Source organism: Paenibacillus sp. FSL R10-2796, assembly GCF_037965315.1.
Taxonomy (GTDB): domain Bacteria; phylum Bacillota; class Bacilli; order Paenibacillales; family Paenibacillaceae; genus Paenibacillus_AQ; species Paenibacillus_AQ odorifer.
The window spans coordinates 1,495,791-1,553,461 of record NZ_CP150178.1 but is presented as its reverse complement, the minus strand read 5'-3'; the positions used below and the strand labels follow the sequence as shown (position 1 = coordinate 1,553,461).

57 protein-coding genes and 1 riboswitch (2 of these 58 cut by a window edge) are annotated in these 57,671 nt (G+C 45.8%); of the genes, 10 read left to right on the top strand and 47 right to left on the bottom strand.

Going from position 1 to position 57,671, the window contains the following annotated elements; genetic code table 11:
• The 5 genes from NST58_RS07185 to NST58_RS07165 form a co-directional block, all read right to left on the bottom strand.
• Nucleotides 1-619 carry the 5' portion of a siderophore ABC transporter substrate-binding protein gene (locus NST58_RS07185; protein WP_282579687.1) on the bottom strand. Its footprint begins 386 nt before the window's first position, so only the first 619 of its 1,005 coding nucleotides appear in the window; its start codon is at nt 617-619; the stop codon falls past the left edge of the window.
• Between the two features lie 121 nt (nt 620-740).
• Complete coding sequence (locus NST58_RS07180) at nt 741-1,496, bottom strand: ABC transporter ATP-binding protein (protein WP_076302189.1); 756 nt, start codon at nt 1,494-1,496, stop codon at nt 741-743.
• Complete coding sequence (locus tag NST58_RS07175; protein WP_036681842.1) at nt 1,490-2,434, bottom strand: iron chelate uptake ABC transporter family permease subunit; 945 nt, start codon at nt 2,432-2,434, stop codon at nt 1,490-1,492. The genes NST58_RS07180 and NST58_RS07175 overlap by 7 nt, the downstream gene beginning before the upstream one ends.
• Before the next feature lie 2 nt (nt 2,435-2,436).
• Entirely contained in the window at nt 2,437-3,384 is a 948-nt protein-coding gene (locus NST58_RS07170; protein ID WP_036681839.1) for an ABC transporter permease, read from the bottom strand.
• Nucleotides 3,385-3,612: 228 nt separating this feature from the next.
• Entirely contained in the window at nt 3,613-3,873 is a 261-nt protein-coding gene (locus NST58_RS07165) for a YqkE family protein (RefSeq protein WP_036681837.1), read from the bottom strand.
• Nucleotides 3,874-3,964: 91 nt separating this feature from the next.
• On the opposite strand from NST58_RS07165, the gene NST58_RS07160 reads away from it, so the two are divergent.
• Nucleotides 3,965-4,309: a helix-turn-helix domain-containing protein gene (locus tag NST58_RS07160; protein ID WP_076128100.1), complete on the top strand. Its 345-nt coding sequence runs from the start codon at nt 3,965-3,967 to the stop codon at nt 4,307-4,309.
• A 17-nt stretch (nt 4,310-4,326) separates the two neighbouring features.
• Here the strand turns inward: NST58_RS07160 and NST58_RS07155 are convergent, their stop codons facing one another.
• Both NST58_RS07155 and NST58_RS07150 read right to left on the bottom strand, forming a co-directional pair.
• Nucleotides 4,327-4,830: a GNAT family N-acetyltransferase gene (locus NST58_RS07155; RefSeq protein WP_076185721.1), complete on the bottom strand. Its 504-nt coding sequence runs from the start codon at nt 4,828-4,830 to the stop codon at nt 4,327-4,329.
• 25 nt (nt 4,831-4,855) lie between these two features.
• On the bottom strand, nt 4,856-5,698 hold the full coding sequence (locus NST58_RS07150; protein ID WP_076142168.1) for an SDR family oxidoreductase: 843 nt from the start codon (nt 5,696-5,698) through the stop codon (nt 4,856-4,858).
• Nucleotides 5,699-5,923: 225 nt separating this feature from the next.
• Between NST58_RS07150 and NST58_RS07145 the strand changes: the two genes are divergently transcribed.
• Nucleotides 5,924-7,018, top strand: a complete 1,095-nt coding sequence (locus NST58_RS07145; protein ID WP_076128106.1) for a Xaa-Pro peptidase family protein — start codon at nt 5,924-5,926, stop codon at nt 7,016-7,018.
• Nucleotides 7,019-7,102: 84 nt separating this feature from the next.
• Here NST58_RS07145 and NST58_RS07140 read toward each other — a convergent pair whose 3' ends face one another.
• The 10 genes from NST58_RS07140 to NST58_RS07095 all read right to left on the bottom strand — a co-directional run bounded on the left by NST58_RS07140 (nt 7,103) and on the right by NST58_RS07095 (nt 15,673).
• Nucleotides 7,103-8,068 (bottom strand): nitronate monooxygenase family protein, encoded by a 966-nt coding sequence (locus tag NST58_RS07140; protein WP_076142180.1) that lies wholly within the window; start codon nt 8,066-8,068, stop codon nt 7,103-7,105.
• Between the two features lie 6 nt (nt 8,069-8,074).
• Entirely contained in the window at nt 8,075-8,878 is an 804-nt protein-coding gene (locus NST58_RS07135) for an energy-coupling factor transporter transmembrane component T (protein WP_339247053.1), read from the bottom strand.
• Nucleotides 8,871-9,728 carry an ATP-binding cassette domain-containing protein gene (locus NST58_RS07130; protein WP_339172036.1) on the bottom strand — a complete coding sequence of 286 codons (858 nt, stop codon included), beginning with the start codon at nt 9,726-9,728 and terminating at the stop codon, nt 8,871-8,873. Before NST58_RS07130 ends, NST58_RS07135 begins: the two co-directional genes overlap by 8 nt.
• Entirely contained in the window at nt 9,713-10,513 is an 801-nt protein-coding gene (locus NST58_RS07125) for an energy-coupling factor transporter ATPase (protein ID WP_339247050.1), read from the bottom strand. The genes NST58_RS07130 and NST58_RS07125 overlap by 16 nt, the downstream gene beginning before the upstream one ends.
• The gene (locus NST58_RS07120; protein WP_339247047.1) at nt 10,514-11,335 is read right to left on the bottom strand and encodes an SDR family NAD(P)-dependent oxidoreductase; all 822 of its coding nucleotides are present in this window, start codon (nt 11,333-11,335) and stop codon (nt 10,514-10,516) included. It abuts the gene before it with no gap.
• Nucleotides 11,336-11,337: 2 nt separating this feature from the next.
• Entirely contained in the window at nt 11,338-11,679 is a 342-nt protein-coding gene (locus NST58_RS07115) for a MaoC family dehydratase (protein ID WP_076220708.1), read from the bottom strand.
• A complete protein-coding gene (locus NST58_RS07110; protein ID WP_339247043.1) occupies nt 11,654-12,055 on the bottom strand; it encodes a MaoC family dehydratase N-terminal domain-containing protein in 402 nt (133 codons plus the stop codon). The genes NST58_RS07115 and NST58_RS07110 overlap by 26 nt, the downstream gene beginning before the upstream one ends.
• Nucleotides 12,052-13,203: a thiolase family protein gene (locus tag NST58_RS07105; protein WP_339247040.1), complete on the bottom strand. Its 1,152-nt coding sequence runs from the start codon at nt 13,201-13,203 to the stop codon at nt 12,052-12,054. Before NST58_RS07105 ends, NST58_RS07110 begins: the two co-directional genes overlap by 4 nt.
• A complete protein-coding gene (locus tag NST58_RS07100) occupies nt 13,200-14,681 on the bottom strand; it encodes an AMP-binding protein (RefSeq protein ID WP_339247037.1) in 1,482 nt (493 codons plus the stop codon). The genes NST58_RS07105 and NST58_RS07100 overlap by 4 nt, the downstream gene beginning before the upstream one ends.
• A 278-nt stretch (nt 14,682-14,959) precedes the next feature.
• Nucleotides 14,960-15,673 carry a queuosine precursor transporter gene (locus NST58_RS07095; RefSeq protein WP_076128125.1) on the bottom strand — a complete coding sequence of 238 codons (714 nt, stop codon included), beginning with the start codon at nt 15,671-15,673 and terminating at the stop codon, nt 14,960-14,962.
• Between the two features lie 10 nt (nt 15,674-15,683).
• Nucleotides 15,684-15,729, bottom strand: a riboswitch (PreQ1 riboswitch).
• A 366-nt stretch (nt 15,730-16,095) separates the two neighbouring features.
• Between NST58_RS07095 and NST58_RS07090 the strand changes: the two genes are divergently transcribed.
• Nucleotides 16,096-17,784 (top strand): methyl-accepting chemotaxis protein, encoded by a 1,689-nt coding sequence (locus NST58_RS07090; protein ID WP_076193028.1) that lies wholly within the window; start codon nt 16,096-16,098, stop codon nt 17,782-17,784.
• A gap of 1,932 nt (nt 17,785-19,716) precedes the next feature.
• Here NST58_RS07090 and NST58_RS07085 read toward each other — a convergent pair.
• The 8 genes from NST58_RS07085 to NST58_RS07050 form a co-directional block, all read right to left on the bottom strand.
• Nucleotides 19,717-20,043 (bottom strand): YnfA family protein, encoded by a 327-nt coding sequence (locus NST58_RS07085; RefSeq protein ID WP_076128128.1) that lies wholly within the window; start codon nt 20,041-20,043, stop codon nt 19,717-19,719.
• Nucleotides 20,044-20,427: 384 nt separating this feature from the next.
• A complete protein-coding gene (cobS, locus tag NST58_RS07080) occupies nt 20,428-21,243 on the bottom strand; it encodes an adenosylcobinamide-GDP ribazoletransferase (RefSeq protein WP_339247033.1) in 816 nt (271 codons plus the stop codon).
• Nucleotides 21,240-21,788 carry a bifunctional adenosylcobinamide kinase/adenosylcobinamide-phosphate guanylyltransferase gene (gene cobU / locus NST58_RS07075; RefSeq protein WP_339247030.1) on the bottom strand — a complete coding sequence of 183 codons (549 nt, stop codon included), beginning with the start codon at nt 21,786-21,788 and terminating at the stop codon, nt 21,240-21,242. The genes cobS and cobU overlap by 4 nt, the downstream gene beginning before the upstream one ends.
• Nucleotides 21,785-22,846 (bottom strand): nicotinate-nucleotide--dimethylbenzimidazole phosphoribosyltransferase, encoded by a 1,062-nt coding sequence (gene cobT / locus NST58_RS07070; protein ID WP_076137514.1) that lies wholly within the window; start codon nt 22,844-22,846, stop codon nt 21,785-21,787. Before cobT ends, cobU begins: the two co-directional genes overlap by 4 nt.
• A 95-nt stretch (nt 22,847-22,941) precedes the next feature.
• The gene (locus tag NST58_RS07065) at nt 22,942-24,105 is read right to left on the bottom strand and encodes an aminotransferase class I/II-fold pyridoxal phosphate-dependent enzyme (RefSeq protein ID WP_076272034.1); all 1,164 of its coding nucleotides are present in this window, start codon (nt 24,103-24,105) and stop codon (nt 22,942-22,944) included.
• Entirely contained in the window at nt 24,098-25,030 is a 933-nt protein-coding gene (locus NST58_RS07060) for a D-alanine--D-alanine ligase (protein ID WP_280752596.1), read from the bottom strand. The genes NST58_RS07065 and NST58_RS07060 overlap by 8 nt, the downstream gene beginning before the upstream one ends.
• Nucleotides 25,031-25,043: 13 nt before the next feature.
• Nucleotides 25,044-26,495: a PLP-dependent aminotransferase family protein gene (locus NST58_RS07055; RefSeq protein WP_339247025.1), complete on the bottom strand. Its 1,452-nt coding sequence runs from the start codon at nt 26,493-26,495 to the stop codon at nt 25,044-25,046.
• A gap of 125 nt (nt 26,496-26,620) precedes the next feature.
• A complete protein-coding gene (locus NST58_RS07050) occupies nt 26,621-27,157 on the bottom strand; it encodes an ATP-binding protein (RefSeq protein WP_339247023.1) in 537 nt (178 codons plus the stop codon).
• 142 nt (nt 27,158-27,299) lie between these two features.
• Here NST58_RS07050 and catA point away from each other — a divergent pair, with 142 nt between their 5' ends.
• Nucleotides 27,300-27,959, top strand: coding sequence for a type A chloramphenicol O-acetyltransferase (catA, locus tag NST58_RS07045; RefSeq protein WP_076185747.1), 660 nt, complete (start codon nt 27,300-27,302; stop codon nt 27,957-27,959).
• A gap of 105 nt (nt 27,960-28,064) precedes the next feature.
• On the opposite strand, the gene NST58_RS07040 is transcribed toward catA, so the two are convergent.
• The 4 genes from NST58_RS07040 to NST58_RS07025 form a co-directional block, all read right to left on the bottom strand.
• Nucleotides 28,065-28,745, bottom strand: coding sequence for a histidine phosphatase family protein (locus NST58_RS07040; protein ID WP_076194754.1), 681 nt, complete (start codon nt 28,743-28,745; stop codon nt 28,065-28,067).
• A gap of 8 nt (nt 28,746-28,753) precedes the next feature.
• Nucleotides 28,754-29,713, bottom strand: a complete 960-nt coding sequence (gene cbiB, locus NST58_RS07035; RefSeq protein WP_076194752.1) for an adenosylcobinamide-phosphate synthase CbiB — start codon at nt 29,711-29,713, stop codon at nt 28,754-28,756.
• Between the two features lie 49 nt (nt 29,714-29,762).
• Complete coding sequence (locus NST58_RS07030; protein ID WP_339247018.1) at nt 29,763-30,500, bottom strand: adenosylcobinamide amidohydrolase; 738 nt, start codon at nt 30,498-30,500, stop codon at nt 29,763-29,765.
• Nucleotides 30,501-30,629: 129 nt separating this feature from the next.
• The gene (locus tag NST58_RS07025; RefSeq protein ID WP_339247015.1) at nt 30,630-31,718 is read right to left on the bottom strand and encodes a threonine-phosphate decarboxylase; all 1,089 of its coding nucleotides are present in this window, start codon (nt 31,716-31,718) and stop codon (nt 30,630-30,632) included.
• Between the two features lie 227 nt (nt 31,719-31,945).
• Here NST58_RS07025 and NST58_RS07020 point away from each other — a divergent pair, with 227 nt between their 5' ends.
• Nucleotides 31,946-32,947, top strand: coding sequence for a lipoate--protein ligase (locus NST58_RS07020; protein ID WP_339247012.1), 1,002 nt, complete (start codon nt 31,946-31,948; stop codon nt 32,945-32,947).
• A 90-nt stretch (nt 32,948-33,037) separates the two neighbouring features.
• Here NST58_RS07020 and NST58_RS07015 read toward each other — a convergent pair whose 3' ends face one another.
• The 6 genes from NST58_RS07015 to NST58_RS06990 form a co-directional block, all read right to left on the bottom strand.
• Nucleotides 33,038-33,865, bottom strand: a complete 828-nt coding sequence (locus tag NST58_RS07015; RefSeq protein WP_036681776.1) for a carbohydrate ABC transporter permease — start codon at nt 33,863-33,865, stop codon at nt 33,038-33,040.
• Between the two features lie 30 nt (nt 33,866-33,895).
• Entirely contained in the window at nt 33,896-34,771 is an 876-nt protein-coding gene (locus tag NST58_RS07010) for a sugar ABC transporter permease (protein WP_038569153.1), read from the bottom strand.
• A 107-nt stretch (nt 34,772-34,878) separates the two neighbouring features.
• On the bottom strand, nt 34,879-36,210 hold the full coding sequence (locus tag NST58_RS07005) for an extracellular solute-binding protein (protein WP_076128153.1): 1,332 nt from the start codon (nt 36,208-36,210) through the stop codon (nt 34,879-34,881).
• A gap of 189 nt (nt 36,211-36,399) precedes the next feature.
• Nucleotides 36,400-37,599: a response regulator gene (locus NST58_RS07000; RefSeq protein WP_076185759.1), complete on the bottom strand. Its 1,200-nt coding sequence runs from the start codon at nt 37,597-37,599 to the stop codon at nt 36,400-36,402.
• Nucleotides 37,592-39,403, bottom strand: a complete 1,812-nt coding sequence (locus NST58_RS06995) for a sensor histidine kinase (RefSeq protein ID WP_248547847.1) — start codon at nt 39,401-39,403, stop codon at nt 37,592-37,594. The genes NST58_RS07000 and NST58_RS06995 overlap by 8 nt, the downstream gene beginning before the upstream one ends.
• Before the next feature lie 59 nt (nt 39,404-39,462).
• Nucleotides 39,463-40,176 (bottom strand): metal-dependent hydrolase, encoded by a 714-nt coding sequence (locus tag NST58_RS06990; protein WP_076128159.1) that lies wholly within the window; start codon nt 40,174-40,176, stop codon nt 39,463-39,465.
• 228 nt (nt 40,177-40,404) lie between these two features.
• Here NST58_RS06990 and NST58_RS06985 point away from each other — a divergent pair, with 228 nt between their 5' ends.
• Nucleotides 40,405-41,352: a DMT family transporter gene (locus tag NST58_RS06985; RefSeq protein WP_248547848.1), complete on the top strand. Its 948-nt coding sequence runs from the start codon at nt 40,405-40,407 to the stop codon at nt 41,350-41,352.
• Between the two features lie 12 nt (nt 41,353-41,364).
• A complete protein-coding gene (locus NST58_RS06980; RefSeq protein WP_038569149.1) occupies nt 41,365-42,168 on the top strand; it encodes a Cof-type HAD-IIB family hydrolase in 804 nt (267 codons plus the stop codon).
• 71 nt (nt 42,169-42,239) lie between these two features.
• Here the strand turns inward: NST58_RS06980 and NST58_RS06975 are convergent, their stop codons facing one another.
• The 7 genes from NST58_RS06975 to cysT form a co-directional block, all read right to left on the bottom strand.
• Nucleotides 42,240-44,024, bottom strand: coding sequence for an ABC transporter ATP-binding protein (locus NST58_RS06975; protein WP_280752588.1), 1,785 nt, complete (start codon nt 44,022-44,024; stop codon nt 42,240-42,242).
• A gap of 17 nt (nt 44,025-44,041) precedes the next feature.
• A complete protein-coding gene (locus NST58_RS06970; protein WP_339247007.1) occupies nt 44,042-44,623 on the bottom strand; it encodes a GNAT family N-acetyltransferase in 582 nt (193 codons plus the stop codon).
• Between the two features lie 312 nt (nt 44,624-44,935).
• Entirely contained in the window at nt 44,936-45,721 is a 786-nt protein-coding gene (locus NST58_RS06965; protein WP_339247004.1) for an MBL fold metallo-hydrolase, read from the bottom strand.
• A gap of 139 nt (nt 45,722-45,860) precedes the next feature.
• Nucleotides 45,861-46,928: a sulfate ABC transporter substrate-binding protein gene (locus tag NST58_RS06960; protein ID WP_339247001.1), complete on the bottom strand. Its 1,068-nt coding sequence runs from the start codon at nt 46,926-46,928 to the stop codon at nt 45,861-45,863.
• A gap of 30 nt (nt 46,929-46,958) precedes the next feature.
• The gene (cysA, locus tag NST58_RS06955) at nt 46,959-48,023 is read right to left on the bottom strand and encodes a sulfate ABC transporter ATP-binding protein (protein WP_076104838.1); all 1,065 of its coding nucleotides are present in this window, start codon (nt 48,021-48,023) and stop codon (nt 46,959-46,961) included.
• Nucleotide 48,024: 1 nt separating this feature from the next.
• Entirely contained in the window at nt 48,025-48,822 is a 798-nt protein-coding gene (locus NST58_RS06950; RefSeq protein ID WP_036681745.1) for a sulfate ABC transporter permease subunit, read from the bottom strand.
• On the bottom strand, nt 48,819-49,634 hold the full coding sequence (cysT, locus tag NST58_RS06945) for a sulfate ABC transporter permease subunit CysT (RefSeq protein WP_038569140.1): 816 nt from the start codon (nt 49,632-49,634) through the stop codon (nt 48,819-48,821). Before cysT ends, NST58_RS06950 begins: the two co-directional genes overlap by 4 nt.
• Nucleotides 49,635-49,842: 208 nt before the next feature.
• Between cysT and NST58_RS06940 the strand changes: the two genes are divergently transcribed.
• Nucleotides 49,843-50,244 carry a secondary thiamine-phosphate synthase enzyme YjbQ gene (locus NST58_RS06940; RefSeq protein WP_339246998.1) on the top strand — a complete coding sequence of 134 codons (402 nt, stop codon included), beginning with the start codon at nt 49,843-49,845 and terminating at the stop codon, nt 50,242-50,244.
• Between the two features lie 146 nt (nt 50,245-50,390).
• Here NST58_RS06940 and NST58_RS06935 read toward each other — a convergent pair whose 3' ends face one another.
• From NST58_RS06935 to NST58_RS06925, 3 genes are all read right to left on the bottom strand, one after another.
• A complete protein-coding gene (locus tag NST58_RS06935) occupies nt 50,391-50,972 on the bottom strand; it encodes a TetR/AcrR family transcriptional regulator (protein ID WP_036681739.1) in 582 nt (193 codons plus the stop codon).
• Nucleotides 50,973-50,975: 3 nt separating this feature from the next.
• Nucleotides 50,976-51,608: a YigZ family protein gene (locus NST58_RS06930; RefSeq protein WP_076128170.1), complete on the bottom strand. Its 633-nt coding sequence runs from the start codon at nt 51,606-51,608 to the stop codon at nt 50,976-50,978.
• 146 nt (nt 51,609-51,754) lie between these two features.
• Nucleotides 51,755-53,110, bottom strand: a complete 1,356-nt coding sequence (locus NST58_RS06925) for a glucose-6-phosphate isomerase (protein ID WP_076277701.1) — start codon at nt 53,108-53,110, stop codon at nt 51,755-51,757.
• A gap of 235 nt (nt 53,111-53,345) precedes the next feature.
• On the opposite strand from NST58_RS06925, the gene NST58_RS06920 reads away from it, so the two are divergent.
• Both NST58_RS06920 and NST58_RS06915 read left to right on the top strand, forming a co-directional pair.
• Nucleotides 53,346-54,248, top strand: coding sequence for an NAD(P)-dependent oxidoreductase (locus NST58_RS06920; RefSeq protein WP_339246993.1), 903 nt, complete (start codon nt 53,346-53,348; stop codon nt 54,246-54,248).
• Between the two features lie 169 nt (nt 54,249-54,417).
• A complete protein-coding gene (locus NST58_RS06915; RefSeq protein WP_076128173.1) occupies nt 54,418-54,630 on the top strand; it encodes a hypothetical protein in 213 nt (70 codons plus the stop codon).
• A 1,439-nt stretch (nt 54,631-56,069) separates the two neighbouring features.
• On the opposite strand, the gene NST58_RS06910 is transcribed toward NST58_RS06915, so the two are convergent.
• Both NST58_RS06910 and tkt read right to left on the bottom strand, forming a co-directional pair.
• Nucleotides 56,070-56,387 (bottom strand): pyrimidine/purine nucleoside phosphorylase, encoded by a 318-nt coding sequence (locus tag NST58_RS06910; RefSeq protein WP_036681729.1) that lies wholly within the window; start codon nt 56,385-56,387, stop codon nt 56,070-56,072.
• Nucleotides 56,388-56,420: 33 nt separating this feature from the next.
• Nucleotides 56,421-57,671: the 3' portion of a transketolase gene (gene tkt / locus NST58_RS06905; RefSeq protein WP_036681727.1), read on the bottom strand. Its footprint extends 792 nt past the window's final position; 1,251 of the gene's 2,043 nt are visible here — the last part of the coding sequence; its start codon lies beyond the right edge, outside the window; it ends in the stop codon at nt 56,421-56,423.

The following is a 57,671-nucleotide window of genomic DNA, read 5'->3' as shown; positions in this document are numbered from 1 at the left end:
TGCCATCAGCTGTTGCCTTCGTATTCAAAGCTTTGATGGAATCATTGATAGTCGCAAGCTCAGTTTCTACTTCTGCTTCTTTTCCAAAAATTTGACCCAGCATTTTCACGTTATTCGTAAAAGATTCCATGTAGTTTGCATTATCTACAGCCACATACAGAGTAGGTGCAATTTTGCTGAATTCTTCATAAGAATCCTGTTGTCTGCCGGAAATGATGATCAGGTCCGGAGAAAGACTGTTTATTTTTTCGAAGTCAGGCTCTTTCAAACCCCCAACATTCTCATATTTAGCATCGTTATATTTAGAAAGATAAGCCGGTACATTACTTTGAGGCACTCCAGTCACCTCTACACCCAGTTTATCCAGCGTATCCAGTGTACCGAAGTCAAAAACAACCACTTTTTGCGGATTGCTTTTGATAGTTGTTTCGCCAAGCGCATGCTTGAAAGTAAGCTCTGTCGGTGCTGTAGTTGCTTCCGTTGTTGGTGCAGTAGTAGCCTCCGAATTGCCTGCCGCTGCTGTGTTGTTATTTGAAGTTGCTGCATTATTGGAGCCACAAGCCGCCAAGATTACCGCAAGAAATACTGTCATAATCAGTAAAGATAAGTTCTTCTTCAATGTATTCACCCCTAATTTTTATAGTGAAGCTATTTGAATTATTCGCGTATGCGTTAAGAAGCTGGCGCCTTTCACTTCTTACGTTACGCATAATAATATCCGCATAGTAATAGTTACCTTTTTAGAAATAGACACCGATTTTTCGGCCTCCTATAGTTTCAATAGGAATGTCCATGTCATATACCTCTTTAAGAACTGCAGAATCTATAATTTCATCCGCTGTACCCGAAGAAGCTACTCTTCCATTTTTAAGCGCAACAATGTAGTCAGAGTAACAAGAAGCAAAGTTAATATCATGGATAACGAGCACAATCGTCTTCCTCTTCTCGTCCACCAAACGGCGAAGCACCTTCATAATTTGGACGGAATGCTTCATATCAAGGTTGTTGAGCGGTTCATCGAGCAGAATGTACTCTGTATCCTGAGCCATAACCATGGCAATATATGCCCGCTGGCGTTGTCCTCCACTGAGCTGATCAATATATTTATCCTGCATCTCTTGGAGATCCATGTAAGCAATCGCTTCGTCAACGAACGCCCGATCCTCCGGACTCAGCTTCCCCTGTGAATACGGGAATCTCCCAAAAGAAACGAGCTCCTTCACAGTGAGGCGTACGCTAATATGATTGGACTGCTTTAACACCGATATTTTACGAGCAAGCTCATTACTTTTGCAGGTACCGATTTCCTTACCTTCGATCAGCACCTCTCCCGCGTCTTTGGAGATAAGTCTGCTGATCATGGAGAGCAGTGTACTTTTACCCGCACCATTTGGTCCGATAAACGAGGTGATTGCGCCTTTTTTGATGGACAAGGACACATCATCAACGACGGTTACTCCGCCATAACGTTTGGTTAAATTTTTAACTTCTACCACGACTTATTCTCCTTTAACAGCAGATAGACGAAGTAGACGCCGCCTGCAAAATTGATAATCACACTAACCGTAGTGTTGAATCCAAAAACACGTTCGACCAGGAACTGCCCGCCGACAAGCGCAACAATGCTCAGCAGAATCGTTCCAGGAATCAGATAGGCATGCTTATAGGTACGGAACAGCTGGTGTCCCACATTAGCTACCAACAAACCTAAGAAAGTAATTGGTCCGACTAGAGCCGTCGAGATCGAAACGTAGATAGATACAATAACTAGCAGCCTTTTGACCACATAGTCATAATTGATGCCCAGATTAATGGCTTCATCTTTTCCAAGCGAAATAACATCCAAATACTTAACAAATCGCAAGAAATACAACGTAGTTAGCGTCAGAACAATGGTGGAAAGAATCAATAGGTCACTGCTGACATTGTTGAAGCTGGCGAACATTTTCCCCTGTAGAATCAGGAATTCGTTCGGATCAATAAGCACTTCCATAAAAGAAGACGCGCTCTGGAACATCGTCCCCATGATCAGCCCTACCAGCAGCAGGAAATAAATATTTTGTCCTTCCCTACGGAACATTAGCTTATACAATACGCCTGAAAACAGGACCATGAGACACGCAGAGAACAAGAAGTTGATGTTTTTATTCATAAAGGTCATATTCGATGAACCTAAGGCATATACACCGAACGTCTGGATTAACATGTACAGGGAATCGAGCCCGAGAATACTTGGTGTCAAAATACGATTGTTCGTGATGCTCTGAAAAACTACGGTAGAGACAGCTATCACAGCTCCGGTAATCAGAATGGCCGCCAGCTTTCTTCCCCGGCTGGGCAGAACGTAGTCCCAATTTCCCAAAGCATGATACGTCATAAACAAGACGATGAGGGCGACAGCACTTATAGATAATATAGTTAGTTTTGTCTTCATCTCTAGTTCGCCTTTCTTCTCATCAGCAAGTAGATAAACAGACCACTACCGATGACGCCTACCGTGAGACTGATTGATATTTCATATGGATAGATAATGAGCCTGCCCAGAATATCGCAGAACAGGAGGAACACCGCTCCGAGAATGGCTGTATGCGCCAGACTTTTTTTGAGGTTATCTCCTATGTACAACGTTACAATGTTAGGTACTACCAGACCCAGAAATGGAATCGTACCTACGGTTAAAATGACAACAGAAGAGATTAACGCTACAATTACCAATCCCACGTTGACAACCGCTTTGTAATTCATGCCAAGATTAACGGAGAAATCCTCGCCCATACCGGCTACCGTAAATTTATTAGCGAAGAGATACGCCAGGATGACAAGTGGAATGCTGATATAAATCAATTCGTATTGGCCTTTGATAATCGTTGAGAAATCTCCAAGCATCCAAGACGAGATATTCTGAATCAAATCATTTTTATACGCAAAAAAAGTGGTAATCGAGCCTACAATGTTGCCGAACATGAGTCCGACCAGCGGGATAAAAATACTATCCTTGAACTTGATCCGATCCAAGATTCTCATAAAAATAAAGGTGCCCAATAGTGCAAAAACAAAAGCAACCAGCAATTTCTGCATTGGAGTTGCGCCTGTGAATAACATGAGGGATACGAGAATACCAAATTTCGCGGAATCCATCGTCCCTGCCGTAGTCGGGGAGACGAATTTATTGCGTGACAGCTGTTGCATAATTAATCCGGCAATACTCATGCTGACTCCAGCGATAATCAATGCGGCTAACCGGGGAATCCGGCTTACCAGCAAGGTCTGTGCTTGAGATTCCGTAAGATGAAAGAGATCTAATGGGGATATATCTTTAACGCCTATAAACAAAGATATAAATGAAAATACTATTAGAAGTAGGGACAAATATTTTAGTTTCATGAGTTGTTCCTTATCTGTTTAATAGTTTACACATGCGATTTTATGATAATGATTTTCATTCGCAATGTTTTAAATTATACCTAAGCCCACTTTGAGGGTCAACCCTTTCATATACTTAAATTTAAAATAATTAAGACTTAGGCTTATCTGCTTAAGTTACCTAAAAAAAGACACCCTAACGGGTGCCTCTTTAATCTTTGCCATATTTTTAGCGCTAAGCTATAGGATTTATTTATATTTCTTCCAATCCTGATTACTGTTCTCCAGCAGATGTGCAAAATCATTATCCAACCGCTTCTGCTCAGCCTTGCGCTGATCTTCCACTGCCTTACGGGCAGCTTCTTTACGGTCATTTTCCTCCGCTTTCAACGCATCAGATTGCGCCTTCAGCTTTCCTAGAACATCACTGCTTAGCAGATCTTTTAACGTAGCAGGGCCATCATTCGTAGCGGCTCTTGGTGTGGTAGGCATTTTCTTTTTTTTAGCCACTGTCCATCATCCTTTCTAGTACTGAATTAAATTGGAATTTGTTTAAGTTATTGGTCTTTTCGTTTATAATGTTTACTAAGAGGTGAGCCCTATGAAGTCCAATGATTTATGTCCCCGGCTACAAAAAAGTATGGATATTATCGGCAGGCGTTGGACTGGTTTAATTATCTACCAGCTCCTTCAAGGACCCCAACGTTTCAATGTAATTGAAGCGGCATTGCCCATCAGTGGAAGACTGCTCTCCGAACGGCTCAAAGAGCTGGAACAGGAAGGGATCGTTCTTCGAGAAGTGTTCCCAGAGACCCCCGTGCGGATCCAATATTCTTTGACGGATAAAGGTCTTGCCCTGGAATCAGTCATCCGAGACTTACAGAGTTGGTCCAAAGAATGGGTCGATTGTGACACCGATAATCTAAATTCAACTCTCAAAATGTAAGCGTTTTATATGAGGCGTTAGATTTTAAGGCCGACAATGACTAAATCACGCTCTATACCGTCAAGTTCAGCCACACCAGGCAGCATTCCCCACTCTTCAAAACCAAACTTTTTCAACAAACCAAGGCTTGGATCATTATGTCCAAATACAAAGCCGACTAGATTCTTAATTCCGAGACTAGGGGCTTTCTCAATGGCCTCTGTCAGAAGAATTCTGCCCGCACCACCACCACGGAACTTTTCATTCACGTATACACTGATTTCTGCTGTTGCATTATACGCTGGACGACCATAGAAGGATTGAAAACTGAACCATGCAGCAATTTCATCTCCTTGCTTCAGTACCCATAAGGGACGGTGATGGCTATTATGCTCAAGAAACCATTTCTCCCGGTCTGCAACAGTAATGGGTTCCAGATCTGCAGTTACCATCCTCCCAGCAATCGTTGAGTTATAAATATCTACAATAGCTGCTAAGTCTGCAGATGTTGCATCTTCAATTCTGCTGTTCTCCCAATTCATCCCTTAATTCCTCCAAATGTATTAATTAACTCAGGCCGACCTGCTCCTGGCTCCATTGCCACAGCCGTTCGGCTTCTATTGTATTCTGCGCTCTGGGAGACAGTTGTTTAATCTTTCTTCGATAATAATATTGACCGGTTACCTCTCCAAGATCGGGATCTGTAGCCAAATAAATCGCTGTATCGGCACCTTGTTCAGGTGTTAAGAAAAAGTATGAGAGTAACTTAAGTACCGACTTGCCGAAACCAGTCTCCCGGTTTACACCTATATTCGTCCCCACTGCTCCTGGATGCAGGCAATTCACCGTCACCCTTGTTCCGTGAAGACGCGAAGCCAGCTCCCGCGTGAAGAGAATATTGGCTAGCTTGGATCGGGCATAGGCTTTTGCAGGATTAAAACGGCGAGCGAGGGTTGGATCTTCATAATGGAGCGCACCTATCTTGTAAGCACCAGAGGCAACCACAATGATACGGCCTTGCTCTGCTGCCTGCAACGACTCAAGTAACAGATTGGTAAGTAGAAAATGCCCCAAATGATTTACGCCAAGATCCATCTCAAAGCCGTCCTTCGTAAGCTGACGCTTAATCGTGACTACCCCGGCGTTATTGATAAGTATGTCTAGCATCGGATATTTCATAGTGAATTCCTCAGCAAAGCTGCGAATGCTCTCAAGTGAAGCCAGATCACACAACATGAGCTCGATATCCTCGGAGTGGCTCTTTTGTTTGGCGGCAGCAAGTGCTTCTTCTCCCCGCTGGCGATTACGGCAAACCATAATAACTTTAGCTCCCTTGCGAGCCAGTTCAACTGTTGTGGCCAGCCCCATACCGGAATTCGCTCCGGTAACAAGTGCGATTGTTCCTCTCATTGCAAGAATCACTCCTCTCTCAACAACCGTACCCGAATAAGCTTCAGCCTAACCTTAGGAGAAGTATATTTAAAGATATGTTACACCAACTAGTAGGGTTAAGAAAAGCTTCATGTCATGATTAGCCAACGATAGTTATAGTTCGTCAGGTGCGTCTGGTCTATTTTTGATCTATAATAGGAATATTGCAGTTCTAATCGTGAAGTTGAAAGGGGAACACCAACTATGAATAATGCTCTGACAAGCCTAGAGCAGCAAATGGCAGGCGAAGGTCTGGATGCCCTGCTCGTAACAGATCCTAAGCATGTCTACTACTTAACCGGCTTCGCCAGCGATCCGCATGAACGTTTTCTGGGTCTGCTGCTGATACGCGGAGAAGAGCCTATGCTCATTCTGCCTGCATTGGATGCAGAAGCAGCTCAAGCAGCCTCTTCGGTCACCAAAATCCTAACTCACACTGACACTGATAATCCCTATAACCTGCTAAAAGATTGTTTCGGCAGCAGTAAGCTAGGTACTCTCGGCATAGAAAAAGAACATTTCTCAGTAGCCCGTTTTGAGCACCTAACCGCTGCTGTTCCAGCTGAAAGGTTTAGTGATATTGGTCCATTGCTGCGCAGCATGCGCTCCAAAAAGACCCCGGATGAAGTTAAGCGCATGAAACATGCCGCTGAGCTAGTTGAGGAAGCCTTGCGCCGCGTTCTTACCCACGTAAAAACAGGCGTTACAGAAAACGATCTAGTAGCGGAGCTAGAATATCTAATGAAAAAGGTTGGCGCTTCCGGCCCTTCCTTCGACACTATGGTGCTTTCTGGTCCGAAAACTGCCCTGCCTCACGGTGTTCCGGGCAACCGGGTCATTCAACCCGGCGACTTCCTGATGTTTGATATCGGGGTGTATGCCGATGGTTATGCTTCTGATATTACACGTACCTTTGCTATTGAATCCGTGGACGACAAGCTAGTCACTATCTATAACACTGTGCTGGCTGCCAACGAAGCTGGGATCGCTGCCTCCAATCCTGGAGCACCTTTCGGCTCAGTCGACAAAGCTGCACGTGATGTGATTGAAGAAGCTGGATTCGGAGAATATTTCTTACACCGTGTCGGACACGGACTGGGCATGGATGTTCATGAATATCCATCACTTCACGGACAGAACGACGACATTATCGAGATCGGCAATGTGTTCACCGTTGAGCCAGGAATTTATGTGCCTGGACTAGCGGGTGTACGTATCGAAGATGATCTGATTATTACAGCTGAAGGTGCAGAGACCTTAACAAGCTTCCCTAAGGAACTGACTATTCTTCATTTGTAGAAAAGAATTACAAGCCATAGCCAAAAACACAGAGCAGCGATTCCTCCAATAAAGAGAGAATCGCCGCTCTGTGTTTTTTTAAATTCAAACCTGTGTTCCCCACATCCCGCGAACCAACTTAGCCTCTTTCACCATCCTGCCGATCAGCTCCGCGACTGTAGGAATATCTTGGATCATTCCTGTCACTTGACCTGCCCAGCCGATGCCCTCTTCTTTGATATCATCATAGATCCAGCGCTTGTTGGCTGCACCACTGATATACTCTTTTAATGCTTCATAGGTCGGTGTCACGCGCTCGATTTCAAGAATTTGATCAATGTAGTCACTACGTAACACTCGTGCGGGTGCTCCAATAGAACGTTTGATTACAACCGTATCCGACTCTGAGCTTTCTACTAAAGCTTTTTTATAAGAAGCGGCCGCATGAACACATTCCACTGTAGCAACGAAACGAGTGCCCATTTCGATTCCTTCAGCCCCAAGTGCATGAGCAGCCATCCATCCACGGCCATCTCCGATCCCTCCGGAAGCAATCACAGGAATATTAACCGCATCAACCACTTGGGGAACGAGCACCATGGTTCCAACATCGTCACGCCCTAAGTGGCCCCCTCCCTCATGCCCAACAACAATAACCGCAGAAGCCCCTAATTGTTCAGCCTTTTGGGCTTGTCTGCGTGAGGAGACGAGCACGAGTGTTTTAATATCGGTGGGCTGTAACATTTCCAGTATAGGGGCTGGATTCCCTCCAGTGAGGCTCACCACGGGAACCTGCTCTTCGATGGCGACCTGCACCCGATCTTCATAACCAATCCCATGCATGCCGATAGCAAAATTAACACCAAATGGTTTGTCCGTTAGTGTTCGTACCCGACGTATTTCTGCACGTAAGGCCTCCGCATCCGGAAGACTCATTGCTGTGACCTGACCCAGTCCACCGATATTTGAAACCGCAGCCGCAAGGTCTGCATAACCTAAATAAGCAAGTCCTCCTTGAATAATAGGATATTCTATGTGCAATAACTCCGTAATACGGGTGTTCCATTTCATCTTCATCTACACCTTTCCTATCTTTAAGCAAAGCAGAATCACGGCAATTAAAAGGGCAGCTCCCCCTACCAGATAATCTATTTGCTGAAATTGCAGTCTTTTAAAAGAAGTCCTTCCTTTACCATTCCCATAAGCACGCGCATCAATTGCATAGCTCAGCTGTTCAGCACGTTGAATCGTTGTGAAGAGCAGAGGAATAATGATCGGAATGTACGCATATATCCGTTTAGGCAGTGATAATACTGTGAGATCATAACCTCTAGCCTTTTGTGCGAGAAGGATACGATCAAGCTCCTCCTTGATGGTAGGAATAAAACGGATCGCAATCACTATCATTAAAGAGAACTGCTCTACGGGTACCCCCAATTTGGACAGAGGGGCAAGCAGCTTCTCCAGACCATAAGCTAAGTCTAGCGGTTTAGTAGTTAATGTCAGAATTGAGGCCAACAAGATGAGCAATATAATCCGCCATACAAAACGTAATCCTATCCGCAATCCCTCTTCAGTCACCTCGATAAAAAACCATGACCAGAGAATCGTCCCCTTGGTGAACACGGCATTGTAAACAAAAGTAAATAATAAAATAAATAATACCGGCCGTAGCCCTCGCCAAAAAAAATGCACAGGAACTTTAGACAGTAATAACATTCCCAATACAAAAAAGGTTGCAACAACATAACTAAGCCCCGTACCAAGCATCATAAAGCTAAGCATGAGCATCACGATACTTACAAGCTTTGTACGAGGATCTAAACGATGAACAATCGAATGCGTCTCCACATATTGACCGACTAATACGGAATCAGCCATGCCCTTGCCCCCTCGAATGCCAAATCGGCAAAATCGCTTCGAAGATATCCTGCTCTTTACAGCTGGCAACTTCAATCTTCTGACCAGATAATTCCTCCACTAGCTTCAAGAGCTGTACGGGTTCAGGCAAGGATAGTCCAAGTTCCAGCAGTAATTCTTCCTTTTCCAGAAACAATGTTCTGGTATCATGATGCCCTTTTAACTGACCTTCATGAAAAACCATGACCTCATCTGAGAATTCGGCAACATCACCCATCTGATGCGAAACGAAGAGGATGGTGCGATTGTCTTGTTGCTGCCATTCCTTTAGTAGCCTCAGCAAAGACACTTGGCTAGCTGGATCGAGACCCGCTGTCGGTTCATCCAATATCAGCAGCTTCGGATTTGTCATCAGCACGGAGGCAATGGCCACACGGCGCTTTTCTCCACCGCTTAATTGGAATGGATTTAACGGGAGAATCCCCTCTGGCAAACCCACTTGCGGCAAGATCATTTCAATCGCCTCTGTAATTTGCTGACGTGAAGCACCCTGCTGATTCAGAGCAAAAGCAAGCTCCTTATGCACCGTTGTTTCGAATAGCTGATGCTCCGGATATTGAAAAACGAAACCCAACTCGGGGACAACCTTTAAGCGTCCTTTAGCATCTCTGCTGGCAGGCTGCTGGTTAATCCAATAATCTCCTTTTGCGGTGGGAATCAAGCCCTTCAGCACTTTGACAAAGGTAGACTTTCCTGCGCCTGTTGGACCGATAATAGAAATCCATTTGCCTTCAGGAATAGTGCAGTTTATATTGCGCAAAGCCACATGATCGGCATAGTTCACACTTAGATTTTTTAATTGGTAGACCATTGTGATCGAATTATCCCCTTCCAATCGGCTGTTAGCGGTGCTGCTGAATGGAGCAATGTATGTACACGCACTGCGAAGGGCAGTTGTAATTGATAGTCCGCAACAGGCATGGTTTCAAAAAAAGTCAGTGGATCGCCGTCAAACTCAAGTCGTCCTTGGTGCAGGAGCAATACGCGTTCTGCTGCAAGCACTTCCTCCATATGGTGGGTGATATGAATAAGCGTCAGGCCTTGACGATGCAGCTCTTGCATAATAGAAAGAACCTGCTGTCTTCCCTGGGGATCAAGCATTGAGGTAGCCTCGTCAAAAATAATGACTTGCGGGCGCATCGCCAATATAGCTGCGATAGCGACACGTTGCTTTTGACCTCCAGATAGCTGATGTGGCATAGCTTCCAGATAATCCTCCATATGAACGGCCTGTAAGGCATGATCCAATCGGCTGCGCATTTCCTCCCTCGGCACACGGATATTCTCCAAACCAAAAAGCACCTCATCCATAACGGTTGTGGTGATAAATTGATCCTCTGGATTCTGAAAAACAAAACCGATTTGCTGATGAATCTCCGCAAGATCCGTTGGTTTTGCTGTGTCCAAGCTCTTAAATTGTACAGTCCCTTTTCGCGGCAGCAGCAGTCCGTCCATGAGCTTTGCAATAGTGGATTTGCCAGAACCATTCGCCCCGACTATCGCCACAAACTCCCCTGCGTCTATCGTAAAGCTAATATCCTCCAGGAGAGGTTGTCCCTTTTTATAATAAAAACAAACTTGATCGAAGGTAAGCATTTATTCAGTCCCCTTTTGACGGTGCCAAGCAGCAAAAAATGCCTCAATGCTATTCTCGGAAAATGCAGGTGCAGGCTTCTCCCATTTTGTCACTTTTGATCCATTCACAGCAAAGATTTCACCGGTTAAATCCGCGTCGGACTCATTCAATAATGCAGTCACGAAGGAAGCAATAGCCTCCGGGTCACCTATTCTCCAAAAGTCAGGCAAAGGTTCATTACGACTGAAATATTTTTCCTTCAAATGGTCAATTATAGGTCTGGTCATATCCGTTAATGCCGCTGGAGAAATCGCATTGACCCTAATCTGGTCACGTTTCAGCTCTGCTGCGAGCGTCCACATCATGCCCAGTATTCCAGCCTTGGCTGCACTGTAATTCACCTGACCCACGGAACCTGCTAGTCCAGCAGCAGAGGTCATCAACAGGATATCCCCACCTGTTTCACGCATATGTGGTAATACTCGTTGAATGCAATAATAAGTGCCATTTAAATGCACATCCAGAACATTCTTCCACTGTTCATCCGTCATACGTTGACATTTCTGATCCTGCACAATTCCCGCGTTAGCTATCAATACCTCGATACGACCGTATCGGGCAATGACCTCACCTACCATGGCAGTGACTGCGACGGAATCGGCTACATTAGCAGCGTACCCTAGTGCCTCTCCGCCTGCCTGGTGGATCTCGCGCACAACCTCATCAATTAAGACTTGTTTCGTACCATTTACAACCACTATATAACCTGACTTGCCAAGCTGTATGGCGATACTACGTCCGATCCCTCTTGTTGCTCCAGTAATTAAGGCCACTTTATTCATCACTACACCTCTTTCACTGCAAAAGCTCCCGCAGCAATAACATCGCCAGCTTCTGTTGTAAGGATCACTTTCACAAAGCAATCGTCCTCTGCAAAATCAAAAATCACGACACTATCGACCTCTATTGGCTTATGAAATTTCATATCATATTGAGTGATCCACTGTGTAGGGTGCTCAGCAATATACAAAGATTGGGCTAATCCCATAAGATACATCCCATGTGCGATGGGTCGCTCCAAACCAGCCTTGGCTGCGGCCTCTGCATCTAGATGTATAGGCGCCAAATCTTGGGAAGCAGCTGCATATTGCCGGATAGCCTCAGCTGTTATGCACTTTTTTATCATGATCATCACCTACCCGAATTAACACCGTTTCTGCGGTGACTATAAGCTCACCCTCACACCTACAAACCAGCGTATGTGTGTAAAAAGTCAGTTTACCCTGTCTGCCTTCTTTTTGCACCTCACCCGTTAACGCTAATTCACAATCCAAAATCATCCCCGCCGTAATCGGAGCCTGATATGAAAACTTCTGAGTGCCGTGAAGCAAGGGTTCACCGATGATTAACCAAGGAATATCGAAGTCTTGCCAGAAAATAATAGGCATCGTCGCAGGAGCGATCAGCTCTCCATTTATCGTCTGCACGGGTGCTTCAATACTCTGTGCGTAGTCCGAAACCCATTCAGCAGTCATATGGATCTGATGTCGGACACTGTTCATTCTATAACCTCCACGAGTGTTGCCAGACCTATCCCACCGCCGATTCCCAGAGTAGCAAGCCCTCGTTGGTAAGGGGCATTTTGCATTTCAGCACATAAGCGAGTCATTAAAATAGCCCCGGAAGCTCCGTATGGATGGCCTATTGCTAATGCCCCCCCGCCAAGATTGACCTTTTCCTGTGGCATTTGAAGCTCGTTCAGTGATGCCAATACTTGTGAAGCAAAAGCTTCGTTAAACTCTACGATATCTAAATCGGCAACGGTAAGCTTTTGGCGTTTTAACACCTTTTGCACAGCTGGTACAGGTCCCATACCCAAATAGTTCGGATCTACACCCGCAGCTTGCGCATCCACGACCCGCAAAATAGGGGTAAACTTAAGCTGCTGGCATTTCTCTCGAGACATCATTAATAGAAGCGCTGCGCCATCATTAATAGGACAGGCATTTCCAGCAGTGACGGTACCCTTTTCTTCAAAAATTGGCGGCAGCTTTTGCAGCTTGTCCAGACTCGTATTTGCCCGAGGACATTCGTCGGTGTTCACCCACTGCCCCTCTACCTGAAGAGGTACTATCTCCTGCTGAAACCGGTCACTTTGCTGAGCATGAACCGCCTTTTGATGGCTTTTTAAGGCATATTGATCCTGCTCTTCTCGAGAAATCCCGTATTTCCTAGCTACATTCTCTGCAGCAATTCCCATATCCGGATCACCGTAAGAGCTAGGCGTAAAATGTGCACGGGTATACAGCTGTGGAACCCCCATTAACGTCTGTGGTTTAGCCATTTTCCATGGAGCACGGCTCGTACTTTCGACACCACCCGCTAAATAAATCTCACCAGCGCCGCTTTGAATCAGTCTTGCTGCTATATTAATTGCCTCTAGCCCAGATCCGCACTGACGATCCACGGTGACACCCGGAACCGAAACAGGCAGCCCCGCTTCAAGCGCAGCTACCCGGGCAATATTACCTCCTGGGCCCACAACATTCCCAATAATGACATCATCGATCAGTTCTTTAGGCAAGTTCGTTTCGGCTACAATATGCTGAATAAGCGGCGCCAGTAATGCCTCCGGCTCAAGTGTACTTAATAAGCCACCCATTCTGCCAACCGGTGTACGTTTTGCCATGACAATTACTGCTTCTATCATATCATCGCTCTTTTCACATAGTCTTTCATCGCTTGCCGGGCAATTTTCCCGCTACTTGTATAGATAAATTCATCCACGGTTAGCAGCTGCTTCGGCGCTTTGTAGCTCGCTAAATACTGGCGGCAATAATTCTTAATTTCTTCGACAGATAAATGCTGTTCTCCGCTCCACTTCACGAGGGCTATCAGCTGTTCTCCCCAGTAATCGTCAGGCACGCCAAGCACCATCACTTCATCTATTTCCGGAAGAAACTCCAGCACCCTCTCTATTTCTTCCGGATAAACGTTCAGCCCTCCGGATATGATTTTATTCTTCAAACGTCCCGCCATATATAAATAACCAGCTTCATCCTGATAAACATAGTCTTCTAAAACAAGCCATCCCTCTCTAAAAGCTGCTGCTGTCTCATTCGGCAATTGATGGTAGCCTAAAAATATCATATCACTACGCACATATAGCTGCCCAATCTCCCCAGGAGGGACTTCCCGGAACTGGTCATCACGAATGGAAATTTGCACACCGGGATAAGGTTTGCCTACAGAGGTCGGATTATGCTCGGTCAGAACATTCAAATAACTAATATAGCTCGCTTCTGAAGAACCGTAGGATTCATAAAGCCGCGCTCCACCAAACACTTCCATGCCCCTTTTCTTGGACAACTCCGACCACTTTGCACCTGAGCTAATAATCGCATCAATCTGTATCTGCCCAGGTACAGCCTGCTGCATCATGGATTCGATCATTGTTGGTACGACGAACAGCACCACGCCCGGAATTTGCTGGCACAACTCTAACACCTGCGTGGCACTAAATTTTTGTGTGATATGAAAGGTTGCTCCACCATATAGACTCTGCATTACGGCGAATAAGGATAGGGAATGCACAAATGGACCTGGTGCCAAAACATCCTTCATAGCGTCCAATTCAAAAGCAATATTCGAAACCTCAAAGCTTTTTAACCATGATAAATGGGTACGCATATAACCTTTGGGCAATCCGGTTGTGCCTGAAGTAAAGCCAATAAATAATAATTCATTCGTCTCATCCAACTCAGCCTCCGGCTTCAGGGCAGCCAGCCACTGATCATAGGAACCTGTTCGTTCATTTGAGAAGGTCAATGTTTGGATCATTTGATCCTTGAAGGTCAGATTCTTTGCGGCTTCCGGCTCGGCAAAAATCATTGTCGGCTGGCACTGCTCTATAATAACCTGCAGTTCATTAGCACTCCACTTGGGATCTAAGGGAATGGGAACACAGCCCGCATAAATCGCCCCCAAAAAAACCTCAACAAATTCAATACGATTCGTAGATAAAATCGCGATTTTGTCATGCCTCAGACCCTTTTGCTGTAAGCCATTCGCGATTCTCCGCATCGTTTTTACTAATGTGGCATAGGTATGACTTGCTTGGTCATGGGTTAAGGCAATGCTGTCGGGCTGCTGTGCTGCATGACGCAGTATAGGAACTACTAGATTCATCCTAGATCACACCTGTTCGTATTTTCTGTGACTACCGATTATATACATTCTCTTCAATCGGACTGCCCCGCAAGTCCAGCCCAAACTAAAGGATATGTGATAAGCGCCATCGCCGGCGCTCCTGTTAAACTAACCCGCTAGAATTGCTACGATAGCTTATTTTAGCTTTATATTATTTTTATGTACACATCTTTCATGTAACTATTAAGTCCATCTTACAACGAAAAAACAGCCAGCACGCATCGATTATGATCGGTACGCGCTGGCTGTATTGTTGTTTAGTCCTTCTTTTGAACGGATGATGGTGAACCCTCTTCAGCAAAAGTAAAGGTTCGGGCGATATATAAGATAGGTGTGCTTACTGCGGTTAGTAAGAACTTCGCTAGATAAGTCGTAAGCAAAATTTCAAGCCATACATTCCAGTCATACAAGCCCGCAAACGCAATGGTACAGAAAATAAGTGTATCCACAAAGGAGCTAATCATCGTACTACCGTTGGAACGAATCCACAGCTGACTTGAGGTGCTGTAATATTTCCGAATCCAAGAGTACAACCGAACATCTAGGAACTGACTAATGAAGTAAGCAGTAAGACTACCCAAAGCTAGTCGAGGCATCAGCCCAAAAATCGTCTCCAAAGAAGACTGAGCGATATCGGTCTCCTGCGGCTTAAATACTAGTACCATCTGCATAATGACTGTAGTCATAAGCAAGGTGAAGAAACCAAACCAGACCGCTTTACGTGCTTCCGCTCTTCCGTACTTCTCATTAAGTAAATCGCTGGTCATATATAAAGTGACATACATCGTATTTCCGAGTGTCATCACAATATCAAATGGCATAGCAATCGTCTTAGCTACCTGAATGTTAGCAATTACAGTAGCAATACCTACCCAGGCGTACATTCCACTTTTCCCGAACAAGCGGTAACAGAGTAGAAAAAAAGCAAAATTGACAATAACAAATAAAACTCCCCACAGCAAATTAAACATATTACTGAAATTCCTCCTAGTTTTGTTTACGCGGGATGGTTACGAACCGCGGCTTACAATATTAAATTTTCGGAACAAAACATAAATACTCTATCACAATAGCGCTTAACAATCCATAAAAATAATATTTTTATATGAAATTGGTAGTTCCATTTCTTTTTTTTCGCCAATTATCTAAAATAGTCAGCAATAATTCATTTTTTTCAGAAAAAAATGCTCTATAGGACAAAACTTTCACTATTCATCCAGAGGTTAATTCTATAGAATAGTATCAAACACCTTATTCCCGATCCATTTAGTAGAAATATGACATAACTATGGAATATATCTCGGGTCGCCAATTTCCAGCAGTTGGCATGGAGTATCTAGTGAAGACTAAAAAAGAAATGACCTCACCGTCCATAAAAAAAGGAGAGAACGATATGTTTCGTATCAAGCATTCGATCAGTCGCAAATTTACGCGTTTATTATTTGTTGTTCTGTTGCTCACGTCTCTTTTGTTAAGCACCAGCTTCTATTTTATCTCTATCAGTATCTTCAACAGCTATGTTATGCCGCAGATTAACAAAATCCTTACTGCCGCTGCTCAGGACGTATATAAGAATCTCAACGTAATGCACGCCCAGCAAACCCTAAATAAGAACGATCAGTCTGCCACCAATCTCGAGTTCTATTTTCAGGAAAAGAGGAAACAACATGGAGTGGAAACCATTTTTCTGGTCAATCTGAAGGGGAAAGAAGCTGAGATTCTATCCGCAGATCACGATGCAAAATTGCAACGGGCAGAAAGTGTCACCGTATCCTCTGCAATGCAACAAGCCTCTAAAGGAAAAACTGGACTAAGCGATACATATAGCGACGCACATGGTATACATAAAACAGCTTATATCGGTATTCCCGGAAGTACGATGGTTATCGGTGTAAGCAGTGACGTAAGCTTCATTCAAGAAAAAACAGACAGTATTCTATGGACAAGTGCCGGAATCACACTTCTGACGTTGATCATCGGCCTAACTGGTGCATGGTTCATGAGTGTGCGTATAACACGTCCAATCTCAAAACTGGCAGCTTATAGTGCCCGGCTCGCAGAGGGAGATTTCACCGAAGAATTATCAGTTAAAGGAAATGACGAAGTTGCACAGTTGTCCGTAAGCTTCCAAGCGATGACCCAACGCCTGAAAGAAATGATTGGACATGTACTGGTAACCTCTAATACTGTCGTTGCGGATTCCAACTCTTTGAAAGAACGTGTTGAGGTTCTCAATGATATGGCGGAACACTCCAGCTCATCGGTAGTAGAAATCGGCAAAGGTAGTACGACTATCGCTAGCAGTGCATCAGATAACTCGAGAGCAATGGAAGAAATCAATTTAGGCATTCAAAGTATTGCTTCAGCAGCGAATGAAGTCACGGAGCAAATCAGTGAGGCTTCCGCTGAAGCAAGTGGCGGTAATGAAATTGCTCAAAGCGCTGTGCTGCAAATGCGCCAGGTTGAACGTGCTTCCCTACAGTCGCTGGATCAATTACAAATCATGAATGAGCGTTCAGTAATGATCGGAGAAGTCGTTCACAGCATTACTGAAATTACGAAACAGATCCAAATGCTGTCGCTGAATGCTTCAATCGAAGCTGCACGCGCAGGAGAGCATGGACGCGGCTTTGCTGTTGTTGCGGGAGAAGTACGCAAGCTGTCTGAACAATCCCGTAACGCAAACGAACAGATCCGTGACTTCCTACTTGGGCTTCAAGAAGATATGAGTCGCTCCGTTACCGAGATGAACCACGTGAATTCTGAGGTTGCCTCTGGAGTCGGCAAAGTAGCAGAAGCAGGTGATGCCTTTAATCACCTCCTGATTCTTATCCAAAGCATCAATCACAGCATCCAATCCGTATCTGCGGCTACACAGCAAATCTCAGCAAGTACAGAAGAAGTCAGTGCTTCCGTCGAAGAAACTGCACAAATTACATCAAGATCGCAAGAAAGTGCGGACACACTCGCTGCTAACTCAGAGCGGCAGCGCGTCGAACTGGAAGGCCATGCAGAAACCGTTAAACATCTGTATGAGCAAGCCAAGAAACTCCAAGAAGCTGTGCAGCAATTTAAGATTTAACGCTTGTAAATTAAAACCCCCGTTCACACGAAAGTGTTGAACGGGGTTTTTTAGTTTGCGATGGCTCGCTTAGAGTTGGGGGCATACGCTAGGCTTGCGCGAAGCTCTCGCTTAGAATCGGCGCGTCATGTGCTGCTGGCTTGCGCGATACTCTCGTTTAGACTCGGCACGCCATTTGCCGCTGGCTTGCGCGATAATCTCGTTTAGACTCGGCGCGTCATTTGCCGTTGGCTTGCGCGATAATCTCGCTTAGACTCGGCGCGTCATTTGCTACTGGCTTGCGCGATAATCTCGCTTAGACTCAGCACGCCATTTGCTGCTGGCTTGCGCGATACTCTCGTTTAGACTCGGCGCGTCATTTGCCGTTGGCTTGCGCAATCCTCTCGTTTAGACTCAGCACGCCATTTGCTGCTGGCTTGCGGACTCAGATGCCGCTATTACTCGAAAAACTGCCATTTGGAGACTTTTTCGGACTCGAGAGACGCTATTGCCTCATAATCAACCCAGACTCAGCCTATTTCGCTCAAATAGCGCCTCTGGTGTCCGAAAACGCTCCAAATTAACCCTTTTATCACAAATAAGGTCTCCTGAGTCCGGAACCAAGTTACTCACAGCGAATTACTTAAAGTTCATCCGTGGATGCTACCTACTGCAAATTACTCAAAGTTCATCCGTGGATGCTACCTACAGCAAATTACTCAAAGTTCCTCCGTGGCGCTACCTACAGCAAATTACTCAAAGTTCATCCGTGGATGCTACCTACTGCAAATTACTCATAGTTCCTCCGTGGATGCTACCTACAGCAAATTACTCAAAGTTCATCCGTGGCGCTACCAACAGCAAATTACTCAAAGTTCCTCCGTGGATGCTACTTACTGCAAATTACTCAAAGTTCCTCCGTCGATGCTACTTACAGCAATAGACTCGGCTACATGCGCTAGCTTGCGCGAAGCTCTCACTTAGACTCAGCACGCCATTTGCTGCTGGCTTGCGGACTCAGATGCCGCTATTACTCGAAAAACTGCCATTTGGAGGCTTTTTCGGACTCGAGAGACGCTATTGCCTCATAATCAACCCAGACTCAGCCTATTTTGTTCAAATAGCGTCTCTGGTGTCCGAAAACGCTCCAAATTAACCCTTTTATCACAAATAAGGTCTCCTGAGTCCGGAGCCAAGTTACCTACAGCAAATTACTCAAAGTTCATCCGTGGCGCTACCAACAGCAAATTACTCAAAGTTCATCCGTGGCACTACCAACAGCAAATTACTCAAAGTTCATCCGTGGATGCTACCTACTGCAAATTACTCAAAGTTCATCCGTGGATGCTACCTACTGCAAATTACTCAAAGTTCATCCGTGGATGCTACCTACTGCAAATTACTCAAAGTTCATCCGTGGCGCTACCAACAGCAAATTACTCAAAGTTCCTACGTGGATGCTACTTACTGCAAATTACTCAAAGTTCCTCCGTCGATGCTACCTACAGCAAATTACTCAAAGTTCCTCCGTCGATGCTACCTACTGCAAATTACTCAAAGTTCATCCGTCGATGCTACCTACAGCAAACTACTCAAAGTCCCTCCGTGGATGCTACCTACAGCAATAGACTCGGCTACATGCGCTAGCTTGCGCGAAGCTCTCACTTAGACTCAGCACGCCATTTGCTGCTGGCTTGCGGACTCAGATGCCGCTATTACTCGAAAAACTGCCATTTGGAAGCTTTTTCGGACTCGAGAGACGCTATTGCCTCATAATCAACCCAGACTCAGCCTATTTTGTTCAAATAGCGTCTATGGTGTCCGAAAACGCTCCAAATTACCCCTTTTATCACAAATAAGGTCTCCTGAGTCCGGAGCCAAGTTACTCACTTAGTAAAAACTGGGTTACTCAGCTTTCATTCCGCTTTTATGACTAAGCAAACCTCACTCAACCTAGTGCCGCGGTGCCCAGAGGATAACCGATACACCGATCACACAAATAACAGCTCCGACCCAGTCGTATACGTCTGGTGTCTTCTTGTCTACAAGCCATCCCCATAAGACCGCGAGTACGATAAACACCCCGCCGTAAGCCGCATACACTCTCCCGAAGGAAGGGAATTTTTGCAACGTAGGGATAATCCCATACGCTATCAGAATCAAAGACCCCACTAAACCGTACCAAAGTGGCCGTGATTCTCTCAACCATAACCATACTAAATATCCGCCACCGATCTCAGCAAGCCCAGCAATTATAAACAGCAGAATGGCAAATAACATGTCATCCCTCTTCCCTATCTATCTCATAAAAACGCAAAGGTTGCTCACAACAAATTGTACTCAAGGTTCACCCGTAGAACTCCTACAACAAACCACTCAAGGTTCTCCCATGGAGCTACCTACAGCAAATTACTCAATTACTCAAGATCCACCCTTAGAGCTACCTACAGCAAACTACTCAATGTTCATCTGCGGAGCTACCTACAGCAAATTACTTAAAATCCACCTATGGAGCTACACCTACAGCAAATTACTCAAGATCCACCCTTAGAGCTACTTACAGCAAACTACTAATGTTCACCCATGGAGCTACCTACAGCAAATTACTCAAGGTTCATCCGTAGTACCACCTACACCAAATTACTCAAGATTCCCCCGTGGAGCTTACATTAAATTGTGCTGGAGCAGCAATAACACTAGCAGCAGCACAACCTCCAGCAGCTCGTTCAGCGCGCCGTACACGTCGCCGGTAAGCCCGCCGAGCCGGCTGCTGATCCGCCGCGCAGCCGCGGTGCCGCAGGCCAAGGCCGCGACCGGCAGCAGCAGAGCTGCCGCCAGATGCAGCGGCCACGCGGCTAAGCCAGCGCCGAGCGCCAGTGGCGCAGCGGCGGCGGCCAGCGAGAGCAGCGCGGCGACTGCCAGCGCGCGCCGCTCATGCGAGGAAGCTAGGCCGGCGAAGTTCGCGGCCAGCCCCTCGTCTCCACGGGCAATGGGATAACGCACCATTGCCCGCACCATATACCAGCGGCTCCAGACCGCTGGTACCAAGAGCAGCGGCAGCTCGTAGTAGGCGAAGCCTTCGATTAGAGCTGCCAACAAAGATGCTTTAAACAGCAGGAGCAGCACGCAGGCGAGTACGCCCATCGCACCCACACGGCTGTCCTTCATAATCTCCAGGGCTCGCTCCCGTGGCCGATAGCTGAGCAGACCATCCGCGCTGTCCATCCAGCCATCAAGATGCAACCCGCCAGTGAGACCTACCCACAGAATCAGAGTGAGCACAGCTGCTGGCCAAGCAGGTAAAAGCAATCCCGTCAGGGCTGCTCCAGCAGCTACACACAGCCCAATTGCTGCGCCTACCATGGGATAAAAGATTACACTCCGGCGCAGCAGTTCAGGAGAGAATCCCGGATCACCTTTTACAGGAAATCGGGATAAGAACTGAAAGGCAGCTACGGCCGCATCCCTACGCTCCTTCATAAACGATACTCCCTGCTCTTCAGCTCAATCGGAATTCCAACAGTTACTAGAAAGACCTGTTCGCATTGCCGAGCGATCAGGGCGTTCATTCGTCCCGCCAGATCACGATACAATCGGCCAAGCGCATACTCCGGAACAATCCCGTCGCCAACCTCATTAGTGACCAGAATAAGCGTCCCTTGAAAAGAACGCACACTGTCTTCAAGCCTTGTTATTTCACTCTCAACAAGCTCTTGTCTATTTTCAAAACCTTCCACAGCCAATAATGCATTGGATAACCATAAGGTTAAACAATCTACGAGCACCGCTTTTTCACCCGATAATCGCCTTAGCAGATCTGGTAAATCATACGGTTCCTCAAGCGTCTCCCAAGCGTAACCACTTTCCATTCGTTGATGCTGATGCAGAGCAATCCGTTCCTTCATTTCGTCGTCAAAAGCCTGTCCGGTTGCTACATAGAAGGCCTGATCTGCCAGTGACTGTATCAGTTTTTCTGCAAAACCACTTTTCCCGCTACGTGCGCCTCCCGTTACAAGAATGCTCATCGTTGACCAGCTCCAGAGATGCCTGCACTTTCAAAGGTTGCCATTTCGCTCAAAATGCGGCAGATCGCCTCGATTAAATGAAGGCATAATACGCCCCCTGTTCCCTCACCCAATCGCAGACCGAGGTTAAGCAGCGGTTCAAGCCCAAGCTGCTCCAGCATTAACTTGTGTCCCCGTTCTCCTGATACATGAGACGCTATCATATAAGCGATGGATTCAGGTGCAAGGGCTTTTGCCACAAGCGCTGCCGCCCCCGAAATAAAACCATCCAAAATGATAGGTGTCCGATTAGCAGCGGCACCAAGAATCAGTCCCGCCAAGCCAGCGATTTCCAGTCCGCCAACTTTAGATAATACATCCAACGGATCTGCTGAATTCGGCTGATTTACCTTTAAGGCGCGTTCCACCACTGCAATTTTATGTAGTAAACGTTCATCATCAATTCCCGTTCCTCGTCCCACAGCTACTTCAGGGGCTATTCCTTTGAGAGCACATAGAATGGCAGCACTAGCCGTAGTATTTCCAATGCCCATTTCGCCTGTTATAAAAATCTCCGTTCCGTTCTTAACCGCTTCCTGCGCAACGCTTATCCCAACAAGAAGAGCATTCATGGCATCCTCACGACTCATCGCAGGTCCCACAGCCATATTATCCGTTCCCCGGCGCACTTTACGATCAATCAGATCGACATGACTAAGATCGCCGTTTATGCCGACATCAACAAACTGTACCTCTGCCCCAGCTTGACGTGCCAATACATTCACAGCCGCTCCACCGCTGAGAAAGTTATGGGCCATCTGTAGCGTGACTTCCTGTGGAAATGCGCTAACCCCTTCGCAGCACACCCCATGATCAGCAGCCATCACAACAACTGTTCGTTTGGTGAAACTAGGCTGCTCCGTACCCGAAATTCCAGCGAGCTTAACGGCCAGAGGTTCCAATTGTCCCAAACTGCCCGGAGGTTTGGTCAGAATGTTCAGCCGATGCTCCGCCTTGAGGATGGACTGATCATCAGCCGGAATGATTTGTTTAATTACGTCTTGAATATCTGAAAGCATATAATTACGACCTCCTATTAAATGTATCCGTATAACCTATTCTATCTCATATTCGCAGAAAAGCCCCCATCTATGATAGAGGGGGACTTCTAGAATTACAACTTCACTTTCATAAAATCTTCGATTCTCTCCAGCGCCTCCGTCAATTTTTGTAAGGAAGCGGCATAGGAGCAGCGAATATAACCCTCTCCGCCTGCTCCAAACACATGACCCGGAACCGCAGCGACACCGACCTCCCTGAGCAGCTGCAAAGCGAAGTCTTCTGATTTCATTCCGGTATGAGCGATGGAAGGAAAGGCATAAAATGCACCCGCAGGTTCATGGCAAGGTAGTCCAATGGATCGAAATCCACTAACCAGCAGCTTTCTCCGCTCATCGAAGCATTGCTTCATATGTTCCTTATGCTGCATTCCGTTGCGCAATGATTCAATCGCAGCAATTTGACCGAGCACGGGGGCACACATTGCAGTGTATTGATGGATTTTTAGCATCGCAGCAATTAATTCTCGATCGCCACAAGCATAACCCACTCTCCAGCCAGTCATTGCAAAAGCTTTGGAGAAGCCGCTAATCACAATCGTCCTTTCCAGCATCCCGGGAAGAGAGGCGATGCTGACATGCTGACTGTCATACGTAAGCTCGGCATAAATTTCATCTGAAATGACCAGTAGGTTATTCTCTTTTACAATCTGTGCAATAGGCAGCCAATCTTCATAAGTCATTACTGCACCTGTAGGATTAGTCGGAAAATTCACCATAAGAAGCTTCGAACGCGGAGTAATCACCTTCCGTAATGCTTCAGCAGTAAGCTTAAACCCCTGCTCGGCCGATGATTCTACCTCCACCGTAACCCCCCCGTTCAAATGGGTAATCGGCGAATATGCGATATAGCTGGGAGAAGGGACGATAATCTCATCCCCGGGTGTAATGAAAGCTCGTAATGCCAAGTCCACAGCCTCGCTGCTGCCCACCGTAACCATAATCTCATCGTTTGGCTCATAACGAAGCTTGAAACTTGTGTGCAGATAAGTAGCGATCTCCTCTCTAAGCTCCAGTAACCCGGAATTTGGCGTATACATCGTTTCCCCATTATTCAAGGCATGAATACAGGCAGCTCTTACATGCTCCGGTGTAACGAAATCTGGTTCCCCTACACCCAGCGATATAATATCCTGATTTCCCGCACTTAGGTCAAAAAAAGCCCGAATCCCCGAGGGTGCAATCTCCCGCACACGTGGAGCAATCCATTCATTATGCATGGCTGTACACCTCTTCCTTTGCACTCTTTTCCGTTAGGGAAAGGGAGATGATTTCGTCCAGCAGTCCGCTGAAGGTGTAGCCTGCCGCTTGCGCGCTTTTGGGTAAAAGACTGGCCTTCGTCATGCCTGGTAACGTATTCACCTCCAGCACATAAGGAATACCCTCTTTAAGCAGCATATCAACCCGTGCATACACGCTACATTTTAGTGCTTTATAACAGCTCAAGGCAGCCTCGCGTACCCGCTCATGCACCTCAGTAGGCAATTCAATGACCCGTTCATCTGCTCCGCCTTCTTCATACTTAGCACTGTAATCGAACCACTCGGCATTTGCTGAGGTAATTCCCAGAATAGGCAGCAGCTCTCCGTTTAGAATAGAACAGGTGATTTCTTGACCTTGAATGTAGCTTTCAATCAAAATCGACTGATCACAGGCAAAAGCCTTCTGCACTGCGCACAACAGCTCCTCGCTGCTGCTCACTTTTTCCATTCCGATACTCGAGCCGCCTGAACATGGCTTCACCATAACAGGATATCCGAGCCGTTCCACCGCTTCAGCCGAATAATCCTTTATGCTGTCCCAGCATAGCCAATCTGCTGTATTGACGCCTGCGCAGCGTATAAGCTTTTTGGAGAGATCTTTATCCATGCAAATGCTGCTAGACAAAACCCCGCTGCCCGTATACGGAATCCCCATCGTCTCCAGCGTTCCCTGAACCGTACCATCCTCGCCGTAAGCTCCATGAAGTGCAAGCAGTGCGATATCGATCCCTTTTGCCTGCTCAATAAGCTCCTCACGCTTGGTGATCACAATTGGAATAATTTCATATTTATTGGGGTCTAGATTCTTCAATATTTCTCTACCGCTATTCATGGATACCTCATATTCTGAGGATACCCCGCCCATAATTACGCCTACCTTCATCTCAAGCACCTCTTTATCCCATTAGTTGTCGAGCTGTTCTGCCAATAATCTCGATCCCCTTGCGGATATCCTCATCCGTCACTCTGGAGAAACCGATCCGTATCGTATTTTGCCCTTTACCGTCTGTGAAGAATATATCTCCTGCTGTAAAAATAACCCCTTGCTCATGACAGGCCTCCAACAGCGTCCTTGTATTAAAGCCCTCCGCGAAGGTTACAAAAAGATGTAGGCCACCGTCCCCTGACAGCGCCGTATAAGGAATAAAATCCTTGCAGCATTGCAGGGTTAATTCATACTTTCGTTTGTATTCTGCTCTGGCTTTTTTCAAATACTTCTCTAAATGACCACCCAATAAATACTGATACAAAATGGATTGATCCAGCGTCGAGGTGTGAATGGTACGTGCGCGCTTGACGCTTTCGAGGGAATTGATCAACTCCTGATCCGCCAGCACCCAACCTACACGTAGTCCCGGAAATAATACCTTGGAGAAGCTGCCGAGATAAATCACGCTGTTGCCGCTGCCTGCTGCTGCGATAAGTGGAGCCACATGTGAGCCCGAATATCGTAATTCCTCGTTAAAACCATCCTCAATCACCGGGACTTGGTAGCAATTCATCAGCTTCATTAGCCGCTGTCTTTTCTCTGGAGACATTACAATTCCGGTTGGATTATGATAAGAAGGGACGAAGTATGCACAGTCAAAAGCTTGCTGTTGCAATGCTTTCTCCAGCTCCGCCAAATCAATCCCATCACGCTCCATCGAAATCCCGGTGATCTCAAAACCGTTCAGCTTCAAATTTTTGATCGCTGTATGATGCGTCGGATTCTCACAAATGACCGAACCATTTTTTTTACTCAGAGCAGACAATACAATATCGAATCCCTCAGTAAAACCATTGGTGATCAATATATCCTTGCCCTTCATTTCAACGCCCTTGTGCTCCATATACTGCTTCAAATAGTCTATTAAAGGCTTATACCCTTTGGCATAGCCGTAATTTAGCAGAACGTTGCCTTCTACCGACATCCGATCCATAAAGGATCGCTTCACATTATCCAGATCAAAAAGACTCTCATCAGGCGCTATGCTGGTGAAGGAGATCGTCCCCTTCTCCGCTCGAATCCCGCGCTTCATGATATCCAGTTCCTCCGCCAGCACCGCGTGATCATTAAGACGTGACTTCCAGTCCATCGTCCAGGAAGAGATCGTTTCACTGCCGGGCGGCGTAGCTGCAACATAACTTCCTTGCCCTTGCACGGCATAAGCAAAGCCATCGTCCTCAAGCCCTGTATAAGCAGAGATTACGGAGTTGCGGCTAACCTTAAGCAATGTGCTGAGCTCTCGTGTGGAGGGCAGCTTTTGATTGCCTTGCAGACCGCCTTTTATGATTAAGTGCTTCATATAGTCTTTAATTTGTATATACACCGGCCGTCCGGCTATGAGCTTAAAATCCTTAAACATCTCTCAATCGCCCCCATGACTATCATGGCACAATCACTCGCTTAAAAAAAGAACCACAGCCATGGGATTTTAATCCGGCTGTGGTTCTATGAGAGGACAAATGCCCAAAAAATCAAGTTACAGCTCTATGCTTCGATCACAAGCTCCCCTTCTCCAGCAGGAATCTCAAAACCATTTAAAAACCGGGTTAGTATCTCCTCAGTAATCGGAAATGCGGCATTGGCGTCAAAACGTTCACTCCGGATAAGCAGTCTCTGACGCAATTCATCCGGCTGAACCTTTAAGTGAATCAGTTCCCACACGCCACCATAACTCTCAATGAGCTGCTTGTAATCGTTCCGTCTCTGACGTTGCCAGAAGCTGAAATCGATAACAACATGATGTTTTGCCTGAAGCAGATGCACCAGCTCCCCCCGCAGCTTTATCTCCGACTCTTCCTTATAGGACTCATAATTGTCCTCTGGATAATCCACCCCGAAACGGCCGTGCGTGGCCCAAATATCTTCATCTATCGAAAGTCTGGCGAATCCCTCTTTCTCCAGCTTTTTAGCAAAGGTTGTTTTACCCGACCCCGCTACACCGCACATCATCACTACGCTGGAAGCAACACTCGTACGCTTTTGCTGAAGCAATTTTTCAATAACCAACTTTTCGCTCAGCATTATAAATGCATCTCCCTTCCAATTGATGGTATACTCATCGTTACAAAATACTTTCTCAAGGGATTGTGATAAAGATATGGTGAAATCAGTCCAGCAGACCTCCTAAAATGAAAAATGAAATAATTTTAGGAGGTCATAATAAATGATTTTTAACCCGATTGTCATTGATAACTGGAGTAGAAAACCCTATTTTGAACATTATTTAAACAATGTCAGATGCACCTACAGCATGACTGTAAATATTGATATCACCCTTCTACTGTCAGAGCTTAAGCATAAGGGAATTAAGCTGTACCCAGCACTAATCCACATGATAACTACGGTGGTGAACCGTCATAGTGAATTCCGCACATGTTTTGATTCTGAAGGTAGATTAGGTTATTGGGATAGCTTGTCCCCTAGTTTTACAATTTTCCATGATGATGATAAGACTTTCTCAAGCATCTGGACTTCGTACGGTGAACAGTTTAATGATTTCTATAACCGTTATCTCGATGATATGAAAATGTACGGAAGCGTGAAACAATTTATCGCTAAAGCAAACGAACCGCCGAACACCTTCCCTATTTCCAGCATTCCGTGGGTCAGCTTCACAAGCTTTAACCTGAACGTGTATAACGAAGGAACCTACCTACTTCCCATCTTTACGATAGGGAAATATTTTCAGCAAGACAAAAAAATACTATTACCCATCTCGGGGCAATTCCACCATGCCGTGTGCGACGGTTACCATGCCAGCATGCTGTATAATGAATTACAATCACGTGCAGATACCTATAAGGAATGGTTACCTATTACCTAATATCTAATTAACCATGTTATTCTGCTGACAGCAAACGATAGTTCAAACATAAAGGGTTCCACCTATTAGGTTTTCCTAATGACGTGGAAACCTTTTTTCATGTAATCATCCTTTTTCCAAAATATGAGCTTTATCAGCTGACCATTGTCCATGCTGCCAGAGTATTTTTAGTACCATTACATTCCCTGGAGAAGGAGCCACTGCACTGTAGAATGTGAGACCAGGAACTAACTGTGCAAGTAAATTCCTGATAACACCCCCATGCGTCACTACCAATACTCTATTCGATGTAACCTCACTTTTTTTCTCCTTGATAGCACAGCATCCAAATGCAGCCACAGCAGCTTGACCTAGGTCCAACAGGAAACTACGCAACCGAGCATCGAATGCTGTCCACGATTCTCCTTCTGGCGGTGTAACCTTTGAAGGATCATCAATCCAACGTCTATATAGAGAGTTATCTTTCAGTTGCTCATAAGTGCAGCCTTCCCAAGCTCCGAAGTTCATTTCACGAAGCCGCTGATCATAAACAGCGTCCTGCTCTAGTGAAGGTGCTACGAAAGCCAAGGTCTCCCGACACCTTAGCAAATCGGAACAGAACACACGCCAAAAACCACCTGATAACTCAGTCTGCATGCAGATCTGCTGCTGAGGTTGGGATAGCCGCTCACTTGCTTCAGGAAGCAATGGAAGATCCGTATGTCCCAGGTAACGATGCTCAACATTCCATTTCGTCTGCCCGTGTCGGATAAGCACTAGCTCAAGCTCTATAGAGGGAATTGCCATACCGACGCTCAGCCTCCAATCCATATCCATGCCACAACCGCGCATAGACCTACAAATATTGAAGAGCAGAGCATCATCATCCGCGAGGTCTGGATGATATCATCCGGTTCCATCGTACGTACCGGATCACCCATATAAGCCCGAAAAGAAGCGACGCCATGATACACATTTTCGCCTCCGAGTCGGATGCCGAGTGCGCCAGCCACAGCTGATTCTGGATAACCGCTGTTAGGGCTTGGATGTAGATGTGCATCCCGCTTCACCATTTGCAGGCATCTGCGCCAATCCAGACGAAGCATCCCTGCACATAGAGCCAAAAGCAATGCCGTAATCCGTGCCGGGATGAAGTTAGCCACATCATCGAGCCGGGCAGAGGCCCAGCCGAGATCACGGTATTTATCGTTCTTATAACCGACCATTGAATCGAGTGTATTGACCGCCCGATAAGCCATAGCAAGCGGTGCACCGCCAATCAGCGCGTAGAAAAGTGGAGAAATAATCGCATCGACGATGTTTTCTGCTACGGTCTCCACCGTTCCACGGACAATTTCCGGGGCGTCTAGCAAAGTCGTATCACGTCCCACGATCATCCCCAACGCCTTGCGGGCAGCAGGGATATCGCCCTTCTGCAATTCCACGTACACCGCCATTCCTGCATCCTTTAGTCCCTTGGAGGCAATCGTGGTTGAAATCAACCAAACCTCGGCTATCCAGACGAGCCACGGTGAGATAGATGACAGCAGCCATAGCAGGATGGCTGTCAGTGCCCAAGCACCGCCCGCCACACATAGCGGAAGTAACACCCCTGCTCTGCACAGGCTTTGCGGGCGGGACCATAAACGACGGATCGCCCGCTCCAGAGCCGTGATTGCTTTGCCCATACCAATTACGGGATGAGGCAGGTTACGCGGATCACCTACGATCCGGTCAATCACATAAGCTGCAAGCAACACCAAAGCGATTGTCACAAGCAATCACCTCTGAACAAGCTTCTACTTCTCCAGCTATCCATTCTCATTAGCCGTCCTTCCTTGCCTGCACCGACAGCAGGCTGCCCGTCACAGCGCTATATACAAGCCGGCCGATAGCGCCTCCAAGATCGGTTGCTGTGCCGGCATATACATGCTCGGCGCTGTATCGCCCGCTTTGGCTCACAGCGAGTACAATAGCATCCGTAGTCGTGCCGGTTGCGATCAGGCCATTCTCGGGATCGGTAATCCCGAGATCTGCCAGCGCAGCAGCTTTGGCTTCGACAGCTGTCTGCACAGCATTGACCATGGCCGCCGGTGTCAGGCGGCCATCAATGCAGAGCATGATGTTAATCGTACCCGGCCGATACACAGCCAGCACATTGCGTTCCACACCTGCGCGCGCAGCATTTCCTGTGGCGGCTGTAACGCAAACAAAAATCCCCGCTGAACCCGTGTCCTCTTCAGCTACCGCTGCATGCTCTAGCGGCACAGCCGTCATCAGACCAGCACAGCCGGATAAAGGATAACCCCAATCGTGCAGCTTATTCTCCATATCCTGGACAGGATCACTACATTCGTAATTGCGATCTACATATAAATTGACGGCTCGCTGCAGCCGGTTCATTCCTCCGCCGTAGAACGCGCTCGATAAACCATCGGCTTCTGCTGGCAGCTCCAGCAGAAGATGCTTATCCTTCCATTGCAGAGCAAGCCCTGGCCAGACGGCCGGACGATACTCCCTGATTCCCCCTGTAAGATTAAATGGAATCTTCACTTCCACCATAGCCGATCCCGCTCCTTTCACCGCTCATTTCTTTCATTAAATACTTACAACCATCCGCGAAAGGATGCCCCGCCAATCGCACTGTCAGCTCGCTCCGCACATAGAGTCATTAAAGACTACATCCACCTGTCACTTAGTCGCTAGAATCTCCGCCATCTGCAGCAAAAGGCGGGCATTATCCTCATGTCCCTTAACGGCAACTCGAATATGCTCAGCTCCTAACCCTGCATACATAGCGCAGCTGCGCACTAGTATACCTACGCGGCCAAGCCTAGTCTGAAACTCAGCCGCGCTCCACGGTGATGGCAAGCCACAGAGCAGAAAGTTGGCTTCTCCCGGTGGGACATCGCAGCCCAGCTGCATAAGACCCTGCCGCAGTTTTTCGCGTTCTGCTGCAATAAGCTCACGCGTGCGCTGTTCATAGTCACGTCCACTTGTAAGGCAGGCTTCCCCTGCCAGCAGCGCCAAGCCGTTCACACTCCAGGTGACCTGCTTTCCGCTCATCGCCTTCGCCAGCTTCGGATGTGAAATCGCAAACCCGAGACGCAAGCCGGGAATCGCATAAAACTTCGTCATCGACCGCACCAGAACCGTATGCGGAAACCGCTCCAGCTCCGGCAGGAGTGTATTTCGCTCTGACTCCGGGATAAAGTCAATAAAAGCTTCATCCACAGCCAAATAAGTCCCGCAGCATTCAGCCTTCTGCGCTAACAAGCGCAGTTCCTCCACAGCATACTGAACGCCATTGGGATTATTCGGCTGTCCGAGAAATAACAGTTCCACCTGTTCCAACAGCCCGGCAATCTCCTCCACTCCAGCGCGAAAATGCTGTTCCCTTGTCCCCTGAACCGATAATACTTCAGCGCCAAATTGTACGGAAAGCTGCCGATACTCAGAGAAACAAGGCTCCACGATGCCAACCTTTTGTGGAGCTATCGCCAGCAGCAGCAAAGCCATAGATTCCGCTGCTCCGTTGCCCACAGTTAACCAGCTATTATCTACGCCAAGATTTTCCGCCAGTAGGCGTTTAAAGCGTCGGTGTCCAGGGTCCGGATATGCCACCACCGTTGACAGTGCTGTTCTGAGCAGCTCCAAAACTTGCGGTGGAGGACCGAGTGGATTGATGTTGGCACTATAGTCGAGAAATGTGCCCCCAGCTTCTCCATAGAGCTCCGCTGCCGTCAACAAATCACCGCCATGCCCATATTTTTCAAGCATAATTACACTCCCTCTATCTACTTTCTCTAGCACGATATGTATGTCATTGCCACCATTATTGCCTCTTTGCCGGAAGAACGTCAATGCTTTCGCAGAAGGAATCAGCTAAATCCCCCGCTTCCCTCAAACCGACATGAATCTCAACAATGTGATCTCTTTTGTTAAAAAACCGCTTTTGGTTTAAAATGAAGGTTGTAATCAATTTTGCTGCGACGGAGGAATTCACTATGCTTTTTATTGATAACACAGGGATTACTGACGCATCCATCAATTTGGCGATTGAGGAATATGCGCTGAAGCACTTGCCGATGGACGAGAGTTACCTGCTTTTTTATATCAACAGCCCATCCATCATCATAGGGAAACATCAGAATACTATCGAAGAAATTAACCAAGAGTATGTAAAAGATAATAATATTCAGGTCGTACGTCGTCTATCCGGCGGTGGAGCTGTTTATCACGATCTTGGAAATTTGAACTTCAGCTTTATTACCAAGGATGACGGCCAATCCTTTCATAACTTTTTGAAATTCACCCAACCGGTCATCGATTACCTGCAAAGCATGGGTGTTAACGCCGAGCTAAGCGGACGGAATGACCTGCAAGTTGGTGAGCAAAAGATTTCCGGTAACGCTCAGTTCTCCACACGCGGACGTATGTTCAGCCATGGTACCTTGATGTTCAATCTTAATTTAGATGATGTACAAGCCTCTCTAAAAGTGAATCCAGAGAAGTTTAAATCAAAGAGCACCAAATCCGTACGCAGCCGTGTAGCGAATATCAAAGAGCTGCTGGGTACAGATATGACGATCGAGGAGTTCCGCGCCGGCCTGCTGCGTTCGATCTTTGGCATGGATTCTTCTGAGGTTCCTCAGTACAAGCTGCAACAAGCCGACTGGGACAAAATTAATGAGATCTCCCAGGAGCACTACCAGAACTGGGACTGGAACTACGGTCTGTCACCAAAAAGCAACGTTAAGCACACGCGCAAATTCCCTGCCGGAATTATTGATATTCGGATGGATATTGAAGATTCCCTCATTAAAGACATCAAAATCTATGGTGACTTCTTCGGAGTCGGTGACGTAGTAGATGTTGAAAATGCACTTCGTGGCAAACGTTATGACGAGGCTGAGGTTAGAGAAGCATTAGCTGATCTCGATTTGAAGCATTATTTCGGTCGTATTGAGCCGGAGGATTTTATCGGATTGGTCTTCCTAGAGGAATAGGATGAATTCACTGGTCATGATTTGAATCAAAAAGAGGACTCCTGCGCATTCGCCAGAAGTCCTCTTTTGCATGAATTATTACTCTTCGCTTTATCCTTTTACAGCAGATCCAACTGTCATTGCCCGTTCTACCTGCTCACTAAAGAACAAATAGACAATAACCATTGGCAGACTCGCCATCGTCATAACCGCCCCCATGCCACCCCAGTCTGTGCTGTATTGGCCTTGGAAGAACAATAGACCCAGCGGCAGTGTTTTCATCCCCTCATCAGAGATCAGAATATAAGCCAGCAAAAATTCATTCCAGTTGTTCAGAAATTGAAAAATGGCTACTGTTGCGACAGCTGGCGTTACAACCGGCACAATAATCTGCAGAAACATCCGGTATACATTCGCGCCGTCCATACAAGCGGATTCCTCCAGCTCCCCAGGAATACCCTTCATAAAGCCGTAGAATACCAGACAAGAGAACGGCAATCCAATGGCGACATAAGGAACAATCAGTCCACCGTAGGTATTAGTCAGATGTAAGTCCCGCACGAGTATAGCAAGTGGAATCATAATTACCTGCAGCGGCATGAACATTCCGATCGTCATATACAATCTGACCCCTTCACGGAATCTCCACCGCAGCCGGGAAATTGCGAATGAGAACATCAGCGATAATATGATAATAAGTAGCGTTGAAATCGTAGAGACTACCAAGCTATTCGTAAAATATCGCGGTATATTGAACTGTGACCAAGCGGCCACATAGTTTTCAATCCGGAAATTAGTCGGAAATCCGAAAGGGTTGGTGACAAAAATCTCATCGTTATTTTTCAGAGAATAAGAAATCATCCATAATAGCGGATAGATGGAAATGATAAAATAAATCCATAAGGGAAGCTGTATGAGCAATGCTCTCACTTTTTTCATAACGTTCCTTTTCCTTTCCGGCGTACTGCCTTATGCTTCATTTCGGTCAAATGTCTTGTTGATAATAATGGTGGCCAGAAGCGACAGAAGGACAAGCACAACCGATACCGCACAGGCATAGCCGTAGTTGCTTTCCAAGAAAGCATAACGATAAATCATAAAGGTAAGCGTATAATTGCTCGTTCCCGGTCCGCCGTTAGTCATAATCAACATTTGTACAAAAGCACCGATTCCTGAAGTAATGGCAATGATCAGACAGAATTTGAACGTCTCCTTCATCATTGGAATCGTCACCTTACGATGCGCCATCCATTTGGAGCAACCGTCAATCGTGGCAGCTTCCATGTACTGCTCAGGGACAGATTTAACCCCCGCATATAAAAGACTGAACTGGTAACCCATGAACTGCCAGGCATTAACAAAGGCAATCGCAATTATGGATGTGGTTGGAGAAGTGAGCCAGTTTTGTTGATAAGGAATATGCAAAATTTCAAAAAGCCTATTGATCAATCCGTTATTCGGATCGTAGATGGCAATCCATAGCTGACAAACAACCGTAACCGACAGAACTACGGGGATAAAATAAGCTGTTTTCAATAACTTACGCCCTTTGATTCGCGGATCGGCACAGGCAAGCGCAAGAATGGTTCCCAATCCGATCTGAAATACAGCGAGCACCAGTGCAAAAATAAGGCCGTTACGAAGGGATGTCAAAAGCAATGGATCATCAAACATCTCTACATAGTTGGACAATCCGTTAAAAGTAGCCGTACTGAGCCCGTCCCACTCGAAAAAGCTACGATAAAAGGATTGAAGCACCGGATAGATAATCACTACGCTATAAATCAACAGAGCGGGAAGCAGAAACAGCATTATGGCTTTCTTATTACCTAAGTATTTATGCATGCGGTAAGATTCCACTCCTTCCTTGCCAAGCTGCTCACCCGATATAAGGGCTCGATCCGGGTGAGCTGCAGGGCATGGACCAATTTTTATTTATTTTATTTCTCTAATTATTTATTTTCTTTGTTCAGCACTCGGTTCATGTTATCCGTGAACTGCTTAGCCGAGAATCCTTCGATCAACATATTTTGTGTATTGTCGTCCAGTGCATTTTTAATTTGAACACTGCTTACCGCATTGGCGTAACCCTTCACGTTTGGCAGCACTTCTTCAGCGATTCTTTTCATCATGGCAGGCACTTCACCGGTCATTTCTTTATCCACTTTAGTCGCTACGATCGGGCTACCCAGCTGTGTATATTTGTATTCGCTATATTTTTGTGCGATAAAACTAGCTACTTTCACTGCGGTCTCAACATTCTTGCTGCTAGGAGAAACGGCAAAGCCACCAGGACCTCCTGCACCGTTAATGTACATTTTGTTGTTCTCATAAGTCGCTTCGTCCTTAGCTGGCCAGTACATCCAATCCACTTTATCCCCAAGCTTCTCAGCACTGCTGTAGATTTCCCACTGACCGTTGACGAACATGCCAGCTTTTCCTTGGTAGAACAAAGATGAAGCTTGATCATAATTGGTATTCGTAGCATTGACGTCGAACAAGCCTGCTTCTTCCAGCTTCTTCATTTGTTCTGCTGCTGTTACATAAGGCGAAGGCAATGTTGTCGTTCCCTTCGTTTCGAGTGGGCCAAACCCTTTCGTCTCCTCACGAGTCACAAGTCCGCTATAAAAAGAAGTAGTGATCCATTTCTCCTTCGCGAAAATTGAGAGCGGTGTATACCCTGCTGTAGAAAGCTTCTTAGCCGCTTCAGCCAGCTGATCGATCGTCTTGATCGGCATCTCGATGCCTACCTCTTTAAAGATATCCTTGTTGTAAAACAACATTTGGAATTCGATTCCCGTATATGGGAATGCGTATACATGACCGTCTGGGGCAATCAGACGGGACTCATTCCCTGTGTTTAGATTCGCTTTGAAATCTTTGGTGGCTTGGTATTCATCAAGCAGCTCGACATTTTTAGATTTGGCGAAGGTTTGCAGTGTAGGCCAGTCTGTTTCATAAATATCCGGCATGTTCCCAGTCGCGGCATATGTTTTCAGCTTCTGGTAGCCATCTTGAACAGCCTCATCCAGTACAATCTCCACCTCCGGCATTTCCTTTTTCAATTCCTCTACGGCATAATCAAATGGCTTTGAAGTATCTTCGTCAAAATGCTGTGCATAAATTTTTATTTGAATTTTCTTATCGGTGTTCCCAGCGGTCGTATTGGAATCTTCAGAGGTTGAACCACCGTTTCCGGCATTGTTACCACCACAGGCTGTAAGTGAGAAAGCTAAGGATAAAACGGTTGCAACCCCCAGTGTTCTGAATAGCTTGTTGCTCATAATGAATCCCCTTTCTGATGCTCTATTTAGTGGAGCTAGTTGAATCCGCTATTTGTTAGCGTTTTCATCGTCCTGTTTCTATTATATTTGAGCCTTGAAGACCCAAAAAGAGCCATATCGGGCACAATCGGTAATAAACAGGACAAAATGAAAGCGGCCTCACCAGAGAGCCGCCACCAAATTGGTTTATTAAATTTCATTATTAACGCCAATATGGCGGGAACGGGCAGCCAGCTGCTCAAATTCAGACGGCGGCATGCCATAGTGTTTTTTAAAGCATTTACTGAAATAATTCGGATCATTATAGCCCACTTTACCGGCGATTTCAGACAGTCTCACATTTCCTCCAGCAAGCAGTTCCTTGGCCTGCTTCATACGAGTATAGGTAATGAAATCAAGTACAGAGATTCCACCTTCTTTTCGAAAAACCTTCCGTAAATAGCTGGTATCTACATACACGCCATTCGCCACCTGGTCAACTGTCAGCTCACAATCGGAATAATGCTCCCGGATGTACTCTTTGGCGGCAATGAATAAATTGTACGACTTAGAGGGGCGGTGCTCACGACCTTGATCAATGACTTTACTGTACAAGCCTTTTATCCAGCTTTCAGTCTCATCCCAGTTATCCATCTCCCGTAGCCGCTGCTCTGATGAACCTGCTGGTTTCCAGAAACTTTCCGGATTGATCCCTCTTTCTCCAGCATAGGCAAGGCAAAGGGATACTATACTCATTAAAAGAGTAAAGGAATAGCTGCCTCCCCCTCTCTGGCGTCGTAGAATCTCAATTAATTTGCTTATGTCCTTCGCCGCTGCATCGCCATCCCCCATCTTTAACGCCATCAGCATGGCATCCTGAATTCCAAGATGAGTGATTTCTTTGGATGGAAAGGAGAACTCCTCTATCCCTTCAGAGGAATTCTGCTCGTCCATTTGGAGTGGAAAGAGCTTACTAGAAGCCGTCCCTTCTGCAATTATTTCCGGCTTACCAGCTTTGCGTGCACCTATTTTATGTGACTGAAGGCGCTGCTTCACCTTGATCATCATCTCGTTAAACTCTTGCTGGTTAAACGGTTTCAATAAATAATCTTGTACACCTAAGCGAATCGCTTTTTGCGCATAATCAAATTCATTGTGCCCTGTTACAAAAACAATCAGCATATCAGGAGCATTGGCCTGTAACCGGGTAACCAGCTCCATACCGTCCATATAGGGCATGCTAATGTCCACTAAAGCCAAATCAGGTTTCGTCCGTTCCGCTTCTTCCAGCGCTTCTCTGCCATTTGACGCTTCACCACAGACACTGAAATCATATTTACTCCAATCCAGCTTGGTCCGCATATAATAACGAAACAGCGGCTCGTCATCTACAACCATCACTTTATACATCTATGCTGCCCCCCTGCACTTCCGTTCCGGGAATCGTCATTTTCATAACAGTACCCTTTCCCAGTCTACTCTCCACCGATAGGCCATATGGTTCTCCAAAATACAGCTTAATCCGTTCATGAACGCTGTAAATGCCAATGGATGCCGGTTTTCCTTCTCGTGAGCGGTATTCTACAATCCGGGACACCTGCTCCTCGGACATGCCAACACCGTTATCCTCCACGGTAATGATAACTTCTCTTCCGTGTGTATAAGCCTCTATTGAGATAAGCCCCTGACTACCCTTTGTTTTTAATCCATGGTAGATTGCATTCTCTATGAGTGGCTGTAGGGACAATTTGGGTACCTTAACTCCTTCGAGAGATTTCGGGATATTAATCTCGTAACGTAATACGTCGGGGTTGCGAACCTGCATAATAGCCAAATAATCAGCTGCATTTGATACTTCCTCGGACAGTGGAATAACCTCGTTTCCTTTGCTAAGAACAACCCGATAGAAGTCTGCCAGTGCCTTGGTCGTATCCCGAGCTGCTTCATTAAGCTCCAAATCGTTGAGTACATAAATCGTATCCAGTGTATTGTACAGAAAATGTGGTTTAATCTGGGCATGAATCAGAGCTAGTTCATATTCACGTTTCCGGACTTGTTCGTTCGTAATCGTCCGCATCAGCTCCTGGATACGACCAACCATGGAATTGAATACGGTGGAGATCAACCCCGTCTCATCCTCTGTAGTCACTGGTGAGGTGACATTCAGATCGCCTTCCCTTACTTTACGCATCGCCTTCGTCACCTGAAGAAGCGGATTTACGATAATCTGTGACAGCTTTCCTGCAAGCAGCAGAGACAGTAACAGGCATCCAATTCCCACGAATATAGTTAACGTTATATTGCGATGAATATCAGCGGTTAACTTTTGCAGCGAAATGGTATTCACAAGCTTCCAATTCAGCTTATCATAATACGTCACTGTGACCAGCTCTCGCCCGCTCCCCCTGCCGATAATTTCCGAGACAGAGCTTCCCTTCTTCCTAAGACTGCCGTTCAGTCTGTCCTCAGGCTTCAGTAGAAGCTTTGATTTATCAGGTGTAGACACGGTCCTTTGCGTTCCGTCTACTATAAAATATTTCTTGTCCGAAGAGGTTTCTCTAGCAGTTTCCAGAAAAGCAGAGAGAGCATCTTCTTTTACGTTCACAAATAATGTACCTATTAGGTTGCCTGTTTTAAGATTGTACACGACTTTACTCAGTGTGAGCACCGGAACTGCCGGATCACTAACCAGATAATCTCTCTGCTCCATGGGAAGCCAACGGTTAACTCCGTAGCTGCCTTTTTCTTTAGCCTTCTCCAGCATATCGCTGGTGAATACCTTCTGCTCGTTAGGATTACCGTAGGCGTAAGAGGAATATATCTGCCCTTCCGTATCCACAAATACAGCAGAGTCGACATCCGGAAAAATAATCAGATCGATAGAAAGCTGGCTCTGCATTAAATTGCGAAACCGCGTCTGCTCCACTGTCGAGGATAACAACGGACGTTCAGCATACATCCGATGGATGTCGGTAGTTATAATGTTGGCACTACTCTCCGTATTTTTTACAATCGTATCTATTTGCTGCATGATGAGCTTGGATTCATCTTTAAAATTGTACTTAGCCTTTTCGATCATCGAACGGCTGAACATCTGCCCTGAGAGCAAGCCTAAAGCAAGCAATGGAAAAATGATCAACGGTATAAAAATAAGGATAATTTTATTACGAATCTGCAATCTTCCAAACCACTTCACTAAGGAATCCCCCCGCATAACAGCCGCCTCCTGTGTGTTCTAGCGGTAATTCATTATGTGCTTCAAATCCGTAAATCTCAAGGAGAAAGTATAAATACATATACAACTAGGGCGAGTGTCAGCAGGATAAAAACATTCTCTACAGCTCCACCTTTTTTCGTGCCTGTACTCATTAGCTTTAGACGCAGCTTAAATGGAATGGGCGGCAGGGGCGTAATTCCCCTTTGGGTGAGAGAGTCGGCCAATAGATGAAGCGCATAAGACATGCCGCCTGCTATCCATAGACTGCCACCATCCTGTATACCCGATGAAGCAAAATACAATAAAGTGCTCCAGCCTGCAACAGCATATAAGGTATGAGTCAATCCACGATGCGGGACAAGTGATGTAACTACGAGTATACAAGCTACTATGTAGTTCCAAGGATCATATGCCCCTCCGTATGCAAATACCGCAGTAGCGATTAGTACCATCACCAGATGCCGCAGCTTTCTTCCCGGCAGGAAAGTCACACTCCCCACAAGTAGGGCCAGTACAATATTCCAAGGGCTTTCAACGATTCCTGCAAAATAAAGATAAATCGCTGCTCCTATCAAAGCAACCTGTAGTACCCTGAGCAGAAAGTCAGGAATCGCCTTGCGTACCAGTAACGAATTCGGTTCATCAATGTCTGGCAGGAGCGAGCTTAATGCGGCGACGGCAATAACCGGGATTGTAATCTCATGGGCCATCAAACTCATAACAGATAGGGTAACCCCGGTGCTGATAATTAAATGGGATCTGCCCATCATAGTGAAACCGCTCCTTTCTAAGATGCAAAAACAAGAACAAATGTGCGGTTATCGAAGTATATCAAGACCCGGTTTTTTTGTCTACATAAAACGCTGAAATCGCTTAGTATATAAGCCTTTGCGCGATTTCTATCTTGTCCTCCCCATGAATATACGATACAATTTGGACAACTTGTCCTTGTCGTCTACATAGAGACGGCAGCTGCTGAAGAAAGGATGACCTAAGTAGTGAAGCGTTCCCGTATAGCCGATTCCAGCCTGCTATTGGTGGCGATGATGTGGGGATGTACCTTTCTGATTGTACAAAATGCTGTCAAGGTGCTGCCACCGCTCGCGTTTAATAGTATCCGCTTTATGGGCGCTGCCCTGTTGCTGGCTCTAATCACAGTTATTTTTTACCGCAAGGATTGGAAACAGCTAAGTTTCCGCATGGTACGCGATTCTCTGCTGCTTGGCCTTTTTTTGTTTATGGGCTATGGCTTTCAGACGATGGGACTTCTATATACAACAACCTCTAATACCGGCTTTATTACCGGGCTATCGGTTGTCCTAGTTCCCTTTCTGTCTCTTGCCCTATTGAAGCATGCGATTTCACGATACACTTGGTTCAGTGCGGCACTCGCCGCAATCGGGCTTTATCTGTTGACCTTCACGGGCTCTGCATTATCCTTGAATAAAGGCGATGCCTTGATTCTTCTGTGTGCCATAGCTTTTGCGTTACAGGTAGCCTATACTGGCGTTTATGCACCTCATTATCCGGCGTTGCCGCTAGCTACTCTGCAGCTTGCTTTTGTTGGGCTGTTCAGTATTGCTGCCTCGCTTATTTTTGAAGGGGCAACACCGCTCGCCCACAGCGGGGAGCTGATTAAGGACCCAGATGTGCTTTGGGCTCTGCTGATCTCCATCGGGCCAACCAGCGCTTTTGCCTTCTGGATTCAAACCGCCTGTCAGAAATATACTACCCCATCACGGGTAGCCATTATTTATGCCACAGAACCGGTATTTGCCGTTCTGACGGGTTTAGCCTTTGGCGGGGAAACACTCGGGTTGTCCGCTCTGCTCGGTTGTGGTTGTATTCTGGGGGCTATGCTTATGGCAGAGCTGAGCCCGGAACCGGGTCAGAATCAACATAAGAAGAGTTATTTTTCCAAATTACATCTATTTAGAAAGAGATAAGGAGAGAGACAAATGTACAAATTGATCGCGATTGATATTGATGACACTCTGATTAATGATGACAAGGAAGTAACACCTGCTACCCAAACTGCGCTTGAAGAGGCTGTTGCCGCAGGTGTTGTTGTAACCCTTGCTACAGGCCGTGCTTACGCTTCCGCTCAAGCCATTGCCCGTCAAACTGGACTAAACGTACCTATCATTACTTACCAGGGTGCACTCGTTAAGAACTTGCTCGATGAAAAAGTACTGTATGAGCGTTACGTCCCGCAAGATGCAGTCCGCAAGCTGTTCACTTACTGCGTGGAGCATAATCTGCATCTGCAAACTTACATTGACGACAAGCTATATGCCCGTGAAGACAACCAAAAGATCAAAGACTATACGGACTTGAATAAAACGCAATATTTTATTGAGCCTGACTGGGAAAAGCTTGTCCCGCAAAAAACACCAAAAATGCTAATTATCGATGATCCTGATTTCTTGGATGAACTGGCTCCAATCCTGCATGAATTGCTTGGTGATTCCGTGCATATTACCAAATCCAAACCACACTTTCTGGAAATCATGCATCATGAAGGAACCAAGGGCATTGCACTTGAATTCCTAGCCAAACATTACGGCTGTGAGCTTTCCGAGACTATCGCTGTAGGTGATTCTTGGAACGACCATGAGATGCTGGAAGCTGCCGGACTTGGCGTCGCTATGGAGAATGCTATTCCTGCTCTGAAAGAAATTGCTGATTTTGTGACCTTAAGCAACAATGACGATGGCGTGAAATATGCGATTGATAAATTCATTCTTAATAAAGTGAACTAAACTTCCTTAAGCAAAAGGGTGCAGCAACGCCATATTTCATGACGTTGCTGCACCCTTTTTTATTCCAACACTCAAACACCTGTAGAAGCTAATTCCACTTTCTCGGGTCCCATTCCACTCTCTTCTTCCTGCTCTAGCTGAGAATAGTACAGATCATTATATCTTCCTTCAGCAGCAAGCAGTACATCATGCGTTCCACTCTCCACAATTTCACCATTCTCCATCACGAGAATGATATCAGCGTTCTGAATCGTAGATAAACGGTGCGCGATAACGAGTGTAGTTTTGTCTCCCATTAGTTTACGAATGGCCTGCTGCACCAGTTTTTCTGATTCATTGTCAAGTGCAGCAGTAGCTTCATCCAACAGCAGAATAGGAGCGTTTCTCAGAATTGCTCTTGCAATGGAAAGCCGCTGACGTTGTCCCCCGGACAGTCGTGAGCCTTCCTCACCAATATCAGTATCCAGTCCCTCAGGCAATTCCATTACAAAATCATAGGCATTCGCTTTTCGCAAAGCTTCCAGAATTTCTTGCTCATCCGCCTCTGGATTTCCATTCCGGATATTATCACGAATGCTTCCCGTATAAAGACCTGCCTCTTGCGGCACATAGGAAAAATAACTTCTAAGCTTAGCCAGACTCATCTCGTTGATCCGCTGCCCATTGATTATTACTTCGCCTTCATCGGGTTCATACAATCCCAGCAATAGTTTGAAAAGCGTAGATTTACCTCCACCACTCGGTCCCACAACCGCCATCTGTGTTCCTTTTTGAAGCTCTAAGCTGATCTTGTTTATACTTTGTCTCTCTGCTCCCGGATACGAGAAAGAGATCGACGACATTACCATACTCTCAAATTCTGGTTGCTTTGTCTCCACTTCTGGAAGGGTCTCAACCTCCACCGGGCTATCCAACACCTCAAAGATCCGTCCCGCCGCCCCAAGTGATTGCTGCATCGAATTGATCAGTCCCGGCAATGACGAGAACGGCATCACTAAATAATTCATGAGCTGGATGAAAGCAATCATCGCACCGACCTCAAGTGATCCTTTTGCCACAAAATAACCAGCCACGACCAGCGCCAGAAGAAACGTAAAGTTTCCCAGAAAAGAAGAGAATGAGCCAGTAGCTCCCTCAATTCTTCCCCGCTTTAATTCTTCAGAAGTAATATTCTCACTATGCTCCTGATACTGCTTCATTAGTCTGCGTTCAATGCTAAAGGATTTAAACACCATACTACTGCCTAGAATGTCATGTAAAAAGGAAGTAATCTTACTCATATTAGTCTGAATCTTCACACTGTTCTCACGCATCGCTGAACCGAAGATTTTTCCCGTAAGGAACATCAAAGGCCCCATTGCAAAACAGATCAATGCCAGTAACCAGTTAATATAGAGCAAATAACCAAAAGCCGCGAGGGCTAGTAAAGGGTTACGGATTAGATCAATCATTACCTCGCCTGCAGCATTACCAACAGATTGATTATCATTAGTAAAGCGGGACAATAAATCCCCGGAATGATTACGGTCAAAATAAGACTGAGGAAGAGCTAAGGCATGCCGCATCATATCCAACCGCAGCTCATTTCTGATCTTGACAGAGATTTTATTTTTGAAATATCGATCGATGAAACCGTTAATTGCACTCACTAATAAGTAGATTAATCCAAAAATAACCAGCCCTTTAAAAGCTTTCACATCGAGTCTAACCGCAGCATCCGTAATTACTGAGAGCAGCCAAGCAATCGTTAAATCCAGAACAATCCCAAATAAAGTCGTAAATAATAAAATCGTATACAAAAGCTTGTGCCTTAACATATATGTACTTAATCTTGAAAATACGCCTTTCTGCTTCAAAGAACCAGCCCTCTCACTTAAAATTCTATACCTCTAACCTTAGCGAACACCTTATTATCATGCCGTTCCCCGTCATACCCAAGACTCGCACTGCGCAGGATCCCTTCCAGTATAAAACCCGCACGTTCGGCTACCGCGGCACTTTTGGTATTTCGTGCACTACAAAAGATTTCGAGACGATTCGCCCCTAGTTCCTGTATGGCAAAATTGGTGATTCCATTTACGGCTTCTGTCATATATCCTTTGCCTGCACAGGCACTCCGGATCCAATAACCAATCTCAAAATTGCGGAGTTCCCAGTTTAGATGATGCAGGCTAATGCAGCCGATAAAACCCTCCGTATCCCTTCTAAAAATACGCATATGTAGCTTATCCCTTTTTAGAAACTCCAGTCTGCCTTCTCTAGTAACTTTCTCTGATTCTTCTAATGTGGGTATTACTTGAGCAAAAGCCATCCAAGGTCTCAATTCATCTATACTTTCACGGATAGCCTCATTCATGCTAACTCCATCTCCCCATAAAGGGGCACGAATGAGCAGCCTCTCTGTTTCAAAACTCTCGGGAAAATCAAGCAGGATTGGATCCTTGGAGTCAGCCACTTCATACTCCTCCTTTGGCGATGATAATTATTCTAAATATGTAAAAATAATACGATATGCTTTTTGATTATATAGTATAAATGGGGATCTGAATACTGAATGCAATAGAAATCACAAAAGGAACATCAACAGGCTGAAGTTGCCCGAATGATGTCCCTTTTTGATTTAGTGAATATCTCAACTAAAGCGGACCACTCCATTTCTTGGCTCGAAGAGTTAATTAAATGGATTCAACAAGGCGGAATATAACAGGTTAAATAGGATCAAGAAAACTCCCTTCCAGCAAAAGGGAGTTTTCTTTTTATCTAAATTTCAGCTGATCTCCGAAGATCCTAAGAGTATTCTCATCCCCGTCTCGGCCAGCGTAACATTTTCCGGTAAAATATATGATTTTCTCATATCCACATCATGCGACATATGGGTATAGATTGCCTTTTGAGGCTTCACAGTTTGCAGCAGCTCCGCTGCTTCCGTCATATCGTATACAGAACGAGTCGATAACTCCGCTGCTTCGTAATAGAAGCTTGTACCTAATACCAGCAAGTCAGCTCCATGCATCAGGCGTGTCTCTTCAGCTCCAAGAGAAATGGAATCTGGACAATACACCCATACATAGCCCTCCTTCTCCAGACGAAAAGCATACGAGTATCCATTCTTGCCATGGTTCACTTTCCAGGTATCTATTGTCCAGCCGTCTAGCTCTATGCCTTCATCACAAGGAATCATCTCGATCTGATTGCGCAGCCATGGATATTGCCGCTCTATTATCGGGATCACTTCTGCTGGGGCAAAGAGCTGGCCCTTATATCCCATCCAGCGGCAAGAATCCGCCCATTCCGGCAGCCCACCAATATGATCAAAATGAGCGTGTGTCACCAGCAGTCTGCGCATATTCCGTACTCCCTGCGCCTCCATCTGACGCCGCCAGTCAGGCCCACAATCGATCACTAAAAAGTCACTGCCATTATCTATAAGTACAGAAGAGCGCAGGCGAATATTTTCACCCTGTTCCCTTGCCTCTGTACAGGTCTCACAGCTGCAATATACCCGAGGAACCCCCATGGCATCCCCTGTACCCAAAAATACCAACGTATCCATCTATTATCTCTCCTTCAGGTTCTCTTCAACGAAGTAATATATCTAAATTACCCTCTCTCTATCTTAAAGAGACCCACCAAAAAAAGCCATCCCCACCACAGATGAACTGCTGGGATGACTCTTTTGTTATACCTCTACCTTATATTCCGGCAAGTACCTGATACCAAATTCCACGCTTGGAATAAAGTGAGCTTCGCACCTCATCCCAGCCTCCTAAATAGTTAATATCAAAGAGGCCCGCCGGATCAGGGTAATCGCTTTTGTGCTCAGCATAGACTTGTTTATCCACGGGACGAAAGCCATATTTTGCAAAGATCTCTTGTGCCTGTGGGGTTATCAAAAAATCAACCAGTGCTTCTGATGCTATGCGTGTCCCATGCTCATCCGCATATTTCTCTACAACAGCCGCCGGATTCTCAATCAGAATTGTATTTTTAGGAATAATGACTTCGTATTTGACTCCCTGAGCAATCCGAGCCAGCAGTTCATTCTCATAGGTGACAATTACATCCCCCACTCCATACTCGAAGGCTGCCATAGAAGCGCGGCCACTCTTATCCAGAGACTCTACATTGGCATGGATGCTTTCCAAAAAAGCTTTGGCTGCTGCTGGATCCTTTGCCCCCTCCTGCTCCTCTGACAGCTTCAGACCAGCCCCATAGATCGCGTTGATATCCCATTGCGCACCACCAGAGGTCTTCGGGTTTGGATATAATACTTTAATCCCCGGCTTGGCTAAGTCCGCAAAATCGCGAATGCCTTTAGGATTTCCTTCGCGGGTACCAAGAGCTACTACTGAACGTGTCACCATGCCTTGTTCACCCTGCTCTTTCCATGTCGGCGCTACGAGTCCAGCCTTAACTAGCTTCTCGACATCACCTTCCATGGCTAGCAGCGTCACATCCGCTTCAAATCCACCTACAATCGCTCGCGCCTGTGTCCCTGAAGCCTCATAAGACTCCTGAAAATTAATATCCTGACCCGTATCCGCCTTCCACTTGGCAGCAAATAACGGCAAAATATCCTGCATCGCATCCTTAGCCACACTGTATGCGCCAATTACCAGCGTAACATCCCCTTGCTTCGAAGGCTCTGCCATCGTCGTAACTGCCTTCTCATTCCCGCAACCGACTGCTGTCAGCGTGAGTATGGCCAGCATTAGGGCAGCAAAACATCCGTGCAGTTGTCTGCTCCTTTTGACATTCATTGCGGCCCACATCCTTCGAGGTAATGATTTTTAAATAAAAATCGGCATTGGATCTTCTTTCAGGTTGTTCTCCTGGATCCAGCTGCGCTCATCATTAAACAGATAAGCCCGATGTACCAGTACTGAGATTTCCTGACCCGGCTGCAAGGTTTCTTTCTCCAACGAACGGTAGGTGACCAGCTTGTGGCCATTTACTTCAACCTCAACGAGCCATTCGCTGCCGCGGAAATGCAGATGTTTCACAACACCTTTTTCCGTGGCAGAAGCCATCTTGAACTCATGCAGATTACCCACTTCAATGTATTCAGGACGAATCAGCGCTTTGGTAGGCTTGCCGTCCCCCGCACCTGTAAAGCCTTTAACCTCAGAAGCGTTCTCAATCAGCGTAGATTCGCCGATAAATGTTGCCACGAACGGTGTTTTGGGTTCCTTGTAAATATCCCACGGGGTACCCTTTTGTTCCAAACGTCCTTGATTAATGATCATAATTTCATCCGCTACTTCAATCGCTTCATCTTGGTCATGGGTTACGAAAATAGAGGTGATACCTACACGCTCGATCAGTTCACGCAGCCAAGCGCGCAGCTCCTGGCGGATCTTCGCATCAATAGCGGCAAAAGGTTCATCTAAAAGCAGCAGCTGTGGTTCAGGCGCAAGCGCACGTGCAAAAGCCACACGCTGACGTTGTCCCCCTGATAGCTGATGCGGATAACGTTTCTCGAACCCTTTTAACCCTGTAAGCTCCACAAGTTCCATAACGCGATCGCGGATAGCTGTTTTGTTAGCCTTTTTAACCTTTAAGCCAAAAGCGATATTATCAAATACAGTCATATGTTTGAAGAGTGCATAGTTCTGGAAGACGAAGCCGATCCCACGTTCTTGAGGAGGAAGATTGTTCACCGTCTGACCATGAAAAATAATCTCTCCGGTATCCGGTGACTCCAGTCCCGCCAGCATACGTAGAATTGAGGTTTTCCCGCCTCCACTTGGGCCGAGCAATCCAATCAGGTGACCTTTTGTAATGGTGAAATTGACGTCCTTGACCGCATGAAAATCTCCAAAATGCTTGTTTAACCCCCGCACTTCTACATGCATATTACTGCACTTCCTTTCTTCTCTTGGTCCATTCCATCAACAGCAGCAGACCTGCGGAAAATGCAGCCAGAACTAGCGCTATTCCTCCAGCAGCCGTCACATTAAAATTCTCAACATCCTGATAGACTAAAGTTGTCGCCGTCTGAGTTTTGTTCATAATGTTCCCCGAAACTACGAGCACCGCGCCGAACTCTCCAAGTGAACGTGCCACCGTAAGAATGACACCATACACAACCGCCCAACGAATTGAAGGCCAAGTTACCTTCCAAAAAATAGTCCAGCTACGAGCGCCCAATGTCGAAGCCGCTTCCTCCTGCTGTGAACCAATCTCCTGAAGCACCGGCATCACCTCGCGCACCATTAAAGGAAAGGTAACAAATAAAGTGGCAATGATCATTCCAGGAATCGCATAAACGATCTTTAGTCCAATCCCCTCAAAAATCGCTCCCAAGGTACTATCGGGACCCAGCAACAGGACAATCATCAATCCTCCGATTACAGGGGATACCGCGTAAGGCAAATCCACAATACTGTTCAATAATCCTTTTAGACGCTTGCCGATCCAGTTCGCCCGAACAAGATACAGAGCCATCATAATACCGAACAATGTATTTAATAACGTAACTACTATCACAACAAGCCCAGTCATCATGAGCGCATGCAGCGCTTCGGGCCTAGTCAGAGCATTCCAGAAACCACCAAATCCTTCACTAAAAGCACCCATAGCCATTTTTCCTAATGGAGCAGCAATGAGCAGAAAAAACACTAAATAAGTAAGAGCAATCCATAATTTCCTCATGAGCGTCTCCCCCGCATCTGCAGCATATTAATCAGCCAAAGAATGAGAAAGGATAAGGTCAAGAGAATAACAGAAACCGCAGCGGCGGAGACCGGATTATCACTTTCAACTTCACCAAAAATAAAAACAGAAGAGACAAGCGTACGGCCCGGAATATTACCTGCGACGAGTACCACTGCACCAAATTCCGCAAGTGCTCTTGAAAATGCGAGCATCCCACCACTGATCATCCCAGGCGCCATTGATGGAAGAATAACTTGCCAGAATACCCTTGCCCCCTTGGCACCCATTGTATATGCTGCTTCCTCTTCGGATGGATCCAACTCCTCCAGCAAGGGCTGAACCGCTCGAATCACGAATGGAAACGTCACGAACACCATAGCAATTACGATAGCCGGTTGATGAAAAACAATTTCAAATCCAAGTGCCTCAGCTGCTTTGCCGATAAGGCTACCTGGTCCAAGCAGCAGTAGAATCATCAAACCTCCGACAGCTGTTGGCAGTGCAAAAGGTAAATCGACCAGACTGTTTAGCAGCGCTTTACCAGCAAATTGATAACGAATAAGGACCCAAGCAATCATAGTTCCTAACAAGACATTAATTAAAGTAGCGATAATCGCCAGCTTTAAGGTTAACAGCACCGACTTCCAAGCAATTGGATCGCTGACGCTTTCCACAAAATTGCCAAAACCAAGAGAAAAAGAGTTGTAATAGACCCCGAGTATGGGCAACACGATCAATACTACAAAATAGAGCAAAATTGTAGTTCGGAAACCCCAAGTCCAGCCTTTGTGTCTAAGCAGCGAATTCAATGATTTTTGCCCTCCCACCTCCGGATAACCGGTCGGTATACTAACCAAAATCCTCATTAATTATTCCTATTTATATACTTGGTTTTATATTATTACTACTTTACCAAATCCTTCTCACCGCCGTCAATTACTTTCAAGTGAATTTGGGTTAAAATATATGTATCAAAGGTACACTAAAAAATGGCACCTCACAGGAAGGGGATTGATTATGTTGCATACTCTGGAGATCACTACTACAAAGCGGGATGAATTACGTGATATTACTCGGGAAGTCATTTCTTATGTGAAAAAAAGTGGAGTTCAAGACGGATTGATTGTAGTTTATTGTCCTCATACCACTGCTGGTATTGCTATTAATGAAAATGCAGATCCTGATGTGAAGCATGATGTTCTGCTGCGTTTGGATGAGGTCTACCCTTGGGAGCATCCGAAGTATCGGCATGAGGAAGGCAATACTGCCTCTCATCTTAAATCTATTACTACCGGGCCTTCCCAGACCCTGATCATCCACGAAGGTGAATTAATTCTCGGTCGTTGGCAAGGTATTTATTTCTGTGAGTTCGATGGACCTAGACGCCGGCAATGTTTCTTAAAAATAGTAGAGGGATAATAAACATACAAATGGCCGCTTCCGTTATCGCTGCGGAGCGGCCATTTAGACTATAACTAGAGTCTAGTAATACTTTCATCAAGCAGAGAAGCAGTGTTATACCAATGCACAGCTTTAAAGTGAAGATCTATAAAAAAAACAGCATTTTAAAGGCTGCGACATAAAACCTTTATATGAGCTAACGCTGCCTCTTTCACATCGTCAAACGATACTTTATCCTGGATATAATAAGAAATAAATCCGTGTGCAGACAAGAACATTGTCAACGGCACATTCTGCCAGTCCTCAGACACATATCCCTCTTCCTTCATATGACGGCGCACAATACTTGAGAATAAATCAAAACATCGTCCCTGTTCTGCTCTACAATAAGCTAGCAATTCCTCATCGCGAATCATGAACATAATTTCATATTGATAGGGATGATCTATTCCAAATCTAATAAATTCCATAATCAGCTGTTCTACCCTTGTCATTCCTTCTTCAGGCGGTTTATTCATCACTTGACTGAGTAAAGCAGCCACATGATTAAAATCCTCTACAACAATAGCGTAGAACAACTCCGCCTTTTCCTTGAAATGATAATAGAGAGAGCCGTGGCTATATCCCAAATGCTGACCAATACTTCGCATTGAAATCGCCCGATACCCTTTGGTTATAAACAGATGCCTAGCGGCCTCTAGAATCCTTTCCCTCGACAACTCCTGCTCCACTGCTCTCCTTGCCATATACTAATCCCCTTCGCTGTAGTAAATCCGCCGCCCTTCTGTTATCAGGGCTTGCCCTTGGGTTAGATCTGTTATCCATGCCATAAAAGTCTCACCCTCATCATTTCGCGGCAAACATAACAACGTTACTTTGTCGGTGAACAAAGTCTCGCCAGTCTGAATCCCTCTTCCTCGAAGTTCGTTCTCAACCTTGCCCAGCCAAGTGTACTCGATCTCTACGAATACCTCTCGTCTCAGTACACGGGTGATTACTTCTCCTGCTTCAAGCGCAAGCACTGCTCCATCCGTATAAGCTCTAATCAGCCCACCGGCACCCAGCATAATGCCTCCGAAATAACGGGTAACTACGATTGCGACATTTTTAACTCCCTGATTGCGGATTACTTCCAAAATCGGTTTGCCGGCTGTCCCACTCGGCTCCCCGTCGTCCGATTGCCTCTGGATTTCGTCTCTCTCCCCAATCACATAAGCAGAACAGTTATGCGTTGCGTTCCAATGTTTCTTCTTGATGTCCTCGATAAACAACAAAGCTTCTTCTTCATTCTCCACTGGCATAACATGACCAATGAAACGGGATTTACGGATCACAACTTCCTTTGAGCCGGAAGAGCGGACCGTTTGATATTGTTCTAACATAATTATTCCAGTCCTTATTTACATATGATGTCTTCATATAATGTCAGGAGCAGTCCCGGTATTGGATTACCTATGGACTGCTCCTGGTGACTTACATTAGTATGAATGTTCTGTGATTAATAGCCATTGTAAAACCTACTGCAATACTATTCAGTAAGTCTTGCTTCCAGCTCTGCTTTTTCTTTTTCGTAACCTGGTTTGCCAAGCAATGCGAACATGTTTTTCTTGTATGCTTCTACGCCTGGTTGGTCAAATGGGTTAACACCGAGCAAGTATCCGCTGATACCGCAGGCTTTTTCAAAGAAGTACACCAAATATCCAAAGGTGTATGGTGTTTGATCAGGAATAGTAACGATAAGGTTAGGTACTTGACCATCTGTATGTGCAAGCATTGTACCTTGGAAAGCTTTCTTATTCACGAAATCCATAGTCTTACCTGTTAAGAAGTTCAAGCCGTCCAGATCATCCGGATCATTCTCAATCGTAACATGATGAGCTACTTGATCTACTTGGATAACCGTTTCAAAAATGTTGCGGTTACCTTCTTGGATAAATTGACCCATGGAGTGTAGATCTGTGGAGAAATCAACGGAAGAAGGATAAATTCCTTTGAAGTCCTTACCTTCACTTTCGCCAAACAATTGTTTCCACCACTCAGATACAAAGTGTAAGGAAGGCTCATAGTTGACGAGGATTTCAGTTGTTTTACCTTTACGGTATAGAGCGTTACGAACTGCAGCATATTGATAAGCTTGGTTAGTAGCTACATCTGGATTGTTGAACTCATCCGCAGCGGCAGCAGCACCTTGCATCATTTCTTCAATGTTAATGCCAGCTACAGCAATTGGCAGCAAGCCTACAGGTGTCAATACGGAGTAACGTCCGCCAACATCGTCTGGAATGATGAAGGATTCATAACCTTCTTCAGTTGCCAATTTCTTAAGGGCACCTTTTTCCTTGTCTGTAGTAGCGTAAATGCGTTTACGAGCAACTTCCTTGCCGTATTTCTTCTCCAGAGCAGCGCGGAAAATGCGGAAAGCAATCGCTGGCTCAGTAGTAGTTCCTGATTTGGAGATTACGTTCACGGAGAAGTCTTTGCCTTCTACTAGATCAAGCAGATGCGTGATGTATGTAGAGCTAATGTTATTACCAGCGAAATAAACTTCTGGAGTCTTGCGTTTATCTTTAGAAAGGTTATTGTAGAAAGAATGCGATAGCGCCTCAATAGCTGCGCGTGCTCCCAGATAAGAACCTCCGATACCAATTACAATCAGTACCTCGGAATCGCTTTGGATCTTCTTAGCAGCTTGTTGAATGCGAGCGAATTCTTCCTTATCGTAAGCTGTCGGCAGATCGATCCATCCAAGGTAGTCAGAGCCTACACCAGTTTTGTTATGCAACTGTTCGTGTGCTAGCTTAACTGGGGCGGAAAGGTTGTCGATTTCTTGTTGGTTAAAAAACGAAAGAGCTTTTGTGTAGTCAAAATTAATCTTCTTAGACATCGGTAATGGTAACCTCCTGTTTTATCTCTTTAAATTTAAAACCGTTTGTTACAACTTTATAATTAGGATACTTTAATTTGCCTTGACTGGCAAGGTCTTAGGGCACATAGAGGGCATTAGAACCAAGTTTTCCAAAGTTCCTTGGAAGCGTTTCCTGTATCAAAAGACATAGGTGTGCTGTGGTGCTGGACAAAGTGCCGTGATAGAATAAAGAAAACGGAAGGTGGCTATATAAATGAAACAAATCGGTTTTATCGGACTCGGAACAATGGGTGCGCCTATGGCCTCCAATTTACTACGTGGCGGCTTTCAGGTTACGGTATACAACCGTACGGCAGCCAAGTGTAAACCTCTTGAAGCAGAAGGTGCCCAGACTGCTCTCACGCCCCGCGAAGCGGCTGAGGGTAAGGATGTTATTATTACCATGATCAGCAATGATGATTCGGTTCGTGAAGTGTTTTATGGTCAAGATGGTATACTTGATGCTGTGAAGCCTGGTGGACTAATTATTGATTCCAGCACAATTTCACCAGGACTAGTTCGTGAGATTGCCGCTGCTGTAGAAGCGCGCGGTGGACATTTCCTAGACGCGCCAGTAACTGGAAGCAAACCGGCAGCGATTGAAGGAACCTTAGTGTTCATGGTCGGCGGTAGTGCTGAGGTCATAGAACAACATCGTGATATCTTTGATACTTTGGGTAAGAAGCTGCTACATATGGGTGAGAACGGCAGCGGCGCTGTGGCCAAGCTGGCTCACAATGCTATGGTTGGTATTCATAATGTTGCCCTAGCCGAAGGATTCGCCATTGCTGTTAAATCAGGCGTACCAGCAGACAAGTTCCTGGAACTGGTACAACTTGGTTCTGCGGGCAGCAAACAAGCTGAGCTTAAAGGCCGTAAAATCATAGAAGATGATTTCAGCAATCAATTCTCCCTCGCTCTAATGCTTAAGGATTTGAAGCTTGCCTCTGCCCATAGCGATTCAACAGGCGTTCCTTCTCCTATGCTGGGCTTGGCTAAAAGCATGTTCCAAACTGGATTCACCCAAGGTTATGGTGAAGAAGATCTCTCTGCCGTAGTGAAATGTTACGAAGAGTGGATCGGCCAAAAGATGGGTGCAAATGTATCCAATAAATAAATCCAAGAGCTCAAAACCTACTTCATAAGAACATTTACGACCGCCTCGCACATGATATTGCGATGCGGTCTTTTCTTTATGGACAATCCCATTGTCGAACCAATTATACGAACGTTTGTTTGTATAATTATAATACCAAATTAACAGTTGTAGTGCAAGAAAATATTGGTTGCTGTGGAGTTACTCAGAACGTTGTGGTGGTGTTGGTGGGATAGTTACTAAGAAGGTCGCGAAGTACTGGTTTGTCGCAAAAGTTACTGTATTAGTGATGAAACGGTGGATTGGTGCTGGTGGAGTTACTGATGAGTTGCTAAATAGTCGCTTAAAAGTTACTGAGGGAGTGCTGAATTGTTGGGTAAGTGCTGGAGAAGTTACTGGATGAGTTGTTAGATAATTTCAGAAAAGTTACTGAAGGAGCGCTGAATTGTTGGATAGATACTGGAGAAATTGTTGGATAGTCACTGGGTGAGCTGCTGGTTAGTTGCAAATTGGTTACCAAGACGATCGCTTGATGACTACGGTATATCCCGTATTTTCTGGAACCTCTCCCTCGCTCCAAACCTTAAGCTCCTTTAACTAAGTAACCTCTGCGGTACACAGCCATCTCTATTGGACTCAGCTGACCTTATTCGCAGTATAATCTCACATTTGGCATGCTATCGGACTCCATAGTCACTATTAGCATGAAAAACGCCAATTATGTTTCTATGGAATAGCTGCACTGGTGTCCGAAAACCTGCTCAAAAGGCTATAATTTTGCTAATAGCGTCAGCTGGGTCCTTAAGCGGTAGGATTGGTGGTGACCAGGTGCTACATTGGTGTTGATCTAGTGTTAACGCCATCTGAGTCCGTACGCAGTGGGTTGGCGCTAACCGTGTGCCAAAGTTGGTGATGACACAGCACCATCGGACTCAGCTGACCTTATTTGCAGCATAATCCCACATTTGGCATGATATCGGACTCCATATTCGCTATTGGCATAAAAAGCGCCAATTATGAGCCTGTTTCTATGAAATAGCTGCACTGGAGTCCGAAAACTTGCTCAAAAGGCTATCAATTTGCTAATAGCGTCAGCTGGGTCCTTAAGCGGTAGGATTGGTGTTGACCCGGTACTACATTGGTGTTGATCTAGTGTTAACGTCATCTGGGTAGTTACGCAGTGGGTTGGTGAGGACCCGGTGCCTAAAGTTGGTGATGACACAGCACCTTCGGACTCAGCTGACCTTATTCGCAGTATAATCCCACATTTGGCATGCTATCGGACTCCATAGTCGCTATTGGCATAAAAAAGCGCCAATTATGAGCCTGTTTCTATGAAATAGCTGCACTGGAGTCCGAAAACTTGCTTAAAAGGCTATAAATTTGCTAATAGCGTCAGCTGGGTCCTTAAGCGGTAGGATTGGTGTTGACCGGGTGCTTCAGCGGTAGGATTGGTGTTGACCGGGTGCTTCAACGGTAGGATTGGTGGTGACCAGGTGCTTCAGCGGTAGGATTGGTGGTGACCCGGTACTACATTGGTGTTGATCTAGTGTTAACGCCATCTGGGTCCGTACGCGGTGGGGATGGTTATGACTCAGTGCTAATTTGGTGATGATCCGATTCAGCCCTAACGTCATTTGAGTCCTTAAGCCTCAAAATAGAATGATGAATACATAATTGAACATCAAGCAATATCACCAACCAACAACACAAAAAGCAGCGCTCCTCCAATAACAGGAGAACCGCTGCCTTGCTGACTTTTACGATTTTTAAATTGAATCCGGGTCGTCTCACTCATAGAAAAAAGCTACTTATAGGACAGCCCTTAGAAAAGTCTGTTTTCTATAGAACCGGGTAAGAACAGCAATAATCAGTTACTTCAAATACTTCCAACGCAAATTTAGAGTTGCCAGGAACATTGAACGTTGATGCTCCCTTAATCTCCTGCCATACCTCAGTGCCGGGAAGCAGCACTTTAAGATCGCCGGACAGAATCTCCATAATTTCAGGACCATCTGTACCAAATTCATACACACCCGGCAACATGATACCCAGTGTCACCTTAGATCCATCTTGCAAAATTACCGTACGGCTGGTTACTTGTCCGCCATAATATACATTGGCTGCTTTTTCGATCGTTGCGTTGTTAAACTGACTCATTACTTGTTCTCCCCCTAATGATTATTCAGTTAATTACAGAAGTGCTTTCACACGGCTAACTACGTTCTCTACAGTAAAGCCGTATTCTTTCATAACTCTATCGCCAGGGGCGGAAGCTCCGAAAGTAGTGATGCCTAGGATATCGCCTTGGTCACCAGTGTAACGTTCCCAGCCGAAGGTTTGTGCCATTTCGATAGCAAGACGGGCTTTGACTCCTGGAAGAATTACGGAATCACGATATTCTTTGTCTTGTTTTTCGAACAGATCCCAGCTTGGCAAGCTGATTACACGAACATCGATGCCTTCTTCTGCCAAAGCAGCTTGCGCTTTAACTGCCAACTGTACTTCAGAACCAGTTGCGATAAGTTGTGCTTGTGGAGTGCCATTTTTGGAATCAGAGACAACATAACCACCACGTTTGATGTTTTCACGAACGCCATCTACGGTTCCAGCAAGAATTGGCAAGTTTTGACGAGTCAGAACCAACGCAACCGGATTCTCTTTGTTTTCCATAGCATAAGCCCATGCTGCAGAAGTTTCGTTAGCATCAGCCGGACGAATAACAGTCAGACCTGGGATGATACGCAAGGAAGCCAATTGTTCGATTGGTTCATGCGTAGGACCATCTTCACCAACTGCAATACTGTCATGTGTCAGTACATAGGTTACTGGCAATTTCATGATCGATGCCAAACGAATTGCTGGACGCAGGTAGTCTGTGAATACGAAGAATGTTCCTCCGAATACTTTAAGACCAGTGTGTAGAGCAATACCGTTCATGGCAGCAGCCATACCAAACTCACGTACGCCGAAATAAATGTTGCGGCCATCATAAGATTCTGGTGTGAAAGATGTCAAACCATTCAAATGCGTCATAGTGGAGCTTTCCAAGTCAGCGGAACCACCCACTAGCTGAGGAACGCCAGCAGTCAGACCGTTAAGCGCACTACCGGAAGCGACACGAGTCGATACTGCTTTATCTTCAGTAGTGTAAGTTGGAAGGTTAGCATCCCAGCCTTCTGGAAGATCGCCATTGATTACAGTTTCGAATTGTGCAGCCAGCTCTGGATATGCTTTTTTGTAAGCCGCAAATTTGTCGTCCCAAGCTTTGTTAGCTGCGATTCCGTTTTTCTTCACTTCTGCAAAATGTGCACGAACTTCATCAGGCACATAGAAATCTTCTTCGTATACCCATTTGTAGAAATCTTTGGTCAGCTTAGCTTCTTCTGCTCCAAGTGGGGAGCCGTGAGTACCGCCATGGCCGCCTTTACCTTGTTTGTTAGG

What these genes read in the sequence shown, in the direction of transcription:
- NST58_RS07115 (WP_076220708.1), bottom strand. Translation starts at nt 11,679, where the DNA reads ATGATAAAAAAGTGCATAACAGCTGAGGCTATCCGGCAATATGCAGCT.
- NST58_RS07145 (WP_076128106.1), top strand. Translation starts at nt 5,924, where the DNA reads ATGAATAATGCTCTGACAAGCCTAGAGCAGCAAATGGCAGGCGAAGGT.
- NST58_RS07150 (WP_076142168.1), bottom strand. Translation starts at nt 5,698, where the DNA reads ATGAGAGGAACAATCGCACTTGTTACCGGAGCGAATTCCGGTATGGGG.
- NST58_RS07050 (WP_339247023.1), bottom strand. Translation starts at nt 27,157, where the DNA reads ATGCTGAGCGAAAAGTTGGTTATTGAAAAATTGCTTCAGCAAAAGCGT.
- NST58_RS07090 (WP_076193028.1), top strand. Translation starts at nt 16,096, where the DNA reads ATGTTTCGTATCAAGCATTCGATCAGTCGCAAATTTACGCGTTTATTA.
- NST58_RS06910 (WP_036681729.1), bottom strand. Translation starts at nt 56,387, where the DNA reads ATGAGTCAGTTTAACAACGCAACGATCGAAAAAGCAGCCAATGTATAT.
- catA (WP_076185747.1), top strand. Translation starts at nt 27,300, where the DNA reads ATGATTTTTAACCCGATTGTCATTGATAACTGGAGTAGAAAACCCTAT.
- NST58_RS07055 (WP_339247025.1), bottom strand. Translation starts at nt 26,495, where the DNA reads ATGTTTAAGGATTTTAAGCTCATAGCCGGACGGCCGGTGTATATACAA.
- NST58_RS06990 (WP_076128159.1), bottom strand. Translation starts at nt 40,176, where the DNA reads ATGATGGGCAGATCCCATTTAATTATCAGCACCGGGGTTACCCTATCT.
- NST58_RS06925 (WP_076277701.1), bottom strand. Translation starts at nt 53,110, where the DNA reads ATGTCTAAGAAGATTAATTTTGACTACACAAAAGCTCTTTCGTTTTTT.
- NST58_RS07085 (WP_076128128.1), bottom strand. Translation starts at nt 20,043, where the DNA reads ATGTTATTTGCCATTCTGCTGTTTATAATTGCTGGGCTTGCTGAGATC.
- NST58_RS07110 (WP_339247043.1), bottom strand. Translation starts at nt 12,055, where the DNA reads ATGAACAGTGTCCGACATCAGATCCATATGACTGCTGAATGGGTTTCG.
- NST58_RS07065 (WP_076272034.1), bottom strand. Translation starts at nt 24,105, where the DNA reads ATGCATAATGAATGGATTGCTCCACGTGTGCGGGAGATTGCACCCTCG.
- NST58_RS07030 (WP_339247018.1), bottom strand. Translation starts at nt 30,500, where the DNA reads ATGGTGGAAGTGAAGATTCCATTTAATCTTACAGGGGGAATCAGGGAG.
- NST58_RS06965 (WP_339247004.1), bottom strand. Translation starts at nt 45,721, where the DNA reads ATGGATACGTTGGTATTTTTGGGTACAGGGGATGCCATGGGGGTTCCT.
- NST58_RS07095 (WP_076128125.1), bottom strand. Translation starts at nt 15,673, where the DNA reads ATGTTTAATTTGCTGTGGGGAGTTTTATTTGTTATTGTCAATTTTGCT.
- NST58_RS07130 (WP_339172036.1), bottom strand. Translation starts at nt 9,728, where the DNA reads ATGGTCTACCAATTAAAAAATCTAAGTGTGAACTATGCCGATCATGTG.
- NST58_RS06920 (WP_339246993.1), top strand. Translation starts at nt 53,346, where the DNA reads ATGAAACAAATCGGTTTTATCGGACTCGGAACAATGGGTGCGCCTATG.
- cysA (WP_076104838.1), bottom strand. Translation starts at nt 48,023, where the DNA reads ATGCATGTAGAAGTGCGGGGGTTAAACAAGCATTTTGGAGATTTTCAT.
- NST58_RS07015 (WP_036681776.1), bottom strand. Translation starts at nt 33,865, where the DNA reads ATGAAAAAAGTGAGAGCATTGCTCATACAGCTTCCCTTATGGATTTAT.
- NST58_RS07060 (WP_280752596.1), bottom strand. Translation starts at nt 25,030, where the DNA reads ATGAAGGTAGGCGTAATTATGGGCGGGGTATCCTCAGAATATGAGGTA.
- NST58_RS07020 (WP_339247012.1), top strand. Translation starts at nt 31,946, where the DNA reads ATGCTTTTTATTGATAACACAGGGATTACTGACGCATCCATCAATTTG.
- NST58_RS06940 (WP_339246998.1), top strand. Translation starts at nt 49,843, where the DNA reads ATGTTGCATACTCTGGAGATCACTACTACAAAGCGGGATGAATTACGT.
- NST58_RS07160 (WP_076128100.1), top strand. Translation starts at nt 3,965, where the DNA reads ATGAAGTCCAATGATTTATGTCCCCGGCTACAAAAAAGTATGGATATT.
- NST58_RS07125 (WP_339247050.1), bottom strand. Translation starts at nt 10,513, where the DNA reads ATGCTTACCTTCGATCAAGTTTGTTTTTATTATAAAAAGGGACAACCT.
- NST58_RS07155 (WP_076185721.1), bottom strand. Translation starts at nt 4,830, where the DNA reads ATGAATTGGGAGAACAGCAGAATTGAAGATGCAACATCTGCAGACTTA.
- NST58_RS06995 (WP_248547847.1), bottom strand. Translation starts at nt 39,403, where the DNA reads ATGCGGGGGGATTCCTTAGTGAAGTGGTTTGGAAGATTGCAGATTCGT.
- cobS (WP_339247033.1), bottom strand. Translation starts at nt 21,243, where the DNA reads ATGAAGGAGCGTAGGGATGCGGCCGTAGCTGCCTTTCAGTTCTTATCC.
- NST58_RS06935 (WP_036681739.1), bottom strand. Translation starts at nt 50,972, where the DNA reads ATGGCAAGGAGAGCAGTGGAGCAGGAGTTGTCGAGGGAAAGGATTCTA.
- NST58_RS07170 (WP_036681839.1), bottom strand. Translation starts at nt 3,384, where the DNA reads ATGAAACTAAAATATTTGTCCCTACTTCTAATAGTATTTTCATTTATA.
- cobU (WP_339247030.1), bottom strand. Translation starts at nt 21,788, where the DNA reads ATGAGCATTCTTGTAACGGGAGGCGCACGTAGCGGGAAAAGTGGTTTT.
- NST58_RS06980 (WP_038569149.1), top strand. Translation starts at nt 41,365, where the DNA reads ATGTACAAATTGATCGCGATTGATATTGATGACACTCTGATTAATGAT.
- NST58_RS07010 (WP_038569153.1), bottom strand. Translation starts at nt 34,771, where the DNA reads ATGCATAAATACTTAGGTAATAAGAAAGCCATAATGCTGTTTCTGCTT.
- NST58_RS06950 (WP_036681745.1), bottom strand. Translation starts at nt 48,822, where the DNA reads ATGAGGAAATTATGGATTGCTCTTACTTATTTAGTGTTTTTTCTGCTC.
- NST58_RS07005 (WP_076128153.1), bottom strand. Translation starts at nt 36,210, where the DNA reads ATGAGCAACAAGCTATTCAGAACACTGGGGGTTGCAACCGTTTTATCC.
- NST58_RS07135 (WP_339247053.1), bottom strand. Translation starts at nt 8,878, where the DNA reads ATGGCTGATTCCGTATTAGTCGGTCAATATGTGGAGACGCATTCGATT.
- cobT (WP_076137514.1), bottom strand. Translation starts at nt 22,846, where the DNA reads ATGCTTTCAGATATTCAAGACGTAATTAAACAAATCATTCCGGCTGAT.
- NST58_RS07000 (WP_076185759.1), bottom strand. Translation starts at nt 37,599, where the DNA reads ATGTATAAAGTGATGGTTGTAGATGACGAGCCGCTGTTTCGTTATTAT.
- NST58_RS07140 (WP_076142180.1), bottom strand. Translation starts at nt 8,068, where the DNA reads ATGAAATGGAACACCCGTATTACGGAGTTATTGCACATAGAATATCCT.
- NST58_RS06960 (WP_339247001.1), bottom strand. Translation starts at nt 46,928, where the DNA reads ATGAATGTCAAAAGGAGCAGACAACTGCACGGATGTTTTGCTGCCCTA.
- NST58_RS07175 (WP_036681842.1), bottom strand. Translation starts at nt 2,434, where the DNA reads ATGAAGACAAAACTAACTATATTATCTATAAGTGCTGTCGCCCTCATC.
- NST58_RS07105 (WP_339247040.1), bottom strand. Translation starts at nt 13,203, where the DNA reads ATGATAGAAGCAGTAATTGTCATGGCAAAACGTACACCGGTTGGCAGA.
- NST58_RS07120 (WP_339247047.1), bottom strand. Translation starts at nt 11,335, where the DNA reads ATGAATAAAGTGGCCTTAATTACTGGAGCAACAAGAGGGATCGGACGT.
- NST58_RS07025 (WP_339247015.1), bottom strand. Translation starts at nt 31,718, where the DNA reads ATGCTTGAAAAATATGGGCATGGCGGTGATTTGTTGACGGCAGCGGAG.
- NST58_RS07100 (WP_339247037.1), bottom strand. Translation starts at nt 14,681, where the DNA reads ATGAATCTAGTAGTTCCTATACTGCGTCATGCAGCACAGCAGCCCGAC.
- NST58_RS07040 (WP_076194754.1), bottom strand. Translation starts at nt 28,745, where the DNA reads ATGGCAATTCCCTCTATAGAGCTTGAGCTAGTGCTTATCCGACACGGG.
- NST58_RS06930 (WP_076128170.1), bottom strand. Translation starts at nt 51,608, where the DNA reads ATGTTAGAACAATATCAAACGGTCCGCTCTTCCGGCTCAAAGGAAGTT.